Below are 54,804 nucleotides of genomic sequence, written 5' to 3'. Positions count from 1 at the left end.
ACATCGTCGTACCGGATCGCGTGCGCGCTCTCGCAGACGGCGCAACCCGCGGGCTCTCGCACGGAGTTGCGGTCCCGGGCGCTCTCCGCGGCTTCCGACTCCTCCAGGCGGCGGCGCCAGTAGGTGACGTCGCCGCCGATCTCCTCCACCAGTTGCCGGACCACGTCCCAGTCCGGTGTGCTCGTCCGTTTGCCGTTCAGGAGTTCGGAGAGGGCCGATGGGCTCAGGTGGAGGCGTCGGGCCAAGTCCCGTTGGGGGACGCCCCGTTTGTGGATCTCGGCCTTGAGTGCCCGCCAGAACGGCTCGCTGTCCGCCACCCCGACCCCCTCGTCGTACGCGCCACCTGCGGTGAGCTTAGGAGTGCGGGGGGTGGTGGCTGGTGGGTTCCGGCAGAATGGGGGCATGGCACGTCCCGGTTCCTGCCCCTGTGGGCTTCCCCAGTCGTACGACGCCTGCTGTGGGCGTTACCACGCGGGCCCCGTCGCCGCGCCCACCGCGGAGGCGTTGATGCGGTCGCGGTACAGCGCGTTCGTGAAGGGGGACTCGGGGTATCTGGTGCGGACCTGGCATCCGGGGACCCGGCCGGGGCGGCTGGAGTTGGATGCGGGGATGCGGTGGACCGGGCTGGAGATCCTCGCGACCCAGGACGGAACCGCCTTCCACAGCAAGGGGGTTGTGGAGTTCCGGGCCTCGTACCGGGGTGGGTCCCTGCATGAGGTGAGCCGGTTCGAGCGGGTCGACGGGGCCTGGGTGTACGTGGACGGGGAGTTTCCCGGGGAGTAGCGGGTCAGGGGGCCAGGATGTCGAGTTCCTGGAGGGCTCCCTCGGTGATCTCGCGGGTGAGGTGTTCGGCGCGTTCCGCGTCGCCCTCGCGGACCGCTTCGGCGACCTGGACGTGGAGGGTGACGGCGGCGGGGTCGGGGTCGGCGAACATCACGCGGTGTGCCGTACGGCCGGTGAGGACCTCGGCCACGACGTCGCCGAGGCGGGCGAACATCTCGTTGCCCGAGGCCGTGAGGATGACGCGGTGGAAGGCCACGTCGTGGATGAGGTAGCCCTCCAGTTTGTGGCCGCGGGAGTTGGCGACCATGCCGAGGACGCACTCCGTGAGCTCGGCGCACTGTTCCGGTGTCGCGTTCTTCGCCGCCATGCCCGCCGCGACGGGCTCGATCGCCGAGCGCAGGACCGTGAGTGAGCGCAGCTGGCGGGGGCGGTCGGCGCCGGCCAGGCGCCAGCGGATGACCTGCGGGTCGTAGACGTTCCACTCGGCGGTGGGGCGGACGATCACGCCCACCCGGCGGCGGGACTCGACGAGGTGCATCGACTCCAGGACGCGTACCGCCTCGCGCATGACTGAGCGGGAGACGTCGAAGCGCTGGGACAGCTCGTCGGTGCGCAGAACGCTGCCAGGGGGGAACTCGCCTGCGGTGATCGCGGGGCCGAGGGTGTCGAGTACATGGCCGTGCAGACCTCGGCCCGGAATGGTCATGCACTCAGAGTACGGCGTCCGTCACGGAGCCCAAAAGTCAGATTTATTTCGTCGAAGGACTTGAATTCGTCGTACCTAATAGGTTTCAGTGGCGTCGACATCACATGTCGGCAGTACGTCGAGGAAGACAGCGAGGTAGTGATGAGTACCCCCCAGGTCGTCGTGGTCATGGGCGTCGCGGGCACCGGCAAGACCACGATCGGTCCCCTGCTCGCGGCCCGGCTCGGTGTCCCGTACGCCGAGGGTGACGACTTCCATCCGCCGGCGAACATCGCGAAGATGTCGGCCGGCACCCCGCTGGACGACGACGACCGTCGGCCCTGGCTGGACTCGATCGGCGCGTGGGCGCACGAGCGGGCCGGTCTCGGCGGGGTCGTCAGCTGTTCGGCGCTGAAGCGGTCGTACCGGGACCGGTTGCGTGCGGCGGCCCCCGGCCTGCTCTTCGTGCACCTCAGCGGCTCGCGCGAGCTGATCGGGGAGCGCATGGGGCACCGGGAGGGCCACTTCATGCCGACGGCGCTGCTCGACTCGCAGTTCGCCGCGCTGGAGCCGCTCCAGGCGGACGAGGCGGGCGTCGTCGTCGAGGTCTCGGGGCGGCCGGAGGAGATCGCCGAGCGGGCGATCACCGCGCTCGGTACGGCCGCCGGGGCGCGGGACTGATCGCTCCGTGGAGGTACCTCTCCGGAGCTACCCCGGTGGAGCTACGTCTCCGGGGGCTGCCTCTCCGGGGGCTGCCTCCGGCGGGGTGACCCGGCAGAGCCGGTCTCTCCGGTACTAGACCTCCAGGGTTACCCCGCTGGTGCTAGACCTCCAGAGCCACCCCTCCGGTACTACCCCTCCGGTACTAGACCTCCAGAGCCACCCCATCCGTCAATCGCCCCACCCGTCGTAGCCCCCTCACCCCACCCCACTCCCCCATACCTGAGAGCTACCCCCAAGCCCCCCCACCCCTTCCCATCCCTCCCCGTATCCGTAAGGGACCCCCGTGACCAGACTCAGCGTCGAGATGCTGGCAGCGGACGCGCCAGAGCCGATCACCTCGGCCGGGCACGCCCAGCTCGGTATCGCCGTGCTGGCGGGCATCGCCGTCATCGTCCTGCTCATCACGAAGTTCAAGCTCCACGCCTTCCTGTCGCTGACCATCGGCACGCTCGCGCTGGGCGCGTTCGCCGGGGCGCCGCTGGACAAGGCGATCGCCAGTTTCAGCAGCGGCCTCGGTTCGACGGTCGCCGGTGTCGGTGTGCTGATCGCCCTCGGCGCGATCCTCGGCAAGCTGCTCGCGGACTCCGGCGGCGCCGACCAGATCGTCGACACGATCCTCGCGAAGGCGAACGGCAGGACCATGCCGTGGGCGATGGTCCTGATCGCCTCGGTGATCGGCCTGCCGCTCTTCTTCGAGGTCGGCGTCGTCCTGCTGATCCCGGTCGTACTGATGGTCGCCAAGCGCGGCAACTACTCGCTGATGCGGATCGGCATCCCGGCGCTGGCCGGCCTGTCCGTGATGCACGGCCTGGTCCCGCCGCACCCGGGCCCGCTCGCCGCGATCGACACGGTCGACGCGAACCTGGGTGTCACGCTGGCGCTCGGTGTGCTGGTCGCGATCCCGACCGTGATCATCGCCGGTCCGGTGTTCTCCCGGTACGCGGCCCGCTGGGTCGACGTCCAGGCGCCCGACAAGATGGTCCCGCAGCGGCCGTCGGAGGACCTGGAGAGGCGTCCGAGCTTCGGCGCGACCCTGTTCACGATCATGCTGCCGGTCGCCTTGATGCTCTCCAAGGCGCTGGTCGACATCGTGATCGACGACAAGGAGAACACCGTCCAGCGGGTCTTCGACGTCGTCGGATCGCCGCTGATCGCGCTGCTGTCGGCCGTCCTGGTCGGTATCTTCACGCTCGGCCGGCCCGCCGGTTTCTCCAAGCAGCGCCTCAACGAGCTGGTCGAGAAGAGCCTCGCGCCCATGGCGGGCATCCTCCTGATCGTCGGCGCGGGCGGCGGCTTCAAGCAGACGCTGATCGACTCCGGCGTCGGCCAGATGATCCTGGAGATCTCCAAGGACTGGTCGATCTCGGCGATCCTGCTGGCCTGGCTGATCGCGGTCGCGATCCGGCTCGCGACGGGTTCGGCGACCGTCGCGACCATCTCCGCGGCCGGTCTGGTGGCCCCCCTCGCCGCCGACATGTCCACGACGCACGCGGCCCTGCTGGTCCTCGCGATCGGCGCCGGCTCCCTGTTCTTCAGCCACGTCAACGACGCCGGGTTCTGGATGGTCAAGGAGTACTTCGGGCTGAGTGTCGGCCAGAACCTCAAGACCTGGTCCGTCATGGAGACGATCATCTCCGTGGTCGCGGGTGGCGTGGTCTTCCTTCTGTCTCTGGTCCTTTAGGGGTACGACGATGAGCCATCCTCTCTTCGACATCACCGGCAAGACCGCGCTCGTCACCGGGTCCAGCCGAGGTATCGGCCTGGCGCTCGCCCGGGGTCTCGCGGAAGCGGGCTGCACGGTCGTCCTCAACGGGCGGGACGAGGCACGTCTCGCCGAGGCCGCCCGCGAGCTGCCCGGCAAGGTCCACACCGCCGTCTTCGACGTCACCGACGGCCCGTCGGTCGCCGCCGGGATCAAGGACGTCGAGGAACGCGTCGGCCCGCTCGACATCCTCGTCAACAACGCGGGGATGCAACTGCGGGCCCCGCTCCTGGAGTTCACCGACTCCGACTGGCACCGCATCCTGGACACCAACCTCACCAGCGCGTTCCTGGTGGGCCGCGAGGCCGCCCGGTACATGACCGCGCGCGGACACGGGAAGATCGTCAACATCTGCTCGCTCCAGAGCGAGGTCGTCCGCCCCGGCATCGCGCCGTACGCGGCGACCAAGGGCGCGCTGAAGATGCTGACCAAGGGCATGTGCGCGGACTGGGGGCCGTCCGGCGTCCAGGTCAACGGCCTGGGCCCCGGCTACATCGAGACGGAACTCACCCAAGCCCTCGTGGACGACGAGGAGTTCAGCGCCTGGGTGCGCAGGCGGACCCCGGCCGGGCGGTGGGGCCGTACCGAGGACCTGGTCGGCGGGGTGCTGTTCCTCGCCTCGCCCGCGGCGGATTTCGTCAGCGGGCAGATCCTGTACGTCGACGGCGGCATGACGAGCGTGCTGTGAACGGGGGAACGCGAATGCTGGGCTGTGTCATCCACGCTCAAGGAGACCTGCGCGTCGAGGAGTTGGCGCCGGTCGAGCCGGGTCCCGGACAGGCGCTGGTCGCCGTGCGCTACGGCGGGGTCTGCGGTTCCGACCTGCACTACTGGCGCCACGGCGGCGTCGGCGACTTCCGCCTCAAGGAGCCGATGGTCCTGGGGCACGAGGTCGTCGGTACGGCGCTGTCGGGGCCGTTCGAGGGGCAGTCGGTCGCCGTGCACCCGGCGACTCCGTGCGGGGTGTGCCCGGAGTGCGTGGACGGGCGGCGCAACGTCTGCCGGGACACGCGGTACCTGGGCAGCGCGGCGCGGACGCCGCATGTGCAGGGCGGGTTCGCGGCGCGGATCGCCGTGCCGCAGGAGCAGTTGAGGGTGCTTCCCGAGGGGCTGGACCTGCGGCGGGCCGCTCTCGCCGAGCCGCTGTCGGTCGCGCTGCACGCCGTGCGGCGGGCCGGGGAGGTGCGCGGGCGGCATGTGCTGGTGACCGGGGCCGGGCCGATCGGGTGTCTGGTCGTCGCCGCCGCGAAGGCCGCCGGCGCGGCCCGGGTGACGGTGACCGATCTGCTGCCGGCCGCGCTGGAGTTCGGACGGATCGCGGGGGCCTCCGACGCCGTGCGCGCCGACGATCCGTCAGATCCCGGGTGGCCCACGGAGGTTGACGTCGCCATCGAGGCGTCCGGAGTCGCCGCCGGGCTCGACACCTGTCTGCGGCTGATCCGGCGCGGTGGGGTCGTCGTGCAGCTCGGGATGCTGCCGCCCGGGCAGAGCCCCTTCGCCGGGAACCTCGTCGTCAGCCGTGAGATCGAGCTGCGCGGGGCGTTCCGCTTCGACACGGAGTTCGACGAGGCGCTTCAACTCCTCGCCGTTCAGCCCGCGTTCGACGGGCTGGTGAGTGCGGTGGTGCCGGTCGAGGAGGCGGAGCCGGCGTTCGCGCTGGCCGCCGACCGGGCGCGGTCCTGCAAGGTGCTGCTGGACTTCGGGGGCTGAGGGGCGGGTCGCCGCGAGGGGAGCGGGTCGGGGTGAACTCCCCGGCCCGCTCGCCGGTTTCAGCGGGTCGGGGGTGAACTCCCCGGCCCGTTCGCCGGTTTCAGGGGGCCGTGGGTTAACTCCCCCGCTCGCTCACTGGTTTCAAGGGGTCGGGAGTGAACTCCCTTGACCGCTCACTGGTTTCAGGGATCTCTCGCGCACCCGGCGTCGCGGGTCGGGTTTCGGTGCGGGGTGGGGCGGCGCATGATGAGGGGTGACGACTGGGGGGACGTCATGGGGATTTCGCTGGGGACACGGATCTCGGCGGTGCTGCTCGCGGGGGCCGTGGCGGTGGTGGCCGTGGCACTTCAGGAGGGGGACACGCCTCGGGTGCGGGGCGGGGGTGCGGTGCCGGGGGCCAGTTCCTCGTCGGTGCGGTCGACGCCCGCGGTCACGGCGTCCCCGGCGCCCCGGACCAGCGCGCTGGAAGGGGGCACGGTCGGGCGGAGCGCGCCCGCGCCTTCGGCGGTTCCGCCGCTGCCCACGCCGAGTCCCGCTCGTACGCCGCGTGTCGTCGCCGTCGCCTGGCTACCGCCGGGGCCGGTGTCGCCGGACGCGGACCGGCTGGCGGATCCGGACAGCGCGTACGACGTGCTGCGGTCCCCGGCGCGGTGCCGGGAGGCGTTGGGGATGGTCCCCGGGGGTGAACTCGGGGAGGAGTGGCGGGTGGTGAAGGCGCTGGCGCACGCGTGTCTCGCCGCGCGGGGTGAGGGCGGGAGCTGGGCGGAGGCGTCGAAGCAGGTGCGCGGGAGCAGTTGCAAGGGGGCTGCCGCGCAACGGGTGTTGGGTGAGTTGCTGGCGTTCCGGCGGGCGGCCCGGGGTGGGGATTCGGTGCGGTTGGTGGACAACTCCCGTGCGGCTCCTGCCTGTTCGTTCGGGGTGCGGGTCGTCGGGGACGGTGAGGTGCGGGCCGGGGATGTGGTGCGGGTCCGACTGCGGGGGCTGTTCTTCGACTTCGGGGAGCTGGTGGGTGAAGGGGGCGCGGTCGTCGGGGGGTTGCGGGTGCCGTTGTTCCCGGCGGGGGACACGGTGGAGTTCGTCGTGCCGGAGTTCGCGGGACCGGAGCGGGAGAGCGTGGACGTGTGGGTGGAGTACGGCGGGGTGCGGGCGGTCGGGAAGGGGGCGCTGGTCGTCGTACGGGAGGGTGGGAGCGGGTCGCCGTCGCCGTCCGTGCAGGAGCCTTCGCCTTCTGCCGGGGAGCCGTCGGCCGAGGGGCCGGGGTCTTCTGCGGGGTGGCTTCCGTCGCCGGCCGAGGGGCTGGGGTCTCCTGCGGGGTGGCTGTCGCCGTCCGCCGAAGGGTCGCCCTCTCCTGCCGGATGGCTGTCGCCGTCCACCGAAGAGCTGAGGTCTCCTGCCGGATGACTGCCGCCGTCCACCGAAGAGCTGGGGCCTCCTGCCGGATGACCGTCACCGTCCGCCGAGGGGGCGTCGCCTCTCGCGAGTCGGCCGTTGCCTCTCGTCGGCCTCTGCCGGACCGCCCTCGCCCCCAGCCGGGAAGTCCTCTAGCCGGTTGCCCTCGGCTGCCGCGCAGTCCTCGGTGTCACTGCTTGTCCTCCGGCCGCCAGAGGGGGTGTTCGCGCCTCGCCCAGTCCCGGCTGACCGAGCCCGTGCGCATGCCGTGGCGGGCCTCGGGGTCCGCGAAGGCCATGCCGATGTGGCCCGCGAGGACTACGCCGATCGTGAGGGCCAGCCAGTCGTGGACGAAGGTCGCGCTGGTCCGCCACATGATCGGGGTGAGGTGGGTGAACCACATGAGCAGACCGGTGCCGAGCATGACCAGGGTGGCTCCGGCGATCCACGCGGCGTAGACCTTCTGGCCGGCGTTGAACTTGGCGGCCGGGCGGGCGGAGTGGCGTCGGTCGCGGCGCAGGGCGGCGCGCAGCCAGACGCGGTCGTGCGGGCCGAAGCGGTTGAGGTGGCGCAGCTCGCCGCGGAACGCGCGCGAGGCGAGGCCGGCGAGGACCGGGACGGGCAGCGCGAGGCCCGCGAACTCGTGGATGCGGACGACGAGTTCGCGGCGGCCGACGAGTTCGGCTAGCTCCGGGAGGTAGAGGCAGGCGGCGGTGACGACGCAGATGCCCATGAGGAGGGCGGTGGTGCGGTGGATCCACCGGACGGCCGGGGCGAAGCGGGGGACGTCGGTCGCCGTCGGGAGGGTGTCAGCCGGTGGGGTCATCGTCCCGTCCGTTCGACTTGCCGACCCAGGCGTCGACGTCGTAGCCGCGCTCCTCCCAGTAGCCGGGTTTCACGTCCTCGGTGACCGTAATACCTGAGAGCCACTTGGCGGACTTGTAGAAGTACATCGGGGCGACGTAGAGGCGGACCGGGCCGCCGTGGTCGTGGCCCAGGTCCTTGTCCTGCATGCGCAGGGCGACCAGGACGTCGGCGCGGCGGGCCTGGGTGAGGGTGAGGCTCTCGGTGTAGGCGCCGTCGAAGCAGGTGAAGCGGATCGCGCCGGCCTTGGCCTTCACCCCCGCCGCGTCCAGGAGGTGGGAGAGGCGTACGCCCTCGAAGGGGGTACCGGGGACGCGCCAGCCGGTGACGCACTGGACGTCCTTGACCATGCGGGTCTGGGGCATGGCTCTCAGGTCGGGGAGGGTGTACGTCGTGGGGCGGTCCACCAGGCCGTCGACGGTGAGGCGGTAGTTCGTGTCGTTCTTGCGGGGGACGGAGGAGGTCACCGAGTAGTAGCGGAAGCCGCCGCCGTTCGGGAGGAGACCGGTGAGGCCCGTGGGGTCCTTGCCGGCGATGGCGCCGAGCACGGACTCCATGCCGCGCTGGAGGACGGGCGCGGCGGCCACGCCCAGGGCGCCGAGACCGAGGGTGCCGAGGAAGACGCGGCGGCCGACGGGGGTGCCGGTGGTGGGGGTCTCCTCGGGTGGTTCGGGATTCACGTTTCCATTCGAGCACTCGGGGGTGGGTCGGGGCCAGTCCTGCGGGTCGGTCACACCTGGTTCTCAGGTATTAGCCGGGTACTACGCCGGGTGGTCCTCGCAGCAGCCTCTCCCCAGTGTTCGTTCCCTCGCCGCCGTGAACGCCTCGTACGGGTCGCGGTCGGGGTAGGACCAGGGCCGGACCGTGGCGTGGTCGGCGATGCGGTGGAAGAGGGCGGACGCCTCGGCGGGGCGGCCGGCGCAGACCGTGGCGTGGGCGAGGTAGTTGAGGTCGAGGAGGCGGCGGGGATGGCCCTCGTGCTCCCACTCCAGCCACCAGTCGTACGCGGTCTTCATCACCTCGCGGGCGCGGTCGTCGGCCCAGTGCCCGGAGGCGGCCGGGTCGGCGGAGAGGTGGCCCCGGGCGGCGAGGACGCGGTAGCGCTCGGCGTGCGCGACGACCGGGAGGATCGCGAGCGGGGAGTCCGCGGGGGCCTGTTCGGCGGCCCAGGCGGCGAAGTCGTACACCTCGTGCAGCGGGTCGGGGCCGCTGTCGGCGCGGCGCTCCGCGAGGTGGGCGACCATCAGGTGGTGGGCCTGGTGGTGGTCGGGGTGACGGGCACGGACCTCTTCGAAGAGCCGGACCGCCTCGGCATCGTCGTGCCGGGTCGCCTCGGCGTCGTCGTGCCCGGCGTGCCGGACCGCCTCCGCGTCGTCATACCCCACCCCCCGTACCGGCCCCGCGCCCTCTCCCCCGCCGCTCCGGAACAGTGCCAGGCGCAGCAGGCCCAGCCACGGAGTCGGGTCGGTGGGGGCCAGGTCGGCTGCGATGCGGCAGGCGGCTCGGGCGTCGTCGTACCCGTCGTACCCGTCGGTCCTGCCGCGTACCGTGCGGCGGACCAGGGTCAGGGCGCGGAGTGTGGCCGCGTCGGCGTTGTCCGGTTCGGCGGTCAGCCAGTGGGGCGCGGCCGTGTCCGGCTCCAGGGCCAGGACGGCGGCGCGGTGGCCCCGGCGGTCCCAGTCGTCGCCGGTGCGGGCGAGGAGCGTACGGGCGGCCTGCCAGCGGCCTTGGGCCAACGCGGCGCGGGCGACGCCAAGTTCCGCGTCGTCGAGGGTCGCGTCGAGGGTCCGGGGCGCGTCTTTGCGGCCGGGAACCTGGGAGGGCGGGGGTGGGGGCACCGCGGGTTTTCCTCGTCCTCCTGGCGCGACACTGGTTGCCGTCGGCCTGCGATCGGCCGATCACGCACAGCAAAGCCCCAGGCAGTGGTCAGCGTCAAGGGCCGGGGGAACATGACACGTATCAAGTGGCTGTCGCCACAAGGGACTTGAACAGGTGATCGGCGAGGTGGGCGCGCTGGTCGGAGGGCGTGCGCGGCGGTGGGGCGGGTGAGGCGTATGGCGTGAACGTGACGGAGGTGTGGCGTACGCCATGGCGCTGCGGGGCGACGCGGCCCACGATGTCGGTACGGCCGTACTCCCCCGCGCGCTTTGCTTCCCGTTGCTTCCGGGTGGGGTCGCGGCCGGCGTCGTACCCCGGTAGGGGGGTACCCGTAGGGGCCGTTCCCGTGCTGGCGGGGAACGGTCGTAGCTCCTGAGCGCTACGCTCGGCCCACGACGCCCGTAGTCCGACCGGATGATCATCGAGGTACGCAGCGTGTCGGTACTGGTTCTGACTCTCGCCGTGAGCGCCGCCTGCTGTCTGGGCTTCGGGTTCGTGCTCCAGCAGCAGGCCGCGCAGAAGGCGCCGCTCGGGGACTTCCTCTCGCCGCGTCTGCTGCTCGACCTCGTGCGGGTGCCGCGCTGGCTCGGCGGGCTCGCGCTGATGGTCGCCGGGATGGTGCTCGGCGCGGTCGCGCTGGGGCAGGGCGAGGTGTCCCTCGTCGAGCCGCTGCTCGCGACGAACCTGCTGTTCGCGCTCGCCCTCTCCCGCCGGTACACCCGGCAGTCCCTCGGGCGTCAGGGGTGGGCCGGGCTCGGGCTGCTCGCGGGCGGGGTGACCGCGTTCATCGTCGCCGGTGAGCCGCGCGGCGGGCACGCGGTGGCCGACCCCTTCCGGCACTGGCTGATCATCGGCGCGATGGTCGGGCTCGCGCTGCTGCTCACGACGTACGCGAAGCGGTCCCGGCTCAGTTCCGGGCCCGTGCTGCTCGCCCTCGCCGCCGGGCTGCTGTACGGCGTCCAGGACGCCCTGACCCGGGTCAGCGGGGAGCGGTTCTCGGCCGGCGGGATCGTCGAACTCCTCACCGGGTGGCAGCCGTACGCCGTCCTCGCGCTCGGAGTGACCGGGCTCGTCCTCGTCCAGAGCGCGTTCGAGACGGCACCCCTGCGGATGTCCCTGCCGGCCCTCACCGCCGCCCAGCCGATCGCCGGGATCATCTGCGGGGTCGGCTTCCTCGGGGACCGCCTGCGGACGGACACGGGGGCGCTCGCGTGGGAGGCGGCGGGGGTGGCGGGGATCGTCGCCGGGATCGTGCTGCTGGGGATGCATCCGGCCATGCCGCAGGGGGTGGCGGTGCGGGAGCGGGTTCTTCAGGCGCGGTGACCGCGGGCCGGGGAGGCACCGGGTGGCTGCTTGGATGGGGGTATGAGCGCTGCTGACGAGATCCTCGACATCGTCGACGAACAGGACCGGGTGATCGGGCAGTTGCCCCGCGGGGAGGTGTACGCGGGCGGGCTTCGGCATCGGTGTGTGTTCGTTCAGGCCCGGGATGCCGAGGGGCGGTTGTTCGTGCACCGGCGGACGCCCACCAAGCTGGTGTTCCCGTCCCTGTACGACATGTTCGTGGGCGGGGTCGTCGGGGCCGGGGAGGCGTACGACGAGGCGGCGTTGCGGGAGGCCGAGGAGGAGCTCGGGGTGAGCGGGCTGCCCCGGCCGGAGTTCGTGTTCAAGTTCCTGTACGACGACGGGGGCGGGCGCAGCTGGTGGTCCGCCGTGTACGAGGTGGTGTGCGAGCTGCCGGTGCTCCCTCAGGTCGAGGAGGTCGAGTGGTACGGGTTCCTGTCCGAGGACGAGGTCGAGGCGCGGCTCGGGCAGTGGGAGTGGGTGCCGGACGGGCTCGCGGCGTACGGGCGGCTCAAGGAGTTCCGGCGCCGCTGAGAGGCGTGGTGCCCGAGACGTCCCAGGTCCAGGGGGTGTGCCGGTCCAGGACGTGCCGGGCCAGGGCAGGGGCGCCGCGCGCGGGTACGCCGATCGTCGTCAGCGCGGTGGCCGTCCGCTCCAGCGCCTCCCGCGTGGGCGGGTCGACATCGGCGTACGCGGGCAGCAGCAGGAGCAGACGCCGGTCCGGGTCGCGTACGCCCTCGCCGGTGCCCGGCGCCGCCCCCGCCAGCGCGAGGAGGTCCGGCCAGGGGAGCGCGGGGGCCGAGAAGGCGCCCTCGGTCCCGGCGAGCGTGCGGGGCCTGCCGGGGTGTGCGGGGTCCGTGAGGACGTAGTCGACAACCGGGTCGTCGGGGAAGCCGGCGTAGACGATCCATATGGTCCTGCCGTGCGGCAGGGGGAGCCGGTACGCCGGCCACGCGTGCGGGGCCTCGTACAGCGCCTCGTACGCCGCGTCCACGTCCGCCGGGTCCGCGTCGAACTGCTCGAAGTGGTCGGGGGACACCGCGAGGTGGGCCGGCCAGAAGCCGGGCAGGGTGAGGTGGTGTTCGGCCGGGGCGATGCCGTGGCCCTGGTGCGCGTAGCCGTTCAGCGGCGGGGGAACCTCCATGCACCGACCGTAACGGCCCCCACTGACAACGCCCCCTTCCCCACCGCCCGGTAGGGTCCTGAGGGTGATCGAATTTGTTCGGAACGTCCGTCTGTGGTTCGCGCCCTCGCAGGTGCGCGAGGAGGGGACGACGCCGGACTACCGCTTCTCCCTCGCCAACGAACGGACGTTCCTGGCGTGGCTGCGGACCGCCATGGCCCTCGTCGGGGGCGGTTTCGCGGTCGACCAGTTCCTGCCGGACCTGCGGTGGGGGTGGCGGGTCGGGCTCGCGCTGGCGTTGCTCGTCGCGGGGGTGTTGTGCGCCGTGCGGGCGCTCAATCACTGGGTGCGGTGCGAGCGGGCCATGCGGCGGGGTGAGGATCTGCCGGCGTCGCGGTTCCCGGCCGTGCTGAGTCTCGTGGTCGCGCTCGTCGCCGTCGCGATGGTGGTGGTCGTCGTGCTGGGGCGGGACCAGTGAGCGGGACTCCTGACGACCCCGGGTCAGGGCTCCGGGACCAGCGGTCCGACGATCACACCGCACCCTCGGGCTCCGCGCCCGAGGGCCCTGCCACCATCGCCCCGGCCTCCGTCACCACCGGCCCCGGCAGCTCCCCCGCCGACCCCGACGCCCGCGACCCCGGCCTCCAGCCCGAACGCACGCGCCTCGCGTGGCGCCGTACGACCCTGGCCAAGGCCGTCGCCGCCGCGCTCGCGGTCAAGACCGCGCTGCACGGGGGGCCGACGGTCGCCGGCGCGTTGATCTGTGCGGCGTGCTGCGCCCTGTGGCTGACGTTCCTGGCGGTGGCACACCGCCGGATCCAGACCCTGGCATCCACCCCACACCCACCCGTCCTCACCCCACGCCTCGCCACGGCGGCGGTGCTGTGCACGGTGGCCACGGCGGTTTGCGCGGCGGCGCTGGTGGTGGTGTAGGGCGGGACGCCGATGAAGACGGCGACGGCGACCTGGACGTGGCGGGCGCGCACGCGGGACGCCGAGCTAGGACCGCCGCACAGCGCAGGAAGCCCGGCAGGAGCGTACGCACGGGACGCCGGAGCAGCACGCTGACGGTCACGCAGCTCAGGGCAGCGGCGCACGCGCGCGGGACGCCGACACAGCCGCGCCTGCCTCCCAAGCGGTGCTCCCGGAACCGTACGCACGCGCGGGACGCCCTCGACGCCCTCCAGAAGGACGCCCCGGACTTCCCGGCAACGTACGCGCGGGACGCCAACCGCAGCTCCCCCACACCGAGTCCGACGTCCCGCCCCCACCGGCACACCGCACACGCCGCCACAGGGCCACGCGCGTAAGGGGCAGCCACCTGGACGCCCGCCCCTTACACCCTCCCCTTCACCCCCCTACACGTACTTCCTCAACTCCCGCCGAGCCAACGACCGCTGATGCACCTCATCCGGCCCGTCCGCGATCATCAGCGTCCGCGCCCCCGCGTACAGCTCCGCCAGCAGGAAGTCCTGGCTCAACCCCCCGGCCCCGTGCAACTGGATCGCCCGGTCGATGATGTCGACGACCGCGCGCGGGGTGGCGATCTTGATGGACTGGATCTCCGTGTGGGCGCCCCGGTTGCCGACGGTGTCCATCATCCAGGCGGTCTTGAGGACGAGGAGCCGCAGCTGTTCGACGGTCACGCGCGCGTCGGCGATCCAGTTGTGGACGACGCCCTGCTGGGCGAGGGCCTTGCCGAACGCCTCGCGGGAGACGGCGCGGCGGCACATCAGCTCGATGGCGCGCTCGGCCATGCCGATGAGCCGCATGCAGTGGTGGATGCGGCCGGGCCCGAGCCGGGCCTGCGCGATGGCGAAGCCGCCGCCCTCCTCGCCGATGAGGTTGGTGGCCGGCACGCGCGCGTGGTCGAAGATCACCTCGGCGTGGCCGCCGTGGTAGTGGTCCTCGTACCCGAAGACCTTCATGGCCCGCTCGACGGTGACGCCGGGGGTGTCGCGCGGGACGAGGATCATCGACTGCTGGCGCCGTATGTCGGCCCCGTCGGGGTCGGTCTTGCCCATGACGATGAAGATCTTGCAGTCGGGGTTCATGGCCCCGGAGATGTACCACTTGCGGCCGGTGATGACGTACTCGTCGCCGTCGCGCTCGATGAACGTCGTGATGTTGGTGGCGTCGGAGGAGGCCACCTCGGGTTCGGTCATGGCGAACGCGGAGCGGATCTCCCCGGCGAGGAGCGGCTCCAGCCACTGCTTCTTCTGCGCGTCGTCGCCGAACTGGGCGAGGACCTCCATGTTCCCGGTGTCGGGGGCGGAGCAGTTGAGGACGGTCGGCGCGAGCTGCGGGGAACGCCCGGTGATCTCGGCGAGGGGCGCGTACTGGAGGTTCGTGAGGCCGGCGCCGTACTCGGCGTCGGGCAGGAAGAGGTTCCACAGGCCCTGTCGGCGCGCTTCGGCCTTGAGGTCGTCCACGACGGCCGGGGTGTCCCACGGGGACGGCAGAGCGGCGCGCTGCTCCTCGGCGAGGGCCTCGGCGGGGTAGACGTACTCGTCCATGAAGGCGAGCAGCCGCCCGCGCAGCTCCTCCGTGCGCGCGTCGTACGCGAAGTCCATGCCGGTCAGCCTTCCTGGAGAGTGGTCAGTCCGTGCGAGATGAAGACGGGGACGAGCTCCCCGATGCGGTCGAAGCCGCGTCCGACCGTCTGGCCGAGGGTGTAGCGGTAGTGGATGCCTTCGAGGATGACGGCGAGTTTGAACCAGGCGAACGCGGTGTACCAGGACACGTCGCCGACGTCCCGTCCGGAGCGCTGCGCGTAGCGTTCGACCAGTTCGGCGGGGGTGGGGTGGCCGGGGGCCTCGGCGGTCGTGGAGACGGGCGAGTCGGCCATCTCCAGGGGCACGCTGTACATGACGAGGAGGCCCAGGTCGGTCAGGGGGTCGCCGAGGGTGGACATCTCCCAGTCGAGGACCGCCTTGATCCGGTCGTCGGCGCCGACGAGGACGTTGTCGAGCCGGTAGTCGCCGTGCACGATCGCGGGCGCGGGCGAGCGGGGCAGGTTCCGGCCGAGCGTGGCGTGCAGTTCGTCGATGCCCGCGAGGTCGCGGCCCCGGGACGCGTCGAGCTGTTTGCCCCAGCGCCGCAGCTGCCGGTCGAGGAAGCCCTCGGGCCGTCCGAAGTCGCCGAGCCCGACCTCGGCGGGGTCCACGTCGTGCAGGTCGACGAGAGTGTCGACGAGCGAGAGCATCACCCCGCGCGTGCGCGCGGGGCCGAGCGGCGCGAGTTCCCCGGCGGTGCGGTACGGGGTCCCCTCGACGAACTCCATGACGTAGAACGGCGCCCCGAGCACCTCCTCGTCCTCGCACAGCAGCACGGGTCCCGGCACGGGGACGGCCGTCCCGTGGTGGAGCGCGTCGATCACCCGGTGCTCACGCCGCATGTCGTGCGCGGTCGCGAGCACGTGCCCGAGCGGGGGACGGCGTACGACCCACCGCTTCGCGCCGTCCGAGACGGTGTACGTCAGGTTGGAGCGCCCGCCCTCGATCAGCTGCCCGGTGAGCGGTCCCGTGACCAGGCCGGGCCGTTCGCGCTCCAGCAGACCGCGCAGCCGGTCGAGGTCGAGCCCGGGCGGATGATCGGTGCTCATACGGCGCTCCTGTTCGCGTGCGACGGTGGACGTGGATCACATGATGCCGACCGGTCGGTATGTCGTCCAGTGCGGGGTGCCGACGTGATCGGGGCCACCTTAGGACGACGGCTCCCCGCGCGGGTGCGCGGGGAGCCGTCAGGAGCGGTTTTCGGCCTTACGCGCGTACGCGCGGGCGGCGTGCCTCAGTGGCCGTCAGTGGTCGTCGTAGTGGTCGCCGTGCTCCGCGTGCCGGTGGCCGTCGTGCACGTAGTCCACGTGGTCGCCGTGCGTCACGCGCGCGTGCCCGCAGTTCTCGTCGTGCCGGTGGTCGTGCCCGGCGTGCGTGACGTGGCCGCCGGGCTCGCACTCGTCCCAGTGGCCGTCGTGCGAGCGGTGCAGATGGCCGTCGTGCGCGTAGTCGACGTGGTCGCCGTGCGGGACCTCCGTGTGACCGCAGTCCGTGCCGTGCACGTGGGGGTGGGTGGCGTGTTCCTGGTGCAGAACGCTCATGGTGCTCACCTTCGGGAGGTGTGGGGGAATTGCTCCCCTCAGAATCCCACGCAAACGGCCCATATGGCGTATATCGAGGCACCCCGCTTGCGTGGCGCGAACCGAGCCCGGAGTGTCGGAGCCATGAAGGCCATCAGCTACAGCCGGTACGGCGGACCCGAGGTGTTCACGTACGGCGAGGTCCGCGAGCCCAAGGTCGGCCCCGACTCCGTGCTGGTCAAGGTCCGGGCGGCCGCCGTCAACCCCGTCGACTGGAAGGCCCGCGAGGGGTACCTCGACGGGATCATCGACACGGTGTTCCCGGTCGTCCCGGGCTGGGACGTATCGGGCGTCGTCGTCCAGCCGGGCTTCTCCGTCACCGAGTACGCGGTCGGCGACGAGGTCATCGGCTACGTCCGCGAGGACTTCCTCTCCCGGGGGACCTTCGCGGAGTACGTCGCCGCGCCCGTGCGCACCCTCGCCCGCAAGCCCCGCAACCTGTCCTTCGAGGAGGCGGCGGGCCTCCCGCTGGCCGGCCTCACGGCGTACCAGGGCCTCATCCACGCGCTCGGCGTCCGGCGCGGCGAGACGGTCCTCGTGCACGCCGCCGCCGGGGGCGTGGGCTCCCTCGCCGTCCAGATCGCCCGCCATCTGGGCTGCCGGGTCATCGGTACGGCGAGCGAGCGCAACCACGACTTCGTCCGCGCCCTGGGCGGCGAGCCGGTCGCGTACGGCGACGGCCTGGTCGACCGGATCCGGGGGCTCGCCCCCGAGGGCGTCGACGCCGCGCTCGACACGGTCGGCGGCGACGCCCTCAAGGCGTCCGTGAACGTCCTCACCCCCGAGGGCCGCCTCGCCTCCATCGCCGACGGCGACGTCCTCGGCTACGGGGGCCGCTACTTCTGGGTCCGCCCCGACCCCGAGGACCTCGCCCGCCTCTCGGACCTCGCCGAGCAGGGCGTGGTCTCGGTCCACGTCAGCGACACGTTCCCCCTGGACCGGGCCGCCGACGCGTACCGGCTGAACCAGGAGGGCCGTACGCGCGGGAAGATCGTCGTGACGGTGGACTGGGCGGACGAGGGGGCCTGAGCGGCCCCGGCCGTCCCGTCAGGGCCTCAGGGCCCGCAGGAGCAGGTCCGCGAGGTGTTCCGCGACCTCCTGCGGGCTCAGGGGGCCGTCCTTGCGGTACCAGGTCGGCAGGTGGTGGACCGAGCCGAAGTGGTAGTCGACGACCAGGTCGGCGGGGGTGGCCTCGGAGAACACGCCGGCGCGCTGGCCCTCCTCGACCAGGGCGCGGAAGCGTTCGTGGTAGTGGCGGCGCTCCGAGCGGACCTGCTTGTACTTCTCGGGGCTCAGGTGGTGCATGGAGCGGAAGAAGATCGCGGCGTCGTCGAGGTTCTCGATGGTGGTGACGACGACGTCGGCCGCCGCCCCGCGCAGGCGCTGCTCGATCGGCTCGTCGGCGTCGGCGAACGCGTCGAGGCGCTCCTGCTGGAGGCGCAGCACGCGCGCGTAGACCTCGTGGAGGAGGTCGTCCTTGGAGCCGAAGTAGTGGTAGAGCGCTCCCTTGGTGACGCCGGCCGCCTCGACGATCTCCTGGACGGAGGTGCGGTCGTACCCCTGCTCGGCGAAGAGCCGGGTGGCGGCAGCGAGGAGCCGTTGCGGGACGGGGGTGCCGTCGTTGTCCGTCGTCCTGGGCACTGCCGCCACCTGCCTTTCTGGGGGCTAATCGTTCTCTGTGGTGCGGGAACGCAGTTCCCGACGCAGGATCTTCCCACTTGCCGTCTTGGGCAGGTCGGGCAGGATCTCCACCTGCCTCGGGTACTTGTAGGCGGCCAGTCTCTCCTTGCAGTACGCGGCGAGGTCGCCGGGGGTCGTCTCGGCGCCGGGACGCAGGCTGATGTAGGCGCGGACGGTCTCACCCCGGTACCCGTCAGGTACCCCCACGACGGCCGCCTCGCGCACCGCGGGGTGCGTGTACAGGACGTCCTCGACCTCGCGCGGCCACACCTTGAACCCGGAGGCGTTGATCATGTCCTTCTTGCGGTCGACGACGTACAGCCAGCCCTGTTCGTCCATGAACCCGATGTCCCCGGTGCGCAGTTCCCCGCCGGGGAAGGTCTCGGCGGTCGCCTCGGGCCGCCGCCAGTAACCGGGTACTACCTGAGGACCACGCACGACGATCTCCCCGTGCTCCCCGAAGGGCACCTCGGCCCCGTCGTCGCCGAGGATGCGGACGACGGTGTCGGGGCCCGGCAGCCCGACCGCGAGGGTGCCGGAGGCGGGGTCGACGGGCGCCTCGTGCTGGGGCGGTACGGAGGCGGCGGGCGCCGTGCACTCGGTGAGCCCGTAGCCGTTGCGGATGTACGGCCCGAACCCGGCCCGGAACCGCTCGACGAGCGCCGGGGGCACCGGGGCGCCGCCGGAGCTGATGTGGACGAAGGAGGAGAAGTGCTCGGGGCTCGCGCCGGGGTGCGCGGCGAGGGCCATGAATGCGGTGGAGGGGCCGACGGTGTAGTGCGGCCGGTGCTCCGTGAACGCGTCGAGGACGACACCGGGTTCGAAGCGGTACGTGAGGACCAGGGTGCCCGCGCTGTTGAGGCAGGCGCCGAGTTCGCAGACCATGCCGGTGATGTGGAACAGGGGCGCGAGGGCGTAGTACACGGGCGCGTCCGGCAGGTGCAGCCAGACGCGCTGCCGGTCGGAGTTGGCCATCAGGTTGCCGTGCGTGTTGGTGGCGCCCTTGGGGGTACCGCTCGTACCCGAGGTGTAGCTGATCAGCCCGATGTCGTCCGGGACGAGGGTCCGCCCCTCGGGGGCCTTCCCGCCGCGCCGGGCCACCTCGACGAGGTCGTCAGCGTCGGTGGGGTGCGGCTCGAAGCCCAGGACGCGTACGTCGTCCCGCGTCTGGAAGTCCAGTTCGCTCGCGGTGAGCGCGAACCGTACCGGCGAGTCGGCGGCCGTAGCTCTCAGGTACGAGTCCCAGGCGCGCTCCGTGCAGATCAGCGCGGCGACCTCGGCGTCCCGCAGGACGTGGGCGACCTCGCCGGACTTGTACATGGGGTTGACGGGTACGACGATCGCGCCCGCCTTCCAGGCGCCGAGGAGGGCGAGGACGAAGTGGGGGGAGTTCTGGAGGATGACGGCGACGCGGTCACCCCGGTCGATGCCCCGGCCGGCCAGATGTCCGGCCACGGAGTCGGTGAGGGCGTCGACCTCCGCGTAGGTGAGGCGGCCGTCGAAGTAGGTGAGGAAGGCGCGCTCGGGGACCGTCCGTACGGCGGCGCGCAGGGCGTCGACCATGGAGTCCAGCGGGGTGAGCGGGGCGCGCTGGGCGTCGTCCAGGAGGGCGGTCCAGGGCTTGTCGGCGTACGTCGTCACCGGGCGGCCTCCCACTTCTGCTGGAGTCGGTTCATGGTGGCCAGCCAGGAGTCGGGGTCGGTGGCGCGGCCCTCGTAGTACCCCGCTACCTCGGGGTGAGGCAGGATCAGGAAGCGGTCGTCGGCGATGCCCTTCATGAGGGCGTCTGCTACTTCCGAGGGGTCGATCGCGGTGGGCCTGAGGACCAGGTCGCCCGCGCTGCCGGACTCCTCCAGCATGTCGGTGCGCACGCCCTGGGGGCAGATCGCGTGGACCTTGAGGCCGCGGTGGCGGTACGTCAGGGAGAGCCACTCGGCGAAGGCGTAGGCGCCGTGCTTGGTGACGCTGTAGGGGGCGGCGCCGATCATGGTGAGGAGCCCGGCGGCCGACACCGTGGACACGAACCGGCCCTCGCCGCGCTCCAGCCACTCGGGAAGCAGCGCCTGGGCCGCGCGCACGTGCGCCATGACGTTGACGTCCCAGGCGAGCGCCCAGACGTCCTCCCCCGCCGCCTCCGAACCGCCCGAGGCGACCCCGGCGTTCGCGCAGTAGACGTCGACCCTCCCGCCGAGCGCCTCGCGGGCCTCGTCGACGACGACGGAGGCGTCCCCGGCGACCGCGACCGCGCCGATCTCGTCGGCGACGGCCTTCGCCCGGGCGCCGTCGAGGTCGTTGACGACGACCCGCGCGCCCTCGGCGGCGAACCGGCGGGCGAGCGCCGCGCCGATCCCTCCCCCGCCCCCGGTCACGACAACTCCGGCACCTCGAACGGCTTCCACCATCGGGTCTCCTTCGACACGACACGTGCGGCTCGGAACGGGTACAGACTAACCAGTCGGTATGTGAGGGGGAAGGGGTGCCGGAGACGCGGTGCGGGAGGTCGGGAAGGGGCTGGCGGGGAGCGGGGAGAGGGCTCGCGGTGGTGCGATGCGGGGCGCGGGGTGGGGGGCGTGGGCGGGTCGCCGTGCGCCGTGGCATACCGCGTGACGTATGGCCAAGTCGCGCGGTTAGCAGGACACTGCGCCCACATCGCTCCGGGGGACGGAGGCCGTGATGGCCGGACCGGCAATGACTGTCGCTCCCTACTGGCAACTCACCTTCGACGCGGACGGGGACGTGAACCCCGCCGAACGCGACCGGCTGCTCGCGGAGGCCGGCCCGCGCAAGGTCGTGGACCTGGTCGTCTTCTCGCACGGCTGGAACAACGACCGCTCCCGCGCCACCGCCCTCTACCGGGCCTTCTTCGCGCCGTTCCCGCAACTCGCGCCGAACGCGAAGCTCGGGTACGTCGGCGTGGTGTGGCCGTCGATGCGGTTCTGCGACGAACCCATCCCGGACTTCCCGCACTTGACGGTCGTTCAGGAACCCTGCCTGGACGAGGACACGCGGGACGCGCTCCTGGAGACCTTCCCCGGCAAGGCGGCGACCGTCGAGCGGATCGCCCTGCTGCTGGACCAACGCCCTCCGGGCGACGCCGGGTTGGCGGAGTTCGGGGAGCTGCTGGGGCGGCTCGTGGACGCCGTGCCCACGAGGTGCGTCGCGGACACCCCGGGAGACGGCCCGCCCGCGATGCTGGACGGGTCGGTCGCACAGTGGTGCGCGGAGTTCGCCGAGGCGCTCCAAGGCACGGACGGGGCACGGGAGTTCTCGCTGCCCAACCCCTGGGACGGCGCCAAGGAGCTGCTGCGGCAGGCGACGTACTACGCGATGAAACGCCGGGCGGGGACGGTCGGTGAGCGGGGACTCGGGCCGTTCCTCGGCAGGTTGACGGCTGCGGTGCCCGGGATCCGGGTCCATCTGGTGGGGCACAGCTTCGGCGGGCGGCTCGTGTCGTTCGCCCTCAACGGGCTTGGCCCCGGGGTGCGTTCGGTGAAGTCCGTGACGCTGCTCCAAGGGGCGTTCTCCCACTACGCGTTCGCGGCGAAACTGCCGTACGACCAGGGCGCGGCCGGGGCGCTCAAGGGGAAACAGGGGCTGATCGACGGGCCGTTGGTGTGCTGCCACTCCTCGCACGACCAGGCGCTCGGGACGATGTATCCGCTGGCCTCGCGGATGGCGGGGGACGCGCGCGGGGCGGTCGGGGAGCTGCTGGGCGCGAAGTGGGGTGCCATGGGGTTCGGCGGGGTCCAGGCGGTGCCGGGGACACGGGAGTTGAGTCTCGCGGACGCGCTGCGGGGGCCGTTCCCGGCGTCCGGCTGTGTCAACGTCGACGCGGCGGCCGTCGTCCGCAGGGGCGGGCCGCCGGCCGGGGCGCACAGTGACATCGTGCACCCCGAGCTGGCGCGGGTGGTGCTGGCGGCGGGGCGGATCCCTCAGGGGTGACCCCGTCGGCGCTCAGGGTGCCCCCGTGAACCCGGCCCGCCGCCACGGGACTTACCGGTGCGAGGTGAACTCCACCACCTGCTGGTAGGTGGGGCGGTTCTGCCAGCTGATGTTGCCGTGCTTGATGCCTCCGAGGGGGCGCTGGAAGATCGAGTCGGCGCACCACTGGTTGCCGGCCGCGCAGAGGGCGTCGCCCGGGTAGACCTGGGCGGCGGTCTTGCCCGCGGCGGTCTTCAGGGTGCTGATCAGGGTGTCGCGGCAGGCGGACAGGACGCCGCCCCCGCAGTACTGGCGGGCCAGCGGGTCCTGGACGCTCTGGCCGAGGACCGACCTGATGTCCTTGTCGACGTAGCTCCACCACCCGTACTGGAAGGAGCTGCCCGCGTGCGAGCCGGTCGGGCCGTGGGCCGCCGAAGGGGCCTCGTCCACGGGGAGGTTGGCGGTGATGGCGGTGAACAGGTCGTTGCCGAGGCCGGGTTGGAACTCGGCCTGGACGAGCAGCGGCCACCAGGCGTCCAGGATGCGGACCGCGTCGGCGTCGGCGTAGGTCTTGGATCCGGCCGAAGTCTCCGTGCGCTTACCGCCGTTGGTCACCCAGGTCTGGAGCTTGGTGACGGCGGCGGCCGCCGTGGAGTCGGTGACCGGCGAGCTGGTGACGACCTTGAGGAGGTCGGGGAGGACGTCCTCGGCGCGCAGGTCGGTGAGGGCCGCGTCCGCCATCGCCTTGGTGAGGGAGGCGCGGGTGACGCCGCCCGCCGCGACGAGCGGCTTCACCCGGTCTTCGAGGAGGTTGCCCCGGTGCACCGAGCCCTCGCCCCAGGGGGCGCTGGTGTAGTCCTTGGCCTGCTTGTTGTTCCAGGAGATGTAGTAGTCCTGGTCGACGGACTGCGGGTGCTGCGAAGGGGGCGTGTAGTCGGCGGTGTTGGTGGTGGGGTTCCAGTTCTTCCAGTCGTAGGCCGCCTGCGCCCAGACCGGGAACTCGGCGTCGACGCCGCTCGCGCGCACCGGGTTGTCGCCGGAGTTGTAGTACGCGGTGTGCTGGGAGTCGGCGTAGAACCAGTTGAAGGTGTAGTTGATGTGCTGGACCGCCTGCTCGAAGGTGTCCGGGCCCTTCACGAAGCCAGGGTCGTTGAGCATCTGGAAGCCGATGATCGAGTCGGCCTCGTGCAGGTAGGAGGAGCGCAGGGTGGTGTAGGCGACCTTCTTGCCGCCGACGGTCGCGCGGTGGGTGACGGGGCCGTACTTCGTACGCCACACGCGCATCGTGTAGGAGCCGGCGGCGGTGCCGTCGGCGGTCGTCGGCTTCCAGGCGTTCTTCTGCTCGACCTTGTCCATGGCCGTGCAGGTGCCGTGGTACAGGTAGTGGTAGTCGTCCTGGCAGAGTTCGACGGCGTACGTGTCGATGATGTCCTGGCCGGAGGTCGTGGCACTCCAGGCGTAGTCCTGGCCCCTCCCGAGTTCCACGTACATGCTGAGACCCGCGAACGACGCGCCACGGGCGCTGATCCCGGGGCCCTGGATCTCCTGGAGAAGGAGGAGCTGGGGGGCGAAGTAGCCGGTCTGCGGGCCGAAGACGGCGACGGGGTGGCCGCTGGCGGTGTGGTCGCCGCTGACGACGAGGGCGTTGGACATGCCGCGCTTCGCGGAGGTCGTGGCGGCCGCGGCGGCCGTCGCGGCGGGGCCGCCGGTGCCGGTCGCGTCGTAGATCAGGGGTTCGGCGGCGACCGTACCGGCGTCGGGGAGCGCCGTGCCCTGCGGGTTCGCGGGCTTCGTGGCGTACGGGAAGCTCTCGCCGTTGTGGACGGTGAGGACGGCCTCGGCGTCGTTGCGTTCGCGGAAGGACTCCCAGACCTTGGTGCCCTCGGTGACGCCGTACTTCTCCTGCGCGGCGAGCAGGGAGATCGCGTTGTTGACCTCGCCGCCGCCCCCGGAGCCGAAGAGGGCGCCGATGACGGACGCGAGCGCCACCATGTCCGTGATCTTGAAGTGGTCGATCGTGCCGGCGTTGGTGATCGAGTCCTTGTGGCCGGTGAGGACGTACTCGCCGGGGAAGTAGCGGCCGCTGTCGGAGGCGTCGATGTAGGAGTTGATGCCGTCGAGGTAGGCGTTCACGTCGGCGAGGGCCTGCTGGCCGCGCGCGCCGCTGGTGGCGACGGCGTTGTCGATCTGCGCCTGGAGGTCGGCCTCGGTGTAGGGGGCGTTGCGCCAGAACTGCTGCTCAAGGCCCTGGTTGGAGGGGTCGCCGCCGGCGAAGGCGGTGAGCTGGCCGCGGCCGACGTGGCGGAAGACGTCCATCAGCCACAGCCGGTCCTGGGCCGCCGCGTACCCGGCGCCGAACTCGGTGCCGTATCGAGTGGTACCGGTGATGTGCGGGACGCCGGTCTTCTTGTCGCGGACGATCGTGACGTCGGTGCGGCCCGCCGGTTTGAGCGTGGAGGCGACCTGGGCGGCCGGGACCCCGAAGGAGGCGTCGTTGAAGAAGGTGTTGATGGTGGCGTTGGTCAGCGAGGGATAGCCCTTGGCCAGGTTGTTGTACGGGCCGAGCTGGTCCTCGGCGTGCTCGGGCTGGGTGCCGAACGCCTGGTTGAGGATGATCTGCGCGAGGGTCGCGTTGCCGTTCTGGCCGGGCGGCAGGATGTCGGAACACTGTCCGCCGCAGTAGTCGTTGGGCTCGGCCGCCTCGGCGGTGGCGACCTGGGTGAGGGGGGACAACAGACCGGCGAGGAGCGCGCATACGGTCGCGCTCTTCAGGAACCCGGGGATTCCGCCGGGAGTTCTCAGTCTGTCGAGGGGAGTTCGCCGTGGCATGTGCAGCTCCTAGCGACGGGGGTGGCCGGAAGGTTACCGCCGGTATCCCCGCGATTGAAGATGAACATGCGTCAAGTTTTTCCCGGCTTCTCACGTCGGCTTCGTACACAGGCCGGGGCCGTCCCGAAAATCGGATGGAGCCGAATCGAGAGTCGATACGTCTATTCGACGACGTCGCGCGAGTCCGGCGCGGCGGCGCCGAAGTGACCGAAGTACAGGTGCAGGTGTGACGGAGGTGCAAGGCGATGGCAGGTTTCCGGAGTCTGGCGAGACAGGCGCGCGATCCGCGCAGCGATCTGGCGCTGCGGCGTTATTCGCTGCGCAAGTGCCTTGAGCGGTTCGCCCCTTACGGGCACAGGGCGACCTGGGACCACCTCTCCTCGCGGGCCGGCTTCGGCCCCGAGGACCGCTCCCCCGACCCGGTGCGGCTCGTGGCCGCACTGGAGGAGCTGGAGGAGGCGCGGACGGTGTGGCTGGCGTACGAGGCGGACTTCGCCGAACGGCGCAGGAAAGAGAAGCACGACGGACTGCGCAGGCCCGGCAGTGTCGACGACTGGCACCGGCTGACCTGGGGCGGGTTCGGCGTGGCGTGGTGCGACGACCCGCGGCTCCACCCCCGTGAGCCGCTGGCCGAGGTACTGCGCCGGCTGATCGCCGCGCTGGAGCGGGAACCGGGCGGCAGTTGCCCGGTGTGCGGCGGTGAACGGCTCCTGTGGAAGTACGACCTCGATCACGAGCCGTCGGCGGGCCCGGTCTGCACGGACTGCGGCATATTGGTCCCGCGGCCGGTGCTCACGCCGGAGGCGCTGGCGTACGCGCGGCGGGGGCGGTTGCTCGTGTCGGCGTAGTACCGCTCACGCCGGGCGTAGTACTTGCTTGCGCTCGGTGTAGTCCCTGAGAGGGAGGTGGGGGTGCGACGGGGATGCCGCACCCCCCGATTCACCGAGGCTCAGTTCACGCCGACTTCCACGCCACCGAGAACGCGCCGCTGGAGAGCGACCCCGGCAGCGCGCGGACCGTGCCGCTGCTGTTGGTCATGGTGATCTTGTCGGGCGAGGAGTTCGCCAGCGCGGAGCCGTTGGCCTTCGCGCCCGTGAAGCCGACGGTGCCGAAGTTCGCCAGCTTGGCGAGCGAGCCGTCGACCTCGGGCGCCTCGGCGATGACCTCCGCGGAGGCGTTCTGGAAGTCGGAGGAGCCCGCGTCAGTCTGGGACTTCGTCCACCCCTGGGTGGAGTCCTTGAGGGTCATGGTGAAGTCGCTGCCGTCGTAGGTCACGGTCGCGGTCAGCTTGTCGCCGCCCTCGACGGTGACGTCGTCCCACGCCGTCGAGGCGGCCGGCAGGACCTCCCACCAAGCGCCGTACACCGCTTGGCCGTTGATGCAGTCGGCCTCGGTGCCGGTCTGCTCCAGGGCGTCGTTGCCGTCGCCGTCGAGGCCGACCCAGAACGAGGAGTAGGTGGTGGCCGAGCCACAGGTGACCGTGGGCTGGGTCCAGGAGGTGGTGACGGAGGTGAAGGCGCCGGAGGAGCCGGTGGCCGCGTAGCCGGACCAGTTGGTGGAGGTCTCCGAGGCGTTGACCTTGCCGGAGTGCTTCAGCGCGCCGTGCAGGGCGTGGTTCTCGTGGCGCTCGATGGACTGCGTGAGCTGACGGGGAGCCTTGGGCGTGGCCGTCTGCGTCGCCGCGAGCGCCGGGGTGGCGAGGGCGGCGGTGAGGGTGCCCGCTGCGAGGACGGCGAGGCTCGCGGACCTGATGCTGGACATGAACTCTCCGTGTTTCCGGGGGAGGTGGGGGGACATGAGGCGGTGAGCAGCAGCTTCCGGGAGCCCTCATGGGCATGGCAAGAAGTCCGAGTGCGTTCAGTCCTGCGGGAATTGAGGGGCAATACCGCCGAAACGACCGCCAGAAGAAGGCTTTAGGTTCGGACGGTTTCGATCCGCTTCGATCGGCTTCGTTCAAAGAAGCGGAAACTTTGCTCCAACATCCGGACCGCTCCCTTCCACCCCGCGGTACGCCCGGGCGGAGACTGTGGGGATGCACGGGGAGAGACCGTTCCACGAAGAGCTGCGCGCCGCGATCGCCGCGAGCGGGCTGAGCCTGGACCGGATCCACGAACGGCTGCGGCTGCGCGGGGTCCCGGTCTCCGCGGCGACCCTCAGCTCCTGGCAGTCGGGACGCCACCAGCCCGAACGGCGGCGCTCCCTCTCGGCGTTGGCGGCCCTGGAGGACGTCCTGTCCCTGCCGCCGGCCAGCCTCAGCACCCGGCTCGCCCCGCCCCGGCCCCGGGGGCGCTGGCTGCCGCCCGGCGACACCGCCCCCTCGCTGGCCCGGGCGTGGCCGCTCGGTGGCGTCCGCGATGCCGTCGACGTCCGCTGGGACTCCTCGCTGACCCGGCTCAGCTGCCACAACCGGGCCGAGGTCGACCGGGAACGGCGGCTGCGGTCGCTGTCCAGCCGGCGGCTGCTGCGCGCGGAGGCCGACGGGGCGGACCGCTGGATCGCCCTCTACCGGCTCGACTCCCCCGGGCCGCTCCCCCGTATCCGGCTCGCCGAACCCCTGCGGCTCGGGACCGTCGTCGAACTGCCCGAAGAGGGGCTGGTCGTCGCGGAGCTGCTGTTCGAACGGCCGCTGCTGCGGGGGGAGACGGTGATCGTGGACTACACCGTCGAGCACCGGGTGCCCCGGCCGGTGTCCCAGCACGTCGAGACGGCCATCCATGTCCCCATGCGGGAGCACCTGTTGGAGGTGCGGTTCGATCCGGGGGCGCTGCCGTACGCGTGCTACTCCTACCGGACCATGGGACTTGAGGGGGACGGGAGGGGGGCGCGGTTCCGGCGGGAGCAGCGGTTGCGGGTGGACGCGGCGGGGGTGGCGCACGCGGTGGCGCTGGGGGCCGGGGAGTGCCGGTTCGGGATCCGGTGGGTGTGGGGGTGAGGTGAAGTGGGGTGCGGGCAAAGGGCGTTGAAGGTAGCAGGCGGAAAACCGGTCGCTCCACCTCATTGCCGTCGGGACAGTGGAGGGCGATGAAACCGCATCCGTAGGAGCACTCATGTCGACGCTGCGCGTCACCGCCGAAGTCCTGACCGTCCATGACCACCCGAACGCCGACGCCCTGGAGCTGGCCCAGGTGGGGCTGTACCGCGCGGTCGTCGCCAAGGGGGTGTACCGGACCGGGGACGTAGCCGTGTACATCCCCGAGCAGGCCGTCCTGCCCGCCGGGCTCATCGAGGAACTGGGGCTGACCGGGCGGCTCGCGGGCGGGAAGGCCGACCGGGTCAAGGCGGTACGGCTGCGCGGGGAGCTGTCGCAGGGGATCGTCTGCCGGCCGGCCGCGCTGGACGGGGTCGACCTGGGGCGGGCCGCCTCCGAGGGCACCGACTTCGCCGAGGCGCTGGGGATCACCAAGTGGGTGCCGCCGATCCCGCCGACGATGAGCGGGGACGTGGAGCCGGCGCCCGAGCTTGTCCCCTGGGTGGACATCGAGAACATCCAGCGCTACCCCGGCATCTTCACCCCGGGCGAGCCCGTGGTCCTCACGGAGAAGCTGCACGGCTCGGCCTGCCTGCTGACGTACGTCGCCGACGAGGAGCGCGTGTACGTCTCCTCCAAGGGCTTCGGCGCCAAGTCCCTGGCTCTCAAGGAGGATCCGCGCAACCTGTACTGGAGAGCCGTACACGGACACGGCGTCCCCGAGGCCGCCGCCCGGCTCGCGGCACGGCTGGGGGCACGGCGGGTGGGGATCTTCGGGGAGGTGTACGGGGAGGGCGTGCAGGATCTGTCGTACGGGGCGGACGGGCGGCGCGAGTCCCTGGGGTACGCGGTGTTCGACGTGGCCGCGGAGGTCGACGGGGCGGTGCGGTGGCTGGACGCGGGGGCGCTGCTGGAAGGTGAACTGCCGCTCGCGCCACGGCTGTTCGAGGGGCCCTACGACAGTGAGCGGGTGCTCGCGCTGGCGAGCGGGCGCGAGACGGTGTCGGGGCGGGGACTGCATCTGCGGGAGGGGGTGGTGATCCGGCCCGCCGTGGAGCGGTACAGCGCCGTGGTCGGGGGCCGGGCCATCGCGAAGGCGGTGAGTCCGGCGTATCTGACGCGGAAGGGCGGGACGGAGTACGAGTGATGGCGGGGCGGGGTAAGACCTCGGGGGTACGCGTCCCCCTCACTCCTCCCGGCGTTCCACCATCAGCCGGGAGCCGGTGAGGCGGGTGCCGGAGACGTCGTCCGGGTTGGACAGGACACAGGTGTCGAGGGAGAGGCAGCCGCAGCCGATGCAGTCCGTGAGGTGGTCGCGCAGCCGGTTCAACTGCTTGATGCGCTCCTCCAGTTCGGACCGCCACGTCTGCGACAGCCGCGCCCAGTCCTCCCGCGTCGGCGTCCGCTCCTCCGGTAGCTGGGCCAGCGCCTCGCGGATCGTCGCGAGCGGTATGCCGACCCGCTGGGAGGCCCGTACGAACGCCACCCGCCGCAGCGTGTCCCGGGAGTACCGGCGCTGGTTCCCCGAGGTTCGGCGGCTGGCGATCAGCCCCTTCGCCTCGTAGAAGTGGAGCGCGGACACGGCGACACCACTGCGCGCCGACAACTGGCCGACGGTCAGCTCATGGACGTTCTCGTGGATCTGGGGCACACGCCCAGCGTAGTGGGGTGGCCGGGCCTCCCCGGGTCCGTTGACAGGGCCCCCTCGACCGACCATGCTAAGCAGTTGCTTAGACTTCAGGATGTCACAGGGACGCGCAGCGAGAGGCCGGGACCATGGCAGAGCCGAGGATCTTCACGTCCGCCGACGAGCTCAAGGCGGCGGTGGGCGAGCAGTTGGGGTACAGCGACTGGGTGGAGGTCGACCAGAAGCGGATCGACCTGTTCGCGGAGGCCACCGGGGACCACCAGTGGATCCACGTCGACCCGGAGAAGGCGGCGACCGGGCCCTTCGGCACGACCATCGCGCACGGCTATCTGACGCTGTCGCTGCTGCCGCTGTTCGGACCCCAGCTGATCCAGGTCGACGGCGCGAAGATGGGCGTCAACTACGGGACGAACAAGGTCCGTTTCCCCGCGCCGGTCCCGGTCGGCTCCCGGCTGCGCGCCACCGCGCGGGTCAGCTCCGTCGAGGACGTCCAGGGCGGGGTGCAGATCACCCTCGCGTTCACGGTGGAGCGCGAGGGCGGCGACAAGCCGGTGTGCGCGGCGGAGTCGGTGTCGCGGTACTACCTCTAGAGAGCTACCTCCGGAGGGCTACTTCGCCGCCCCCACCATCCGCAGTACGAGGTCGGCGTACAGCTCGCCGACCTCCTCCGGCGTCCGCGTCCCGTTCACGTTGAACCAGCGGGCGACGTCCACGCACAGGGAGAGGATCGCGAGCGTCGTCCCGCGTACGTCGATGACGTCGAACTCCCCCGAGGCGACCCCGTCGTCGAGGATCCCGCTCACCTCCGCGTTGACCTCGCGGCGCAGGGCGACGATCTCGGCGCGGGCGTCGGGGCCGAGGGCGTCGAGTTCGTACTGCACGACGCGGGCGGTCGTACGGCGTACGGCGTGCCAGCGGACGAAGGAGCTGACCGCGTCGGCGAGGCGGGCCGCGGCGCTGCCCTCGCGGCCGGCGGCGGTGCGCAGGATGCCGAGCGCCTTGTCGTGGCCGATGCGGCTGATCCGGTGGAGCAGCTCCTCCTTGGTCTTGTAGTGGATGTAGAGCGCGGCCGGGCTCATGCCGGCGCGGCCGGCGATGTCGCGGGTGGTGGTGGCGTGGTAGCCGCGCTCGGCGAACGCCTCGACGGCGGCGACCAGCAGACGCCGGGCGGCGTCGGGCGTGACCTCTTCCCACGGCTCGGCCTCGCCGCCGATCGTGTCCTGCGCCGTACTCATCGCTCACCGACCCTTCTCACAGACAGTCGCCCTACCATACAGCCGAAGGTGAGCGGGCGCTTAGCCGGGCCGGTCAGAGCTTTTCGAACGGGTCGTGTTCGGAGAGGAGCTTCTCCAGGCGGGCCTGGTCGACGCGGCTGACGATACGGCCGGCCTCCTGGCGGTCGCGGATCACCTTGGCGAGGGTGAAGCAGGACGTCACCAGGTACAGCACGGCTATCGCGAGGAAGGCGCGGACCCAGGCGTCGGCGGTGAGCTGGTAGATGCCGACGGCGGTGGCCGCCATGGCGATGGAGAAGGAGGCCACGGCCTGGCCGTAGAAAGCGGCGGTGTTCTGCTGCTTGACGGGTGTGTCACTCATGGGGACGAGTCTCGGCGGATGTGGCCCGCGCCACATCCGCTGTCGTACTCAGGAGGTACTCAGCCTCAGGAGGTACTCAGCTCAGGGGTACCGGGGAGGTAGCTCCCCTGAGGTGGCTCAGAAGGCCGACACCCCGGTCAGCGCCCGCCCGATCACCAGCTTCTGGATCTGGCTGGTCCCCTCGTACAGGGTCATCACCCGCGCGTCCCGCAGCAGCTTCCCCACCGGGTACTCGTCGATGTACCCGTACCCCCCGAAGACCTGGAGCGCGTTGTTCGCGGCGCGTACGGCGGCCTCGGAGGCGAAGAGCTTCGCCTTGGACGCCTCGGTGGCGAAGGGCAGCCCCCGGTCGACGAGGTCGGCGACGCGCCAGGTCAGCAGGCGGGCGGCGTCGACGTCGACCGCGATGTCGGTGAGCAGTTCCTGCACGAGCTGCCGGCCCGCGATCGGCGCACCGAACTGCTCGCGCTCCCCCGCGTACCCGACGGCCGCGTCCAGCGCGGCCTGCGCGATCCCGACGCAGCCGGCCGCGACCGACATCCGCCCCTTGGCCAGCGCCGACATCGCGACGGAGAACCCCTTGCCCTCCTCGCCGAGCAGCGCGGACGCGGGGATGCGGACGTCCTCGAAGACCAGCTCGGCGGTGGCCTGCCCGCGCAGCCCGAGCTTGCCGTGGACGGTGCGGCGGGTGAGGCCGGGGGTGTCGGTGGGGACGAGAAACGCGGAGACGCCGCGATGCCCGGGGGCATCGGTGGAGCGCGCGAAGAGCAGGACGACGTCGGCCCACGTGCCGTTGGTGATGAACATCTTGGTGCCGTTGACGACGTACGTGTCACCCTCACGTACGGCCCGGGTGACGAGGTTCCCGGCGTCGGAGCCGGTGCCGGGCTCGGTCAGTCCGAAGCACCCCAGGTACGACCCGGACGTCAGACCTGGGAGCCACTGCCGCTTCTGCTCCTCGCTCCCCCGGGCAGCGATCGTCTTGGCGACGAGGCCGAGGGAGACGGAGACGATGCCGCGCACCGAGGAGTCGCCGCGCCCCAGCTCCTCGGTGACCAGGCAGTACGCGAGGTGGTCGCCGCCGCTGCCGCCGTACTCCTCGTCGACCGTGAGACCGAGGAAGCCGACCTCGCCGAGTTTCTCGACGATGCCCCGGTCGACGGCTTCGGCGCGGTCCCAGTCGCGGACGTGCGGGGTGATCTCGCGGGTGACGAAGTCCCGGGCGAGGCGCTGGACGGCGGTCTGCTCCTCGGTGAGTTCCAGGTTCACAGTGCCGCTCCCCGATCCGTCCGGCGGTTCCCGCAGCGGTAAATTACCACTGCTAGTTTTCTGGCGCAGCCCTACTATGAACGCCATGGCCCGACCGCACAAGCCCTTGCTGAGCACCGAACGGATCGTCGCCGCGGCCGGGGAGCTGATCGACGCGGAGGGGCTCGCCGCGCTCTCGACGCGCCGGCTCGCCGCCGAACTCGGCGTCAGCGGGCCCTCGTTGTACAACCACTTCCGCACCAAGGACGAGATCGTCGAGGCGGTCGCGGACGCGGTGAGCGCCCGGGTCGACCTGTCGATGTTCGAGGACGGCCGCGGCTGGCGCACCGCGCTGCACGACTGGGCGACGTCGTACCGGGCCGCTCTGCGGGACCACCCCAACATCGTCCCCGTACTCGCCCAGGGCCCTGGTCGTAGACCTGCGGGACTACGGGTCGCCGACGCGGTGTACGGCGCGATGGTCCGGGCGGGGTGGCCGGCCGCGCAGGCGACGTCCGTGGGGGCGCTGATGCGGTACTTCGTGATGGGGTCGGCGCTGGGGTCGTTCGCGGGCGGGTTCGTGAAGGACCGCGGCGCGTACGACCCCGCCGACTACCCCCACCTCGGCCAGGCGCATCTGCTGGCCGAGCAGCAGGAGAAGGTGGACGAGCGGGCCTTCGAGACCGGGCTCACGGCTCTGCTGGACGGCCTGGAGGGGCAGTTCGCCCGGCTCAGCGCGAACGGGCCCGGTCCGCAAGGACCTTGATGGAGAGCAGGGCGATCACCGAGAGTCCGATGATGTACGCCGAGACCGACATCGACGTACCCGTCGTCTCCAGGAGCAGCACCATCACGAACGGCGCGAGTCCGCCGCCCGCGACCGCCGCGATCTGGTAGCCGAGCGAGGCCCCGGTGTAGCGCATCTCCGGGGTGAACAGCTCGGCGAACAGGGCGGCCTGGGGCCCGTACATGACGCTGAGGAAACACCCGGCGACGAAGGTGGAGACGGCCAGCCACAGCAGCGAGCCGGTGTCGATGAGAAGGAACATCGGTACGGCCCACAGGGCGATGCCGGCCGCGCCGAAGGCGTAGATCCTGATCCGGCCGACCTTGTCGGAGAGGGCGGCCGAGGCGGGGATCAGGACGAGTTGGGTGAGGCTGACGCAGAGCGAGACCGTCAGCACCGAACTCCGCTTCATGTCGAGGTCGCGGGTCGTGTAGTCGAGGACGCCGGTGATCAGGATGTAGAACGTCGCGGTGTTCACGGCGAAGGAGCCGCCCGCGAGCAGGACGGTGCCGAGGTGGTGACGCAGGACGGTGCGCAGCGGGGAGCTCTGCTCCGACTTCTCCTTCTCGGCCAACTCCCGTTCCGCCGCCCGGAATTCGGGGGTCTCCTCGACATGGCGGTGGATGTACCAGGCGAGCGCGAGGACGAACAGGCCGACGACGAACGGGACTCGCCAGCCCCACGCCTCGAACGAGCTCTCGCTCGTGAAGGCGCCGGCCAGCAGGAAGACGGAGTTCGCGCTCACCACGCCGATGGGGACGCCGAGTTGGACGAAGCTGCCGTAGATGCCGCGCTTGCCCTCCGGCGCGTACTCGGTCGCCAGCAGCATCGCGCCGCCCCACTGGGCGCCGACGGCTATGCCCTGCACGACGCGCAGCAGCACCAGCAGGACCGGCGCGGCCACGCCGATCGTCTCGTACGTCGGGAGGAGCCCGATGCCGGTGGTCGCGACGCCCATCAGGGTCAGCGCGAGGACCAGCATCGGCTTGCGGCCCCGTTTGTCGCCGAGCTGGCCCGCGACGATCCCGCCGATCGGGCGGGCCAGGAAGCCGACGGCGAACGTCGCGAAGGCGGCGAGGATCCCGGCGGTCGAGCTGCCCGACGGGAAGTAGAGGTCTCCGAGCACCAGAGCGGCGGCGATCCCGAAGACGAAGTAGTCGTACCACTCCACGGCCGAGGCGAGCGCGGCGGCCGTGGCGACCCGGCGGTGGGACGCCTTGGGGGTGGGGGTGGTGCGGGGGTGAGCGGTGGGGAACGTGTCCATGCGTGCACACTCCGTGGGGTGCGGGGGACGTTCCCGGGAACATACTGACCGGACGGTATGGGGTCAACGGAGTGGACGAGAAACAGGGTGATCGACCTGTTCGAGGGCGGGGACTCACGCGGGGCTCAGAGGTGAGGGCTCAGGGGTAGGGGCTACCTGGGAGTTACTCCGCGGGGTTACTCCGCCAGGTCCGGGAGGTGGGCCGGCGCCGGGGAGACGCGTTCGCCCTGGCGGTCGAAGACGAAGAGGTGGGTGAGGTCGACGAGGAGGGGGAGCTGGGCGCCGGGGCGGAGGTCGAGGTCCGGGGTGGCGCGCACGATCAGGTCGCCTGCCACCTGAGGGGGAGGGGTAGGGGGCGGTGGCGTCGCCTGGGGTAGGGGGTGACGGCGCAGGCGGGGCAGGAGCGGCCGTGTCCCGCGGCGGTGGGGCGGGCGGGGCGGCGTGGGGCGGGGGGACTCCAGGGCGGGGACCTGGGCGGGGGTCGAGCCCGTGTCGAAGTGGGCCAGGACCTCGTGGCCCTGGAACTCGACATGCCGGACCAGGCCGGTGATCAGGGTCTCGCCCGGGCGTGCCGCGCGGCCGGGGGCGATGCGGATCGCCTCGGAGCGCAGGCCGACGATGACCTCGCGGCCCTGCTGGACGCGGAGCAACTTGTGTTCCGGGGACAGGGGTTCGGGCAGCCGCAGGGCCTGCCGGCCGAGGCCGATCGACATCGCGCCGTCGAGCGGGGCGCGGACCACCCCGCGCAGGAGGTTGATCCTGGGGGTCCCGACGAACGCGGCGACGAACACGTTGCGGGGCAGCGCGTAGACGGTGCGCGGCGTGTCCACCTGCTGCAGGACGCCGCCGCGCAGGACGGCGACCCGGTCGCCGAGCGACATCGCCTCGGCCTGGTCGTGTGTGACGTACAGGGTCGTGACGCCCAGCCCGGCGGTGAGCTGGGAGATCTCGGCCCGTAAGTGGGTGCGGAGCTTCGCGTCGAGGTTGGAGAGCGGCTCGTCCATCAGGAACGCGGAGGGGTGGCGGGCCAGCGCCCGGCCCATCGCCACGCGCTGGCGCTCACCGCCGGAGAGCTGGGAGGGGTAGCGCTCCAACAGGTCCTCGATGCCCAGCATCCGCGCGGTGGCGTCCACTTGGGGGGACGGGTCCACCGCCGGGGACTCCATCCGCAGCGGGAAGCCGATGTTGGCGCGGCCCGTCATGGTCGGGTACAGCGCGAAGTTCTGGAACACCATCGCCATGTCCCGTCCGGACGGCGGGAGTTCGTTGGCGTACGCGCCGTCGAGCAGCAACTCGCCCTCGGTGATCTCCTCCAGGCCGGCGATCATCCTCAGCACGGTCGACTTGCCGCATCCGGACGGGCCGAGCAGCACCAGGAACTCCCCCGGTTCGACGTCCAGGGTCAGCCCGTCCACCACCCGGGCGCCCTTCGCGTACACCTTGCTCACGTCGTGCAGAGAGATCGCGCGTGTCATGAGCCTCGTCCCCGGCGCCGGCCGTCCCCCACGGGTCGTACGGGACGGGTGAGCATGGGAAGCTAACGGACGGCACGCGGGTGGGGGAAGGGATCGGGCGACACGGTCCGAGGGGTGAGAAAGCGGACGTCCGGATTCAGTACGACTGTGTGTCAACCGGCGCTGCCTGAACGGCTGTTCAGCGCTTGCGCACCTCGGTGAGATGCGCGAAGACGACGGTGTTCGCCGAGTACCCCGCCTTCCGGTCGTACCGTCCCGCGCACGTGATCAGCCGTAGCTCCGCCCGCCCCCGGTCCCCGTACACCTCCCGGTCGGGGAAGCTCTTCTTGTCGTACGTCGTGACCTTGTCGACGGTGTAGACGGCGGTCCGTTCGTCCGCGCGGCGTACCTCCACGAGGTGACCCGGGGTGAGTTCCTTGAGCCCGGCGAAGACCGCCCGGGCGGTGTGGGTGTCGAGGTGCCCCACGGCGACGGCGGTACCGGGGCGGCCGGGTGCGGGGCCGCCGGTGTACCAGCCGACCAGGTTGGGGTCGTCGACGGGCGGCGCGGTGAGGTGCCGGTCCCGGCCGAGGGGCAGGGGCATGACGGGGGCGTCGACATCGAGGTAGGGGATGACGAGGCGGGTGGCTCTGGAGGGGGACGGGTAGGGGGGTACGCCCCTCGCTGCGGCGCGGGCGGCCGGAGGCGTGCTCCTCGCGGCGGGGCCGGACGCCGGGAGGACGCTCTTCGCGTCGGAGCCGGGGCTGTGCGCACCGGGCGCCGCGGTGACCGTCGGGGGCGCCGGGTCGCCGGCCCACCACACACAGCCGGTCGTCAGCGCGGCGGCCACGACGAGGGTGCGCGTGAGGCGGTAGGCGCGGGTGCGGTACCAGGGACGTACGGGGGGACGCCGCCGTACCTGTGGGCCGGGCCCGGCGCCCGGAAAGGCGCCGGGGGTCCGGGGCATGCGTACCGCTCCGGAGCTACGCGGCACCGTGCGGGCGGCGCCGGAGCCGGAACCAGGCCACCGCGCCGACCGCGGTGACGCCGACGGCCGCCGCGCCGGCCAGCGGGCTGAAGGTGTCGGTCTCGGCGAGGCCGCCGCCGCCCGCCGGGGGACCGCCGTTCGGCCCGCCGGGGCCGCCGCCGGGCCCGCCCGGACCACCGCCGGGGCCGCCCGGGCCGCCCGGCGGCGGGCTGCTCGGCGGGCTCGTGGGCAGGTCCGGGCAGTCGACCTTGAACACCTTCATCTTGCCCGCGCCGTTGCCGCCGACGATCTTCCAGGTCAGCTTGTACTGCCCGGTCGGCAGCAGCAGGTTCTCGGTGACGCCCGTGCCGTTCGCCAGGGTGAGCGAGTCGGAGAGCGTGGCCGTCGTGCCGGAGTTCCCGCCCTGCGGCTGGATCGTCCAGGTGATGCCCTGGGCGGTGTCGAAGTTGAAGGCGTCGAGGTAGAACCGGCAGACCTTCGGCTGGTTGGCCTGGGCGCCGATCGCGGTGTCCACCATGTGGATCTTGACGTCGCCGTTGTCACCGGGGGCGGCGACGGCGGCCGTGGCTCCCAGGAAGGTCATCCCGGTGGCGGCGAGCGCCGTCAGGGCGGCGGCCCCACGGGAGGGGTACGGGCGAGAGTGATACCTGCGGATCACACAGTCCTCCGAGTCAGATGATTGTCATCTTTTTCGGAAGCCTGTGCCCATGAGATACGAGGTGGGCGGCAACATCGCCGTGCGGGACGTCAGTCCTCACTCCTACGGCTCAACGAGAGGCGCCCTCGCCGCCGCGGAGAACGGTCCCTCTCAGGTACCTCCCCCTCGGGTACCCCCTCCCCCGGAGGTTTCGGTGCCCGCAGCGCCACCCCCGCCGACAGCAGCAACAGCACCCCCAGCATCAGGAACGGCGCCGCGACCCCGGCGACACCCGTCGTCAGACCCGCCCCGGCGGGCGCCGCGACCTGGGCGAGACGGTTCCCGGTGAGGCGCAGCGCGAGGGCCGTCGAGCGGGCGGAGGCGGGGGCCGCCTGGACGACCGTCGTCATCGAGAGGGGCTGGCCCACGCCCAGGCAGAAGCCGAGCGCCGCGAGGACCGTGCCAAGTACCCACACCGGTACGGGAATCGCGATCGCCGCGCAGAGCAGGGCGGCCAGCAGACAGGTCAGGGTGAGGAGCCAGGTTCGGCCGAGCAGCCGCAGCAGCGGCGTCAGGATCAGCCGGCAGGCGATGGAGGCGGCGGCGCGCAGGCTGAGGAGGAGACCGACGGCCGCCGGGGAGATGCCGCGGTGCTCGCCGACGACGGGGAGGTAGGCGGTGAGGATGTCCGTCGCGGACAGCACCGACATGCTGACGAGCATCCCGGCGGGCACGCCCCGGGTCCGCAGGATCCCCGTCACGGAGACCCGGTCACCTTGCCTCGTACGGGACTCGGGGATCGTCTCGCGGTCCTCGATCCGCCACAGCGAGCTGACCGCGACGGCCGCGCCCGCCCCCGCGACGAGCAGGGCGAGCGCGCTGGTCCCGGCGAGGTCGTCGCCGCCGATGAGGGCGCCGGCGGCGACGGGTCCGGCGAGCTGGCCGAGGGAGGCGCCGATGGTGAAGTGCCCGAAGTTGCGGTCCTGTTCGTGCGGCGCGGACTGCCGGGCCACCAGCGACTGCGCGCCGATGACGAAGCTGAGGTGCCCGAGCCCCATCACCCCGCTCCAAAGAGCCATCGCCCACAGCGAGTCGGCGGCCCCGCTCAGCGCGCAGCCGCCCGCGATCAGGACGACCCCGGCCGGCAGCAGCGGCGCGCACCGCCCGTGATCCGTACGGCGTCCCAGCGGGACCGCGACGAAGAGCGGCAGCAGCGCGTACACCCCCGCGATGACGCCGACCGCCCGCTCGTCCGCGCCCAGCGCGAGGGCCCGGTAGGAGACGGCGGGCCGGGCCATCGACACCGCCCCCTGCGCGAAGGAGAAGGCGACGACGAGCCTGAGCAGCCAGCCGCGGTTCCTGCCGGGCCTCACAAGTACCTCCAGATGTACGCCGGTCGAGCCGGATCCCCCGCTGGTACTACGGAGCTAGATGATCCCGAAGAGCATGCCCGCCGCGAGGATCACCAGGCAGGTGAGACAGGCCCACTTGACGACGAACCGGGTGTGGTCGCCGAACTCGACCTTCGCCATGCCGACGAGGACGTAGACGGCGGGGACGAGCGGGCTGGACATGTGCAGCGGCTGGCCGACGAGGGAGGCGCGGGCGATCTCCAGCGAGGAGACACCGTGGGCCTGGCCGGCCTCGGCGAGGACGGGCAGGACGCCGAAGTAGAAGCCGTCGTTGGACATGAAGTAGGTGAGCGGGAGGCTCAACAGGCCGGTGACGAAGGCCATGTGGGGACCCATGCCGTCGGGGATGTTGTCGACGAGCCAGCGGGCCATGTGGTCGACCATGCCGGTGCCCTTGAGGACGCCGGTGAAGACGGCGGCGGCGAAGACCATCCCGGAGACGTTGAGGACGTTCTCGGCGTGGGCGGCGAGGCGGGCCTTCTGGTCGGGCATGTGGGGGAAGTTGACGGTCAGGGCGAGGGCCGCGCCGAGCAGGAACAGCACCGGGATCGGCAGCCACTCCATGATCATCGCGGTGAGGAGAGCGGCCGTCAGGAGGGCGTTGAACCAGTAGAGCTTGGGGCGCAGGGTGGGGCGGTCGGGGTCGAGGACCCGGAAGCCGTCGTCGTCCTCGTCGCTGTCGTCGCCGGTCGTCGTACCCGTGGGCCCCGTAGTACCTCCGGTGGAGCCCGTGGACCCCGTAGTACCCGTAGTACCCCCGGCGCCGCCCTTGGCCTCCGTAGTACCCGTAGTACCCGTAGTACCCGCGCCGACCAGCACCGTCTCCGACTCGACGGTCTTCTCCTCGACCAGCACCTCGTCCAGCGTCAGCACCCCGAGCCGCTTGCGCTCGCGGCGGCCGAGGACGTACGAGAGGGCGATCACGAAGGCCAGGCCCACGGCCAGCGCCGGGATCATCGGGACGAAGATGTCGCTCGCGTCGAGCTTCAGCGCGGTCGCCGCACGGGCCGTCGGACCACCCCAGGGCAGCGTGTTCATCACGCCGTTGGCCATCGCGGCGACACCGGTCATCACGACCAGGCTCATCTTCAGCCGCTTGTACAGCGGGTACATCGCCGAGACGGTGATCATGAAGGTCGTGGAGCCGTCGCCGTCGAGGGAGACGATCGCCGCGAGGAGCGCCGTACCGACGACGATCCGGAGCGGGTCGGCCTTGCAGAACTTCAGGATGCCCCGGACGATCGGGTCGAAGAGGCCGACGTCGATCATCACACCGAAGTAGACGATCGCGAACATGAGCATCGCCGCGGTGGGTGCGAGGCCGGTGACGCCGTCGATGACGTAGTCGCCGAGGTGGGCGCCCTTGCCGACGAAGACGCAGAACAGCGCGGGGATCAGTACGAGCGCCGCGATCGGCGACATCTTCTTCAGCATGATCAGGACAAGGAATGTCGCGATCATGGTGAAGCCGAGGATGGTCAGCATGAGTTGGATACCTAACGTTCGCCCTTGAACATCCCACCGGGGGCTGGCGGTGCGACGACGTTAGGTGGCCCGCGAGAGTGTTAACAAGACGTTGACACGCGAGCAATAAGCGCAAAACTCCAGGTCAGGTACTAGAGCTCTAGTACCGGGGGCCGGATCGCGCCGTCAGCTCACGGGGTCCAGCTCGACGGGTACGCCGTTGAGGACCGCGTTCCCCGACAGCGGGTCCAGCAGCCGGCCGTCGAGGATCTGGTTGACGTTGACGCCGGGATCGAGCGCGGCGTGGCTCATCCGGGTGCCGGGGCGGTCGTGGCCCCACCCGTGCGGGAGGCTGACGACGCCGCGCCGCACCGAGTCGGTGACCTCGACGGGCGCGGTGACCGCTCCCCCGGCCCCCTTGACGCGGACGCGCCCGCCGTCGGTGATGCCGAGGCGTTCGGCGTCGTCGGGGTGGACGTGCAGGGTGCAGCGGTTCGAACCGCCGGTCAGGGGCGGCACGTTGTGCATCCAGCTGTTGTTGGAGCGCAGGTGGCGACGGCCCACCAGGACCAGTCCGTCGGGGAGTCGGGTCATCGCGCCGGCAAGTCGCGGCAGGTCGGCGGCGATCGGCTCGGGGAACAGCTCGACCTTGCCGCTCCTCGTCTTCAGCGGCTGCGGGAGGCGCGGGCGCAGCGGGCCGAGGTCGATGCCGTGCGGATGCGCGAGCACCTTCTCCAGGGTGACCCCGTCCGGCCGTACCCCGAAGCCGTCGCCGTACGGGCCGAGGCGGAGCATCAGGTCGAGGCGGCGCTCCACGCCGTTCTCGCCGGTGAGCCGGTCGGCGAGGTCCTTGGGGTCGCGGCCGTGGACCGGGGAGTGGGCCTCCTTGACGGCCTTGCCGAGGGTCTGGGCGATGACCAGGTCGTCGACGGCGGAGGGGTCGGCGCCGTGCATGCCGGTCGCGGCGAGGGTGAGACGCGCGAGGATCTCGCTCTCGGCCATACGGCCGGGCTCCAGCGGGATCGCGGCCCGGTTGTAGCGGACCTGGGCGCGGATGGCGAGGGTGTTGAGCGCGAAGTCGTGGTGCGGGCTCTGCGAGGGCGGCGGCGGGGGCAGGACGACGTCGGCGTGCCGGGAGGTCTCGTTGAGGTAGGGGTCGACGCTGACCATGAACTCCAGCCCGGACAGGGCCTTGTCGAGGCGGTCGCCGTCCGGCGCGGACAGCACCGGGTTCGCGGCGACGGCGATCAGCGCGCGGATCGGCTCGCCCTCCGCCGTCGCCGTGTCGATCTCCTCGGCCAGCGCGGAGAGCGGCAACTCGCCCTTGGCCTCCGGGTGTTCACTCACCCGCGACCGCCACCTGCCCAGCGCGAACCCGTGACTGGGGCCCGCCGGACGCGGCGTCCTGTCCGTCGCCGCCTGCGGGAAGAGGGCACCGCCGACGCGGTCCAGGTTGCCGGTGAGGATGTTGAGGACGTCCACGAGCCAGCTCGTGAGCGTGCCGTACGGGACCGTGCAGCTCCCGATCCGCGCGTACACGGCGGCAGTCGGGGCGGCCGCGAGGTCCCGGGCGAGCGTGCGGATCGTGCCGGCGTCGACGTCGCAGGCGGCGGCCACGACGTCGGGGGTGAACTCGCCTACGGCGTCCCGGAGTTCGGCCAGGCCCTGGAGGTGCGGGGTCAACTCCCCAGGCGCCACGAGGTCTTCCTCGAACAGGGTGTGCGCCATCGCCGCGAGCAGCAGGGCGTCCGTACCCGGGCGGATCGGGACGTGGCGGTCGGCGAGCTTCGCGGTGCGGGTGCGGCGTGGGTCGATGACGACGAGGGTGCCGCCGCGCGCCTTCAGCGCCTTGAGGCGGCCCGGGAAGTCGGGGGCCGTGCACAGACTCCCGTTGGACTCAAGGGGGTTGGCGCCGATCAGCAGGAGGTGGCCGGTGCGGTCGAGGTCGGGTACGGGGATGGCGTTCGCGTCGCCGAAGAGGAGGCCGGAGGAGACGTGCTTGGGCATCTGGTCCACCGTCGAGGCGGTGAAGTAGCTGCGCGTGCCGAGGCCGGCGAGCAGGACGGGCGGGTAGAGCGCGCCGGCGACGGTGTGCACGTTGGGGTTGCCCAGCACCACGCCGACCGAGTCGGCGCCGTACCGCTCGACGACGCCCCGCACTCCGGCGGCCACGGCGTCGAACGCCTCCGTCCAGGTCGCCTCCCGCAGCTCGCCGTCCCGGCGGACGAGCGGGGTCCGCAGGCGGTCGGGGTCACCGTCGAGGGCCCCGAAGGAGGCGCCCTTGGGGCACACGAAGCCCTTGCTGAACACGTCGTCCCGGTCTCCCCGGGCCCGGGTGACCGCGGTCCCCTCGATCGTGAGCGTCAGGCCGCAGGTGGCCTCGCACAGGGGGCAGACACGCAGGGCGGTTCGGGACACGGGTCCTCCCGGGGGGCGGCGGCTTCGGCGCGGGTACTACGACGTGGGTACTACTGCTCAGGCACTACTGCTCGGGTACTACCCCTCCGAGCGTACCGACCGGTAGGTATTACGGCGAGCCCCTTGGGGAAACCCTTGAGGAGCCTCGCCCGAGCCGACCCCCGGCCGGCCCTGAGCCGGCCCCAACCTGCCCCCTCGGCGCCTCAGTCCAGCACCCTCGCCAGATACGCCCGCAACAGCTCCCGCGTCTCCTCGATCACCCTCTCGTCCCCCTCCGGGGAGAGGCGGAAGGCCAGGTGGACCAGGGTGTCGGCGGTCTCGACGGCGATCAGGAACGTCCGGCGGAGGTCGTCGTCGGGGGCGCGGTCGAGGTAGTCCGAGAGGAGTTCCGTGAGGCGGTCGGCGACGCGCGTGTTGGGCTCGGCGTGCCGGGAGCCGACCGGGATCTGGTTGCCGAAGTCGACGAGGGAGAAGCCGGGGGCGGTACGGGTCATCTCCAGGTACTCGTCGAGCACCGCGTCCATCGCCGCCCGCCAGTCCCCGGCGCGGGCCCGCCTCAGCCGCTCGGTCACCCGTGCGGAGTACCTCTCCAGGTTGCGCTGGGCCAGCGCGTCGGCCATCTGCCGCTTGTTCCCGAAGAAGCGGTACACGGACCCGATGGGCACGCCGGCCCGCTGGGCGACGGCCCGGGTGGAGAGGTCGTCGTAGCCCACCTCGTCGAGGAGATCCGCGCACGCGTCGAGGATCCTGGTCAGCCGTTCCGCACTGCGGCGCTGGACGGGCGCGCGGCGCAGCGATGTCTCTTGGGGCACGGAGTTCATGACGCCTTTCCGCCGGGGACCGGGACACCTCGCCCCTGGGGACGGAACGGGCTGCCGGCCGCGCTCGGCTCCGCGGAGGTGCTAGAGGTTACCGCCGTAGCACCGGAGAGGGACGGGGGGCTCCCGGAGGGCGGGAGGTGGGGGGTGACCATGACGAGGGAGGCGTACGAGGCGGACAGGTGGCCGTAGGAGGCGGGCGAGGCCACCGGGAACGGCGTACCCGAGGCGGTCGCCGGGAGAACCCCGGCCCCTTGCCGCTGCCCGGCACCGACGACTCCTGCGCTCGTCCAGGCCGCCGCGACGCCCGCGCCTGCGCCGCCCACCGAGCCCAACGAGCCCAACGCAGGATTCGCCGTACCCCGCGCTCCCGAGGCACCCCCCGCAGGCGAGGGCGAGGGCGACCCCGCCCCCGTCGGCCCCGGTGACGCCTCCGGCTCCGACGCCGTGATGTCCGCCGTGCTCTGCACCGCCTTGCCGTCGACCGCCCACACCGTGCCGTCGTCCGCGTACAGCCGGGCCGTGACGTGGTGGGTGCCGTGGGGCAGGTAGCCCGCGCCGATGCGGTACTGCGGGGTGCGCAGTTCGGCGAGCGGCTTCTCGTCGACGTAGAGCCGGGCGACCCCGCGGCCCTCCACGGCGCGCGCCGCGCCGCCCTGGGGCGAGAGGCGGAAGTTGCGCAGGGTGAGCCGGACCTCCCAGGTCCCGTCGGAGTCAGGTTCGACCTGGACGCCGACCCAGGGCGCCCCCTTGCTGTTCACCTCCCGGTACCGGCGGCCCGCCTCGTCCGTGTCCTCCAGGAGTTTTCCGGCAGGCGCGGTCGACGCACCGTTCTTCCCGTCTCCCTGTTCGGAGCCGGCGCTCGACCCGCAGCCCGCGAGTCCGGCCGGCAGCAGGACACAGACCGCGAGCGCGGCGAGAAACCCACGCGTCCACGACATGCCGAGAGCCTAGAACAGCGCTCCGCCGCTCGAATCCCCCTGAAGTCTGGTTCTCGTCACCCCCTGATCGTCCTCCCAGAGGACTACCCGGGTACCTCTTGCGAGCCGGCCCCTTCATTCCTACGGTGATACAGAGGATTCGGACGCGAGGGAGCGACGATGGCCACGGACGCCCGTAAGACCGCGGAGGGACTGGGTTACCTCACCGGCTTCGGCAACGAGCACAGCTCGGAGGCGGTGCCCGGCGCCCTCCCCGAGGGCCGCAACTCCCCCCAGCGTGCCCCGCTCGGCCTCTACGCGGAGCAGCTCAGCGGTACGGCGTTCACGGAGCCGCGCGCCCACAACCGGCGTTCGTGGCTGTACCGGGTCCGGCCGAGCGCGGCGCACCCCGCGTTCGCCCGGACGGACAACGGCGCGATCCGTACGGGCCCCTTCACCGAGGCCGTCCCGGACCCCAACCGGCTGCGCTGGAACCCCCTCCCGGAGCCCGCCCCCGGCACCGACTTCCTCGCCGGTCTGTGGACGGTCGGCGGCAACGGCGACGCCACGCAGCGCGCCGGCATGGCCGTGCACCTGTACCACGCGAACGCCTCGATGGACCGCGTCTTCTCCGACGCGGACGGGGAGTTGCTGATCGTCCCCGAGCGCGGCGGGTTCCTGCTGGACACGGAGTTCGGGCAACTCCACGCGGAGCCTGGGCACATGGCGCTGATCCCGCGCGGCGTACGGTTCCGTGTCACCCTCCTCGACGCGACCGCCCGCGGGTACGTCTGCGAGAACTACGGCGCCCCCTTCCGCCTCCCCGACCTCGGCCCGATCGGCGCCAACGGCCTCGCGAACCCACGGGACTTCAAGGCGCCGGTCGCCGCGTACGAGGACGTCGAAGGCCCCGTCGAGGTGGTGAACAAGTTCTGCGGCAACCTCTGGCAAGCGACGTACGACCACTCCCCGCTCGACGTCGTCGCCTGGCACGGCAACCTCGTCCCGTACGTGTACGACCTGCGGCGCTTCAACGTGATCGGGACCATCTCGTACGACCATCCCGACCCGTCGATCTTCACGGTGCTGACGTCCCCGTCGGACACACCGGGGCTGGCCGGCGTCGACTTCGTGGTGTTCGCGCCGCGTTGGCTGGTCGGCGAGGACACGTTCCGGCCGCCGTACTTCCATCGGAACGTGATGAGCGAGTACATGGGGCTGATCGAGGGGGCGTACGACGCGAAGGCCGCCGGAGAGGGGGGCTTCGTGCCGGGCGGGGGTTCGCTGCACAACACGATGTCCGCGCACGGGCCCGACCGGGAGACGTACGAGCGGGCGAGCCGCGCCGAGCTGAAGCCCCAACGCCTCGACGACGGGCTGGCGTTCATGTTCGAGACGCGCTGGCCGATCACGCTCGCGGCACACGCCGGGGAGCACCTTCAGGAGCGGTACGACGATGTCTGGCAGGGGTTGGAGCGGCACTTCCGTCCCGGGCACCGCAGCTTCAGGCTGGAGCCGTGACCTCCTTCGCCCCCGACTCCCTCACCCTCAACGCCAAACTCCCTCTGTGGTACCAGGTTTCGCAGTCCCTGCGCGCGTCGATCCTCGGCCGCGCGCCCGACGCACCCCTGCGCCTGCCCACGGAGGAACAACTCGCGGGCCACTACGGCGTCAGCGTCCTCACCATGCGCCAGGCGCTCAAGGAACTGGAGACCGAGGGCCTCATCTCCCGCCACCGCCGCCGGGGCACCTTCATCGAACCCACCGCCCAACGCGGCACGCCGGTACGCCTGTTGGGCTCGATCGACGCGATCGTCGCCCAGCAGTCGGGCATGCGCACCGCGCTCCTGGCCCACAGCGAGGTCCCGACCCCACCCGAACTGGCGCCCCACTTCCCGGACTTGCCGAACCTCACGACGTACCACCGCCTGCGCTCCGACGAACAGACCGGCGTCCCCACCAACCACGCCCGCAACTGGATCCGCCCCGAACTCGCCGCCCGCATCACCCCCGACGACCTCACCCGCCACCCCATGACCAAGGCCCTGCGCGACATCGCCCACGCCGACATAGCCCGCATCACCGACACGGTGGAAGCCCGCCTCGCGGACCCGGAAACCTCCCGCCTCCTCCAAGTCCCGCTGCTGAGCCCGATCCTGCACTACACGGGCATCACCTACGACACATCGGGCCGGGTCCTGGACGTCGCGGTCATCCACTACCGGGGCGACCGCTTCTCGTTCACGGTGACGCTGGAGGCACCATGAGCGGGCGTCCGGCGAAAGTCACCCGGGTCGACATGAACCCCTATGTCCCCTCTACGGCCCGCCCCGACTCCGACGTACCATGCCCAGCGTGACGCACGACGACGCTCCGCCGCTCGGGGACCTCATGCCGTGGGCCGTCGCGCCGCCGAGGGTGGGGCGGGGGTGGCCGGTGGGGCCCGACGACGCCTCGCTGCGGGCGCGTTGGGATGTGCTGGTGGGGGCGGAGAGGGTGGAGCGGGCGGCGTTGTTCGAGCCGTCCCGGGCGCGGAGTCCGGAGTCGGCGGTGGCGCAGTTGCCGGGGCAGGCCACGGACACCGGCAGGCTCGCGCATGCCGAGGGGCCCTGTCCCGCGCCGGTGCGGGTGCTGTACGCGCCGTACGACGAGCAGTGGTTGATCCCCGACCACCGGCTGATCGACGTGGCGCGGCCGGAGTTGTGGCGGGTGGCCGGCGCCGGTCAGGTGTTTCTCGTGGAGACCCCGGACGCCCTGCTGGCCACCTCCCTGCTGCCGCTCCTGCGCCCGGCCCGGATCCGCCCCCTGTACCGCCGTCCGGGCGGCCGGGAACCGAACCTGGCGCCGGGGCTCCTGGAGCATCTGAGCGGCGTCCTGGGCACGCCCGTCGGTCCCGAGGACGTCCTCGCCTGGATCCTCGCGACGACTCCCCCCACAGAGCTACGGGTCCCCCTCACGGACGACCCCGAGGTCTGGGCCGAGGGCATCCGCAGGGGCCGCCGTCTCCTGTGGCTGCACCGCAGGGACGGGGACCGCCCGAGGCTCCCCGGCGGACGCCGCCCCTACGTCCGCGCACCGCTCCCGCCACGCCCCGTCACTCTCCGGTACGACCGCGAGGAGGAGTCCCTCCACCTCGACGAGGGCCGCGTCTCCCCCGTCCCGGCACAGGCGTGGGACTTCGAGGCGGGAGGCGTACGGGTACTGGAGCAGTGGTTCGCGCGCAGGACGGCCCAGGACGCGCCCCCGGGCACCCTCGCCGCCGTCGGCCCCACGGCGTGGCCGCAGGCGTGGACGTCCGAACTCCTGGAGCTGGTCACGGTGTTGACGCTGCTCGCGGAGGCGCGGGAGCCGTTCGAGGCGGAGCACCGGATCAAGGATCTCGGCGAGGCGGGCGTCGTACCCGTCCCCCGCAGGTATTACCGCCCCGCCTCGGTGCTCGACCACCGGGAGGAGGGCCCGGAGGGGCAGTTCACCCTGCTCTGAGCCCTGGGTCCAGGCACTGCATCCAGGCCCTGGGTCTAGGCCCTGGGTACGAAGCCGTCCAGTACCCGCTTGAGCGCTTCCTCGAACACCGCCTCCAGGTCGATCGGCCCGGGATCCTCCGTGAACGCGGCGGCCATGCGCGGGTACCGGCCGCTCATGACCTGCGCTCCCAGGTAGGCGATCCGGACGGCGTTCTCCTCCTCCTCGGACCAGGGCAGTGAGCGCGTGCGCTCGGTGGCGGCCAGCTCACCGGAGACGTACACGGTGACGACCCCGTTGATCATCGCGACGAGTTGCATCTTCATGCCGTACGTCATCGAGGTCAGCGGGTCCAGGCAGGTCAGGCAGTGTTCCAGGTAGCGCAGGGCGTTGGGGCTGAAGCCGTAGGACGCGGACATGAGGCGCGGCAGCCAGGGGTGGCGCAGCATCAGCCCGCGGGTCTGGTGCCCGACGCGGAGCATGTCGGCCCGCCAGTCCCCGCCCGGCTCCCACAGCTCGTGCTCACCGCTGACGGCGTCCATCATCAGCTCGTACAGGTCCTCCTTGCGGGGGACGTAGTTGTACAACGACATGGTCCCGCAGCCCAGTTCGGCGGCGACATGCCGCATGGAGACCTCGTCGAGCCCGCGCGCGTCGGCGATCTTGACGGCCGCCGCCGCGATGTCGGCGCGCGTGTACGCGGGCTTGGGCCCCCGGCCGGTCCGCTCGGGACGGGTCCAGATCACTTCGGGTACGGACGGGCGGCCCGCCATCGTTCATCACCTCGCCCCCCATCTTAGTTACGTACACCGTACGTAGTGCGCTATGGTCGCACCATGACTTCTACGTACGCTGTACTTAGTGAAGGTCTGGAGAAGCGGTTCGGCGAGGTCCACGCCGTGCGGGGACTCGATCTCGCCGTCCCCGAGGGCACGGTCTGCGGCGTCCTGGGCCGCAACGGCGCGGGCAAGACGACGGCCGTACGCCTCTTGACGACCCTGCTGCGGCCCGACGCCGGCTCCGCGCGCGTGGCGGGGTACGACCTCGTCCGCGAGGCCGCCGCCGTACGCCGCGCGATCGGCGTCACCGGGCAGAGCACCTCCGTCGACGGCGACCTCACCGGCCGGCAGAACCTGCGCCTGTTCGCCCGGCTGCACCGGGTGCCGGGGCCGGGAGAGCGCGCCGCCGAACTCCTGGAGCGGTTCGGCCTCGCCGGGGCCGCCGACCGGCCGGCGTCCACCTACTCGGGCGGGATGCTGCGCCGCCTCGACCTCGCGGCGAGCCTGGTGCGCCGGCCGGCCGTGCTCTTCCTCGACGAGCCGACCACCGGCCTCGACCCGGCCAGCAGGAACGACGTCTGGGACGCCGTACGGGAGGTGAAGCGGCGGGGTACGACGGTGCTGCTCACCACGCAGTACCTGGAGGAGGCGGACCAACTCGCCGACACCGTCGCCCTGGTGGACCGGGGTCGGGTCGCACGGACCGGAACACCCGCCGAACTCAAGGCGGTTGTCGGCACGCACGCCGAGGCCGTCGTCGCCGATCCGGACCTGCTCGCGAAGGCCGCCGCAGTGCTCGACCAACTCACCGGCGGTGAACCGGTGTTCGACCACGAGCGGGGCGCGGTCGGCGCGGTCACCCGCGACACCACGCTCACTCTCCCCCGCCTGGTGCGCGAACTCGACGCGGCGGGCGTGCCGTTGCTCGACGCGAGCCTGCGGCCACCGACCCTCGACGAGGCGTTCCTGCGCCTCACCGACAACGCTCACATCACGGACGACGCCCAGGAAGGCAGGGCGGCATGACCGCGACGACGCTCCGGTACGACGGAACGGCCATGGTCGGGCGGCAGTTGCTGCGGGTCCGCAACAACCCGGCGCTGGTGATCCTGACCCAGACGATGCCGATCACGATGCTGCTCTTCTTCGGCTACGTCTTCGGCAGCGCGCTGGCGATGCCGGGTGCGCAGTACCGTTCCGTGCTCGTGCCCGGGCTGCTGGTGGCGACCGCGGCGAACGGGATCATGACGGGGATGTTCCAGGCGGCCCAGGACGTCCACCGCGGGGTGACGGACCGACTGCGGACCCTGCCGGTGAGCCGGGCGGCGGTGCCGCTCGGGCAGACGGTGGCCGACCTGGTGGTGACGGCGGCCGGGACGGTGCCGTTCCTGCTGGTGGCGCTGGCGGTGGGCTGGCGGGTCGAGGGCTCGGCGCTCGCGGCGGCCGGGGCGCTGGCGCTGCTGCTGCTGTTCCGGTTCGCCTGCACCTGGGCCGGTGTCTTCCTCGGGCTGCTCTCCCGCAGCGAGGAGGCCGCCGGGCAGCTCGGCAGCGCGACGTTCATGCTGCCGCTGCTGTCCAACGCCTATATCCCGACCGACAACCTGCCGGGCTGGCTGCGCACGACCGCCGAGTGGAATCCGATCAGCGCGCTGACGACAGCGCTGCGCGACCTGTTCGGCAACGCGCCCGTGCCGGAGGGTGCGGCCTGGCCGGTGGCGCATCCGGTCGCCGGTTCCCTGCTGTGGTGCGCCGTACTGCTGGGCGTCTTCGGGCCGTTGGCGGTACGGCGGTACGCGGGTGTCCAGCGGTGAGGTGAACGGGGTGGTGGACCGCCGGAGTTGGGGAAGACTTCGGCGGTTCGCGGCACAACTGGACAAACCGAGCACGGGTGTTGGGGAGGCGGGAGTCGGGGACCCGCTTCCGGGTGAGACACGCCAGGCACCTCCGCGGCCGTGGGGACGACGGACCGCGGCCGGGGACGCGACGCCTGGACCGGGGAACCCGTCAGTGCCGGCGGCTCCCGAACAGGCTGCGGCGGAGCCTGCGCAGGGGCGCGAAGAGCGAGACGCGACTCACCCGTCGGCCCTGGTCACTGGGCTGGTGCCGGTTGTCGCGCGCGGTCAGCTCCCGCATGAGCGAGGTCGCCTCGGCCGCCTCCCGCTGCGGTACGGCGGGACCCGCCAGCACCGAGAGATGGCGGTCGAGCCGCGAACTGGTCGCGCTGCTACCGCACGTGATCGCAGGGACCCTGGCCCTGCTGTGCATCGTTATCTGTTCCATCGTCACTCCCCACCCGTACGAGTCCACCCGACCCCGGGCAGGTTAACCCTATCTCCCCCCGGGGTCACGCGTGTATCGCGTTCACAGGATCACCCTTCCCCGCAAGGGGGTTGACGACTCCCCCGCGATTACTCTCCGAATCCGACCGATTTCAGGGCGAGTTGGACAACTGGCTGCGAAGTGGGCTGAGGTGACCCGCCGGCGGGCTCCACCGTCACAGCGAGTGACGTCGCGTCGGAGCTGAGACCCGTCGCCACCAAGGGCGTGTCGCCGTCGAAGAGTCCGAGCGAACGCGGCTGCACATCGGGCCGCATCAGCCAGAGTTGATGCACCTGGCCGCCGCCGAGTCCGCCGTACCCGCGCAGCGTGACGATCGCGTCGCCCTCCGACGCGGAGGCGATGACGCCGATGCTGCGGCCCTGCGCGTCCCGGCCGCTCCCGGCGCGGGCGTCCGGCGCCGAGAGCACCTGCGCGATGTCCCGGGCGCGGTCCTGCGCGGCGTCCAACCGGTCCTGCGTACGGCTGGTCTGGACCGCGAAGAGGGAGGCGACGACGAGCGCGGCGGCGGCCGTGACGATGGCGAACGGCGCGAAGAGCGGACGGCGCGCACGCGGGGCGCGTGAAGCACGGGAGCGCCCGGGTGGCGGCTGCGCGCCCCATACGTGCGGCGGAAGCTGAGGCGCGCGCTCCTGAACAGCGCGCGCCCCCGTCGGCTCCTGCGGGGTGACCTGGACGGCGGCCAGCACCCGGTCGCGCAGCGCGGCCGGCGCCGGGGCCGCCGTCGACCAGGCCAACCGGACGGCGTCCTCGGCGAGTTCACGGACCTCGGCGGCGCAGGAGGTGCAGGAACGCAGGTGCTTCTCGAAGCGGCGGCGCTCGTCGCCGTCCAGTGCGTCGAGGGCGTAGGGGGCGGCCAGTGAGTGGAGGTCCCCTCTGCCCAGCAGACGGTTCAGGACGCTCATGCGGCACCTCCCAGGCAGTTGCGCAGCCGCGTGAGCCCGTCGCGCATCCTCGTCTTCACCGTGCCCAGCGGCAGGGAGAGCCGCTCGGCCACTTCACGGTACGTGTAGCCGTCGTAGTACGCGAGAGTGACGGACTGACGCTGGAGCGTCGTCAGCCGGCCGAGACAGCGGCGTACCCATTCGCGTTCCATGCCCGCCTCGACCTCTTCGGAGACCTGGTCGAAGGCCGGGTGGTGGGTGCGCAGGGCCTCGCGCTGCTCGCGTTCGCCGGCCGCGCGCACGCTGCGCACCCGGTCGACGGCGCGGCGGTGAGCCAGGGTGAGGATCCACGACAGGGCGCTGCCGCGCGCGGGGTCGAAGCCGGCGGCCGAGCGCCAGCACTCCAACAGCACTTCCTGAGTCACCTCCTCCGACTGCGACGGATCGCGCAGGACGCGCCGTACGAGACCGAACACCGGACCGGACACCAGACCGTACAACTGCTCGAAGGCCCGCTGGTCGCCTCGCGCCACGAGCACCAGCAGCTCGTCCGCCTCCATGCGGTTCCCCTCTCCGCGGCCGCAGCCGGGCCGTCCCCTCACACCAGGCACTCGCACGCGCACACACCTCCGGTGGAAGTACGGATGAGGCGACCTGAAACGCGGGTCGGGAGCAAAAATAAAAAAACTTCAGATCGACCAATCCGAACAGCCCTTCCGCTCCGTATACCCGTCCGTCAAGCAAGTTGGGACCTCAGGACGGACGGCATGACGACACCTAACTTCCGCAGCGCCGCAGGGCGCAGGAGCATCGCGACCCTGGTCTGTGGCGCGCTGGCCGCGGGCGGACTCACCGCCGCTTCGGTGGCCCTGCTGGAACCGGGGGTCGCCGCCGCTTCCAGCCACCGCGAAGCCCCGCTGATCTCCGGCACCCCGCAGTACGACAACACCGACGTGTACGCGTTCGTGAGCCCGGACCACCCGGACACCACGACGCTGATCGCGAACTGGATCCCCTTCGAGGAGCCGGCCGGCGGCCCGAACTTCTTCCCGTTCGCCGAGGACGCCCAGTACGACCTGAACATCGACAACGACGGTGACGCGAAGCAGGATCTGACGTTCCGTTACACGTTCAAGACGCACGTCAAGAACAAGAAGACGTTCCTCTACAACACGGGTGCGGTCGAGAGCCTCGACGACAAGGACCTGAACGTCACGCAGACCTACGACCTGGAGCTGATCAAGCTCAAGAAGGGCAAGGTCCAGCAGACGACGAAGATCGCCAACGACGCGCCGGTCGCCCCGTCGAACGTCGGCAAGGCGTCCATGCCGAACTACGCCAAGCTGCGTGACCAGGCGATCTACAAGCTCTCCAACGGCGCGAAGACCTTCGCCGGCCAGGCCGACGACCCGTTCTTCCTCGACCTGCGCGTCTTCGACCTGCTCTACGGCGGGAACCTCTCCGAGGTCGGCAACGACACCCTCAAGGGCTACAACGTCAACACCATCGCCCTCCAGGTGCCCAACGACATGATCCGCGAGGCCGCGCACCAGCCGATCGTCGGCATCTGGTCGACGACCCAGCGCGAGAACGCCCGCGGCAAGTACGAGCAGGTCTCCCGGCTCGGCAACCCGCTGGTCAACGAGGTCGTCAACCCCATCAAGGACAAGGACAAGTTCAACGCGTCCGTCCCCAAGGACGACGGGCAGTTCCTCAAGAACGTCACCAACCCCGAACTGCCCAAGCTCATCGAGGCGATCTACAAGATCAAGGCCCCGGCCGAGCCGCGCAACGACCTCGTCGACGTGTTCCTCAAGGGCGTCAAGGGCCTCAACCAGCCGCCGTACGTGACGCCTTCGGAGCAGCTGCGGCTCAACACGTCCATCAAGCCCACCGCCAGCCCCAAGCGGCTCGGTGTGCTCGACGGCGACAACGCGGGCTTCCCGAACGGCCGTCGCCTCACCGACGACGTCATCGACGCCGCCCTCCAGGTCGTCGAGGGTGAACTCGTCGGCGCCAAGAACGACTTGGGCGACGCGGTCGACAAGAACGACAAGAACTTCGAGAAGTACTTCCCGTACGTCGCCCTGCCGACCGAGGGGTCGCGCGGTCCCGTCGCCAAGGGCGTCGACAGCGGCAACGACGTCCGCAGCCAGCTCGGCAACGCCCTTCAGCCCGGCGGGACTTCGGGCACCGACAACAACACCCTGATCGCCGCGTCCGCCGGGGCCGGCGCGGCCGGGGTGCTCCTCATCGGCGGTGGCCTCATGTGGTTCCGGCGCCGGGGGCGGGCGTACTGACGCCCACGCAGTGACCGGGCCGGGGAGACCCCTGCAACTCCCCGGCCCCACAGACCGGCGCGGCCCGGACTGACAACCGTCCCCCACGGGCCGGGCCGCGCCGACCGCAGGAAGACCGAGAGCGACCGAGGAGAGGGCATGGCCCCGCGCACCGACAGCGGCGAACCGGACCGGACGGACTCCGCACACACCCCGGACCCCACCGGCCGGCCGAAGGGGCAGCGGCCCGAGGGAAGTTCACCGCAGGCCGAAGCGGCACCGACACCCACGGCCCCCCTGCCGGAGGCCAACTCCTCGGCGCCCGCCGCTTCTTCGGGGGAGGGGGAGGAGAAGGGGACTATGGAGAACGAGGGTAAGCAGGGCAACGGCGTTTCACGGGAGGCCGGTTCGGCGGAGAAGGCCGGGCCGGTGGATGAGGGCAACTTCGTGGAGAAGGCCGGGCCGGCGGACGAAGCCGACTCCGTGGAGAAGGCCGGCTCGGCGCGGGGCGCTGAGAGCGCGGCAGAAGACGCGGCTTCGGCTTCGGCTTCGGCTTCGGCTTCGGCTTCGGCTTCGGCTTCGGCTTCGGCTTCGGCTTCGGCTTCGGCTTCGGCT

54 protein-coding genes and 1 pseudogene (1 of these 55 only partly in view) are annotated in these 54,804 nt (G+C 71.7%); 24 read left to right on the top strand and 31 right to left on the bottom strand.

The window, feature by feature from the left end; all coding sequences use genetic code 11:
• On the bottom strand, positions 1-317 hold the start of the coding sequence (locus ACLZOT_RS13635) for a hypothetical protein (protein ID WP_416969127.1). The gene continues 3,100 nt to the left of window position 1, outside the view; only the first 317 of its 3,417 coding nucleotides appear in the window; it begins with the start codon at positions 315-317; its stop codon lies off the left edge, out of view.
• A gap of 85 nt (positions 318-402) precedes the next feature.
• Here ACLZOT_RS13635 and ACLZOT_RS13630 point away from each other — a divergent pair, with 85 nt between their 5' ends.
• Entirely contained in the window at positions 403-783 is a 381-nt protein-coding gene (locus ACLZOT_RS13630) for a YchJ family protein (protein ID WP_416969126.1), read from the top strand.
• A 4-nt stretch (positions 784-787) separates the two neighbouring features.
• Here ACLZOT_RS13630 and ACLZOT_RS13625 read toward each other — a convergent pair whose 3' ends face one another.
• The gene (locus tag ACLZOT_RS13625; protein ID WP_416969125.1) at positions 788-1,489 is read right to left on the bottom strand and encodes a FadR/GntR family transcriptional regulator; all 702 of its coding nucleotides are present in this window, start codon (positions 1,487-1,489) and stop codon (positions 788-790) included.
• A 141-nt stretch (positions 1,490-1,630) separates the two neighbouring features.
• On the opposite strand from ACLZOT_RS13625, the gene ACLZOT_RS13620 reads away from it, so the two are divergent.
• The 5 genes from ACLZOT_RS13620 to ACLZOT_RS13600 all read left to right on the top strand — a co-directional run bounded on the left by ACLZOT_RS13620 (position 1,631) and on the right by ACLZOT_RS13600 (position 7,064).
• Positions 1,631-2,149: a gluconokinase gene (locus tag ACLZOT_RS13620; protein WP_416969124.1), complete on the top strand. Its 519-nt coding sequence runs from the start codon at positions 1,631-1,633 to the stop codon at positions 2,147-2,149.
• 325 nt (positions 2,150-2,474) lie between these two features.
• Positions 2,475-3,872 carry a gluconate:H+ symporter gene (locus ACLZOT_RS13615; RefSeq protein WP_416969123.1) on the top strand — a complete coding sequence of 466 codons (1,398 nt, stop codon included), beginning with the start codon at positions 2,475-2,477 and terminating at the stop codon, positions 3,870-3,872.
• 10 nt (positions 3,873-3,882) lie between these two features.
• Positions 3,883-4,641, top strand: coding sequence for a glucose 1-dehydrogenase (locus ACLZOT_RS13610; protein ID WP_416969122.1), 759 nt, complete (start codon positions 3,883-3,885; stop codon positions 4,639-4,641).
• Between the two features lie 14 nt (positions 4,642-4,655).
• Positions 4,656-5,663, top strand: a complete 1,008-nt coding sequence (locus tag ACLZOT_RS13605) for an L-idonate 5-dehydrogenase (RefSeq protein ID WP_416969121.1) — start codon at positions 4,656-4,658, stop codon at positions 5,661-5,663.
• Positions 5,664-5,936: 273 nt separating this feature from the next.
• The gene (locus ACLZOT_RS13600) at positions 5,937-7,064 is read left to right on the top strand and encodes a hypothetical protein (RefSeq protein ID WP_416969120.1); all 1,128 of its coding nucleotides are present in this window, start codon (positions 5,937-5,939) and stop codon (positions 7,062-7,064) included.
• 178 nt (positions 7,065-7,242) lie between these two features.
• Here ACLZOT_RS13600 and ACLZOT_RS13595 read toward each other — a convergent pair whose 3' ends face one another.
• The 3 genes from ACLZOT_RS13595 to ACLZOT_RS13585 form a co-directional block, all read right to left on the bottom strand.
• A complete protein-coding gene (locus ACLZOT_RS13595) occupies positions 7,243-7,878 on the bottom strand; it encodes a cytochrome b/b6 domain-containing protein (protein ID WP_416969119.1) in 636 nt (211 codons plus the stop codon).
• Positions 7,862-8,596, bottom strand: coding sequence for a molybdopterin-dependent oxidoreductase (locus ACLZOT_RS13590; RefSeq protein WP_416969118.1), 735 nt, complete (start codon positions 8,594-8,596; stop codon positions 7,862-7,864). The genes ACLZOT_RS13595 and ACLZOT_RS13590 overlap by 17 nt, the downstream gene beginning before the upstream one ends.
• An 81-nt stretch (positions 8,597-8,677) precedes the next feature.
• Positions 8,678-9,754, bottom strand: a complete 1,077-nt coding sequence (locus ACLZOT_RS13585; protein WP_416969117.1) for a hypothetical protein — start codon at positions 9,752-9,754, stop codon at positions 8,678-8,680.
• A gap of 475 nt (positions 9,755-10,229) precedes the next feature.
• Between ACLZOT_RS13585 and ACLZOT_RS13580 the strand changes: the two genes are divergently transcribed.
• Both ACLZOT_RS13580 and ACLZOT_RS13575 read left to right on the top strand, forming a co-directional pair.
• A complete protein-coding gene (locus tag ACLZOT_RS13580; protein ID WP_416969116.1) occupies positions 10,230-11,117 on the top strand; it encodes a DMT family transporter in 888 nt (295 codons plus the stop codon).
• Between the two features lie 42 nt (positions 11,118-11,159).
• On the top strand, positions 11,160-11,672 hold the full coding sequence (locus ACLZOT_RS13575) for an NUDIX domain-containing protein (protein ID WP_416969115.1): 513 nt from the start codon (positions 11,160-11,162) through the stop codon (positions 11,670-11,672).
• Here the strand turns inward: ACLZOT_RS13575 and ACLZOT_RS13570 are convergent.
• Entirely contained in the window at positions 11,650-12,282 is a 633-nt protein-coding gene (locus ACLZOT_RS13570) for a hypothetical protein (protein WP_416969114.1), read from the bottom strand. The two genes, ACLZOT_RS13575 and ACLZOT_RS13570, sit on opposite strands and share 23 nt — an antisense overlap.
• Positions 12,283-12,346: 64 nt before the next feature.
• Here ACLZOT_RS13570 and ACLZOT_RS13565 point away from each other — a divergent pair, with 64 nt between their 5' ends.
• Positions 12,347-12,739 (top strand): YidH family protein, encoded by a 393-nt coding sequence (locus ACLZOT_RS13565; RefSeq protein WP_416969113.1) that lies wholly within the window; start codon positions 12,347-12,349, stop codon positions 12,737-12,739.
• Between the two features lie 95 nt (positions 12,740-12,834).
• Positions 12,835-13,194: a DUF202 domain-containing protein gene (locus ACLZOT_RS13560; RefSeq protein WP_416969423.1), complete on the top strand. Its 360-nt coding sequence runs from the start codon at positions 12,835-12,837 to the stop codon at positions 13,192-13,194.
• A gap of 425 nt (positions 13,195-13,619) precedes the next feature.
• On the opposite strand, the gene ACLZOT_RS13555 is transcribed toward ACLZOT_RS13560, so the two are convergent.
• From ACLZOT_RS13555 to ACLZOT_RS13545, 3 genes are all read right to left on the bottom strand, one after another.
• A complete protein-coding gene (locus tag ACLZOT_RS13555) occupies positions 13,620-14,834 on the bottom strand; it encodes an acyl-CoA dehydrogenase family protein (RefSeq protein ID WP_416969112.1) in 1,215 nt (404 codons plus the stop codon).
• Positions 14,835-14,839: 5 nt separating this feature from the next.
• A complete protein-coding gene (locus tag ACLZOT_RS13550; protein ID WP_416969111.1) occupies positions 14,840-15,865 on the bottom strand; it encodes a phosphotransferase family protein in 1,026 nt (341 codons plus the stop codon).
• Positions 15,866-16,060: 195 nt separating this feature from the next.
• Positions 16,061-16,357, bottom strand: coding sequence for a hypothetical protein (locus ACLZOT_RS13545; protein ID WP_416969110.1), 297 nt, complete (start codon positions 16,355-16,357; stop codon positions 16,061-16,063).
• Between the two features lie 123 nt (positions 16,358-16,480).
• On the opposite strand from ACLZOT_RS13545, the gene ACLZOT_RS13540 reads away from it, so the two are divergent.
• Positions 16,481-17,425 carry an NADP-dependent oxidoreductase gene (locus tag ACLZOT_RS13540; RefSeq protein WP_416969109.1) on the top strand — a complete coding sequence of 315 codons (945 nt, stop codon included), beginning with the start codon at positions 16,481-16,483 and terminating at the stop codon, positions 17,423-17,425.
• 18 nt (positions 17,426-17,443) lie between these two features.
• Here the strand turns inward: ACLZOT_RS13540 and ACLZOT_RS13535 are convergent, their stop codons facing one another.
• From ACLZOT_RS13535 to ACLZOT_RS13525, 3 genes are read right to left on the bottom strand one after another with little or no spacing between them, the layout of a single operon-like run.
• On the bottom strand, positions 17,444-18,037 hold the full coding sequence (locus tag ACLZOT_RS13535; protein ID WP_416969108.1) for a TetR/AcrR family transcriptional regulator: 594 nt from the start codon (positions 18,035-18,037) through the stop codon (positions 17,444-17,446).
• 24 nt (positions 18,038-18,061) lie between these two features.
• The gene (locus tag ACLZOT_RS13530) at positions 18,062-19,717 is read right to left on the bottom strand and encodes a class I adenylate-forming enzyme family protein (RefSeq protein WP_416969107.1); all 1,656 of its coding nucleotides are present in this window, start codon (positions 19,715-19,717) and stop codon (positions 18,062-18,064) included.
• Positions 19,714-20,478 (bottom strand): SDR family oxidoreductase, encoded by a 765-nt coding sequence (locus tag ACLZOT_RS13525; protein ID WP_416969106.1) that lies wholly within the window; start codon positions 20,476-20,478, stop codon positions 19,714-19,716. The genes ACLZOT_RS13530 and ACLZOT_RS13525 overlap by 4 nt, the downstream gene beginning before the upstream one ends.
• Before the next feature lie 271 nt (positions 20,479-20,749).
• Between ACLZOT_RS13525 and ACLZOT_RS13520 the strand changes: the two genes are divergently transcribed.
• Complete coding sequence (locus ACLZOT_RS13520) at positions 20,750-22,018, top strand: serine-threonine protein kinase (protein ID WP_416969105.1); 1,269 nt, start codon at positions 20,750-20,752, stop codon at positions 22,016-22,018.
• Between the two features lie 51 nt (positions 22,019-22,069).
• Here the strand turns inward: ACLZOT_RS13520 and ACLZOT_RS13515 are convergent, their stop codons facing one another.
• Complete coding sequence (locus ACLZOT_RS13515) at positions 22,070-24,826, bottom strand: penicillin acylase family protein (RefSeq protein ID WP_416969104.1); 2,757 nt, start codon at positions 24,824-24,826, stop codon at positions 22,070-22,072.
• Positions 24,827-25,071: 245 nt separating this feature from the next.
• On the opposite strand from ACLZOT_RS13515, the gene ACLZOT_RS13510 reads away from it, so the two are divergent.
• Positions 25,072-25,674, top strand: a complete 603-nt coding sequence (locus ACLZOT_RS13510; protein ID WP_416969103.1) for a hypothetical protein — start codon at positions 25,072-25,074, stop codon at positions 25,672-25,674.
• Between the two features lie 106 nt (positions 25,675-25,780).
• Here the strand turns inward: ACLZOT_RS13510 and ACLZOT_RS13505 are convergent, their stop codons facing one another.
• On the bottom strand, positions 25,781-26,587 hold the full coding sequence (locus ACLZOT_RS13505; RefSeq protein ID WP_416969102.1) for a G1 family glutamic endopeptidase: 807 nt from the start codon (positions 26,585-26,587) through the stop codon (positions 25,781-25,783).
• Between the two features lie 271 nt (positions 26,588-26,858).
• Between ACLZOT_RS13505 and ACLZOT_RS13500 the strand changes: the two genes are divergently transcribed.
• Both ACLZOT_RS13500 and ACLZOT_RS13495 read left to right on the top strand, forming a co-directional pair.
• Positions 26,859-27,758 (top strand): hypothetical protein, encoded by a 900-nt coding sequence (locus tag ACLZOT_RS13500; RefSeq protein WP_416969101.1) that lies wholly within the window; start codon positions 26,859-26,861, stop codon positions 27,756-27,758.
• 115 nt (positions 27,759-27,873) lie between these two features.
• A complete protein-coding gene (locus ACLZOT_RS13495; protein ID WP_416969100.1) occupies positions 27,874-28,941 on the top strand; it encodes an RNA ligase (ATP) in 1,068 nt (355 codons plus the stop codon).
• Between the two features lie 39 nt (positions 28,942-28,980).
• Here the strand turns inward: ACLZOT_RS13495 and soxR are convergent, their stop codons facing one another.
• Positions 28,981-29,445, bottom strand: a complete 465-nt coding sequence (gene soxR / locus ACLZOT_RS13490; protein WP_416969099.1) for a redox-sensitive transcriptional activator SoxR — start codon at positions 29,443-29,445, stop codon at positions 28,981-28,983.
• 125 nt (positions 29,446-29,570) lie between these two features.
• On the opposite strand from soxR, the gene ACLZOT_RS13485 reads away from it, so the two are divergent.
• Positions 29,571-30,032, top strand: coding sequence for a MaoC family dehydratase (locus tag ACLZOT_RS13485; RefSeq protein WP_416969098.1), 462 nt, complete (start codon positions 29,571-29,573; stop codon positions 30,030-30,032).
• Positions 30,033-30,050: 18 nt separating this feature from the next.
• Here the strand turns inward: ACLZOT_RS13485 and ACLZOT_RS13480 are convergent, their stop codons facing one another.
• The 3 genes from ACLZOT_RS13480 to ACLZOT_RS13470 all read right to left on the bottom strand — a co-directional run bounded on the left by ACLZOT_RS13480 (position 30,051) and on the right by ACLZOT_RS13470 (position 32,307).
• Positions 30,051-30,677 (bottom strand): TetR/AcrR family transcriptional regulator, encoded by a 627-nt coding sequence (locus tag ACLZOT_RS13480; protein ID WP_416969097.1) that lies wholly within the window; start codon positions 30,675-30,677, stop codon positions 30,051-30,053.
• 73 nt (positions 30,678-30,750) lie between these two features.
• Complete coding sequence (locus ACLZOT_RS13475; RefSeq protein WP_416969096.1) at positions 30,751-31,038, bottom strand: YiaA/YiaB family inner membrane protein; 288 nt, start codon at positions 31,036-31,038, stop codon at positions 30,751-30,753.
• 117 nt (positions 31,039-31,155) lie between these two features.
• Positions 31,156-32,307 carry an acyl-CoA dehydrogenase family protein gene (locus ACLZOT_RS13470; protein WP_416969422.1) on the bottom strand — a complete coding sequence of 384 codons (1,152 nt, stop codon included), beginning with the start codon at positions 32,305-32,307 and terminating at the stop codon, positions 31,156-31,158.
• 85 nt (positions 32,308-32,392) lie between these two features.
• On the opposite strand from ACLZOT_RS13470, the gene ACLZOT_RS13465 reads away from it, so the two are divergent.
• Positions 32,393-33,052, top strand: coding sequence for a TetR/AcrR family transcriptional regulator (locus ACLZOT_RS13465; protein ID WP_416969095.1), 660 nt, complete (start codon positions 32,393-32,395; stop codon positions 33,050-33,052).
• Here the strand turns inward: ACLZOT_RS13465 and ACLZOT_RS13460 are convergent.
• From ACLZOT_RS13460 to ACLZOT_RS13420, 9 genes are all read right to left on the bottom strand, one after another.
• Positions 33,018-34,337 carry an MFS transporter gene (locus ACLZOT_RS13460; protein ID WP_416969094.1) on the bottom strand — a complete coding sequence of 440 codons (1,320 nt, stop codon included), beginning with the start codon at positions 34,335-34,337 and terminating at the stop codon, positions 33,018-33,020. The genes ACLZOT_RS13465 and ACLZOT_RS13460 overlap by 35 nt on opposite strands.
• 176 nt (positions 34,338-34,513) lie before the next feature.
• On the bottom strand, positions 34,514-35,812 hold the full coding sequence (locus tag ACLZOT_RS13455) for an ABC transporter ATP-binding protein (protein WP_416969093.1): 1,299 nt from the start codon (positions 35,810-35,812) through the stop codon (positions 34,514-34,516).
• Between the two features lie 178 nt (positions 35,813-35,990).
• Positions 35,991-36,758, bottom strand: coding sequence for a class F sortase (locus ACLZOT_RS13450; protein ID WP_416969092.1), 768 nt, complete (start codon positions 36,756-36,758; stop codon positions 35,991-35,993).
• Between the two features lie 16 nt (positions 36,759-36,774).
• Positions 36,775-37,362 carry a hypothetical protein gene (locus ACLZOT_RS13445; protein WP_416969421.1) on the bottom strand — a complete coding sequence of 196 codons (588 nt, stop codon included), beginning with the start codon at positions 37,360-37,362 and terminating at the stop codon, positions 36,775-36,777.
• Positions 37,363-37,526: 164 nt separating this feature from the next.
• On the bottom strand, positions 37,527-38,789 hold the full coding sequence (locus ACLZOT_RS13440) for an MFS transporter (protein WP_416969091.1): 1,263 nt from the start codon (positions 38,787-38,789) through the stop codon (positions 37,527-37,529).
• 54 nt (positions 38,790-38,843) lie between these two features.
• Complete coding sequence (locus tag ACLZOT_RS13435; protein ID WP_416969090.1) at positions 38,844-40,313, bottom strand: CitMHS family transporter; 1,470 nt, start codon at positions 40,311-40,313, stop codon at positions 38,844-38,846.
• 165 nt (positions 40,314-40,478) lie between these two features.
• Entirely contained in the window at positions 40,479-42,710 is a 2,232-nt protein-coding gene (locus ACLZOT_RS13430; protein ID WP_416969089.1) for a molybdopterin oxidoreductase family protein, read from the bottom strand.
• A gap of 203 nt (positions 42,711-42,913) precedes the next feature.
• Entirely contained in the window at positions 42,914-43,531 is a 618-nt protein-coding gene (locus ACLZOT_RS13425; RefSeq protein ID WP_416969088.1) for a TetR family transcriptional regulator, read from the bottom strand.
• The gene (locus ACLZOT_RS13420; protein WP_416969087.1) at positions 43,528-44,469 is read right to left on the bottom strand and encodes a nuclear transport factor 2 family protein; all 942 of its coding nucleotides are present in this window, start codon (positions 44,467-44,469) and stop codon (positions 43,528-43,530) included. The genes ACLZOT_RS13425 and ACLZOT_RS13420 overlap by 4 nt, the downstream gene beginning before the upstream one ends.
• Positions 44,470-44,628: 159 nt before the next feature.
• Between ACLZOT_RS13420 and hmgA the strand changes: the two genes are divergently transcribed.
• The 3 genes from hmgA (at position 44,629) to ACLZOT_RS13405 (ending at position 47,931) form a co-directional block, all read left to right on the top strand.
• The gene (gene hmgA / locus ACLZOT_RS13415) at positions 44,629-45,969 is read left to right on the top strand and encodes a homogentisate 1,2-dioxygenase (RefSeq protein WP_416969086.1); all 1,341 of its coding nucleotides are present in this window, start codon (positions 44,629-44,631) and stop codon (positions 45,967-45,969) included.
• Entirely contained in the window at positions 45,966-46,715 is a 750-nt protein-coding gene (locus tag ACLZOT_RS13410) for a GntR family transcriptional regulator (protein ID WP_416969085.1), read from the top strand. The genes hmgA and ACLZOT_RS13410 overlap by 4 nt, the downstream gene beginning before the upstream one ends.
• 79 nt (positions 46,716-46,794) lie before the next feature.
• Entirely contained in the window at positions 46,795-47,931 is a 1,137-nt protein-coding gene (locus ACLZOT_RS13405) for a type ISP restriction/modification enzyme (RefSeq protein ID WP_416969084.1), read from the top strand.
• Positions 47,932-47,966: 35 nt separating this feature from the next.
• Here the strand turns inward: ACLZOT_RS13405 and ACLZOT_RS13400 are convergent, their stop codons facing one another.
• Positions 47,967-48,683 (bottom strand): TetR/AcrR family transcriptional regulator C-terminal domain-containing protein, encoded by a 717-nt coding sequence (locus tag ACLZOT_RS13400; protein ID WP_416969083.1) that lies wholly within the window; start codon positions 48,681-48,683, stop codon positions 47,967-47,969.
• A 63-nt stretch (positions 48,684-48,746) separates the two neighbouring features.
• On the opposite strand from ACLZOT_RS13400, the gene ACLZOT_RS13395 reads away from it, so the two are divergent.
• Both ACLZOT_RS13395 and ACLZOT_RS13390 read left to right on the top strand, forming a co-directional pair.
• Entirely contained in the window at positions 48,747-49,715 is a 969-nt protein-coding gene (locus ACLZOT_RS13395; protein WP_416969082.1) for an ATP-binding cassette domain-containing protein, read from the top strand.
• A complete protein-coding gene (locus ACLZOT_RS13390; protein ID WP_416969081.1) occupies positions 49,712-50,500 on the top strand; it encodes an ABC transporter permease in 789 nt (262 codons plus the stop codon). The genes ACLZOT_RS13395 and ACLZOT_RS13390 overlap by 4 nt, the downstream gene beginning before the upstream one ends.
• Before the next feature lie 193 nt (positions 50,501-50,693).
• Here ACLZOT_RS13390 and ACLZOT_RS13385 read toward each other — a convergent pair whose 3' ends face one another.
• From ACLZOT_RS13385 to ACLZOT_RS13375, 3 genes are all read right to left on the bottom strand, one after another.
• Entirely contained in the window at positions 50,694-50,969 is a 276-nt protein-coding gene (locus ACLZOT_RS13385) for a hypothetical protein (RefSeq protein WP_416969080.1), read from the bottom strand.
• A gap of 128 nt (positions 50,970-51,097) precedes the next feature.
• Positions 51,098-51,931: an anti-sigma factor domain-containing protein gene (locus ACLZOT_RS13380; RefSeq protein ID WP_416969079.1), complete on the bottom strand. Its 834-nt coding sequence runs from the start codon at positions 51,929-51,931 to the stop codon at positions 51,098-51,100.
• A complete protein-coding gene (locus ACLZOT_RS13375) occupies positions 51,928-52,470 on the bottom strand; it encodes a sigma-70 family RNA polymerase sigma factor (RefSeq protein ID WP_416969078.1) in 543 nt (180 codons plus the stop codon). Before ACLZOT_RS13375 ends, ACLZOT_RS13380 begins: the two co-directional genes overlap by 4 nt.
• Positions 52,471-52,677: 207 nt before the next feature.
• On the opposite strand from ACLZOT_RS13375, the gene ACLZOT_RS13370 reads away from it, so the two are divergent.
• Together ACLZOT_RS13370 and ACLZOT_RS13365 are read left to right on the top strand one after the other, a co-directional pair.
• Positions 52,678-54,210: a DUF4331 domain-containing protein gene (locus ACLZOT_RS13370; protein WP_416969077.1), complete on the top strand. Its 1,533-nt coding sequence runs from the start codon at positions 52,678-52,680 to the stop codon at positions 54,208-54,210.
• 138 nt (positions 54,211-54,348) lie between these two features.
• A pseudogene (locus ACLZOT_RS13365) lies at positions 54,349-54,804 on the top strand (hypothetical protein); the annotation flags it as partial.

Source organism: Streptomyces sp. 4F14 (assembly GCF_048159485.1).
GTDB lineage: Bacteria > Actinomycetota > Actinomycetes > Streptomycetales > Streptomycetaceae > Streptomyces.
Note: the sequence above shows the minus strand (reverse complement) of the source record. Positions and strands in the feature narration are given on the sequence as shown.

What these genes read in the sequence shown, in the direction of transcription:
- ACLZOT_RS13630 (WP_416969126.1), top strand. Translation starts at nt 403, where the DNA reads ATGGCACGTCCCGGTTCCTGCCCCTGTGGGCTTCCCCAGTCGTACGAC.
- ACLZOT_RS13625 (WP_416969125.1), bottom strand. Translation starts at nt 1,489, where the DNA reads ATGACCATTCCGGGCCGAGGTCTGCACGGCCATGTACTCGACACCCTC.
- ACLZOT_RS13620 (WP_416969124.1), top strand. Translation starts at nt 1,631, where the DNA reads ATGAGTACCCCCCAGGTCGTCGTGGTCATGGGCGTCGCGGGCACCGGC.
- ACLZOT_RS13610 (WP_416969122.1), top strand. Translation starts at nt 3,883, where the DNA reads ATGAGCCATCCTCTCTTCGACATCACCGGCAAGACCGCGCTCGTCACC.
- ACLZOT_RS13605 (WP_416969121.1), top strand. Translation starts at nt 4,656, where the DNA reads ATGCTGGGCTGTGTCATCCACGCTCAAGGAGACCTGCGCGTCGAGGAG.
- ACLZOT_RS13600 (WP_416969120.1), top strand. Translation starts at nt 5,937, where the DNA reads ATGGGGATTTCGCTGGGGACACGGATCTCGGCGGTGCTGCTCGCGGGG.
- ACLZOT_RS13595 (WP_416969119.1), bottom strand. Translation starts at nt 7,878, where the DNA reads ATGACCCCACCGGCTGACACCCTCCCGACGGCGACCGACGTCCCCCGC.
- ACLZOT_RS13575 (WP_416969115.1), top strand. Translation starts at nt 11,160, where the DNA reads ATGAGCGCTGCTGACGAGATCCTCGACATCGTCGACGAACAGGACCGG.
- ACLZOT_RS13570 (WP_416969114.1), bottom strand. Translation starts at nt 12,282, where the DNA reads ATGGAGGTTCCCCCGCCGCTGAACGGCTACGCGCACCAGGGCCACGGC.
- ACLZOT_RS13555 (WP_416969112.1), bottom strand. Translation starts at nt 14,834, where the DNA reads ATGGACTTCGCGTACGACGCGCGCACGGAGGAGCTGCGCGGGCGGCTG.
- ACLZOT_RS13550 (WP_416969111.1), bottom strand. Translation starts at nt 15,865, where the DNA reads ATGAGCACCGATCATCCGCCCGGGCTCGACCTCGACCGGCTGCGCGGT.
- ACLZOT_RS13545 (WP_416969110.1), bottom strand. Translation starts at nt 16,357, where the DNA reads ATGAGCGTTCTGCACCAGGAACACGCCACCCACCCCCACGTGCACGGC.
- ACLZOT_RS13540 (WP_416969109.1), top strand. Translation starts at nt 16,481, where the DNA reads ATGAAGGCCATCAGCTACAGCCGGTACGGCGGACCCGAGGTGTTCACG.
- ACLZOT_RS13525 (WP_416969106.1), bottom strand. Translation starts at nt 20,478, where the DNA reads ATGGTGGAAGCCGTTCGAGGTGCCGGAGTTGTCGTGACCGGGGGCGGG.
- ACLZOT_RS13520 (WP_416969105.1), top strand. Translation starts at nt 20,750, where the DNA reads ATGGCCGGACCGGCAATGACTGTCGCTCCCTACTGGCAACTCACCTTC.
- ACLZOT_RS13515 (WP_416969104.1), bottom strand. Translation starts at nt 24,826, where the DNA reads ATGCCACGGCGAACTCCCCTCGACAGACTGAGAACTCCCGGCGGAATC.
- ACLZOT_RS13510 (WP_416969103.1), top strand. Translation starts at nt 25,072, where the DNA reads ATGGCAGGTTTCCGGAGTCTGGCGAGACAGGCGCGCGATCCGCGCAGC.
- ACLZOT_RS13505 (WP_416969102.1), bottom strand. Translation starts at nt 26,587, where the DNA reads ATGTCCAGCATCAGGTCCGCGAGCCTCGCCGTCCTCGCAGCGGGCACC.
- ACLZOT_RS13500 (WP_416969101.1), top strand. Translation starts at nt 26,859, where the DNA reads ATGCACGGGGAGAGACCGTTCCACGAAGAGCTGCGCGCCGCGATCGCC.
- ACLZOT_RS13495 (WP_416969100.1), top strand. Translation starts at nt 27,874, where the DNA reads ATGTCGACGCTGCGCGTCACCGCCGAAGTCCTGACCGTCCATGACCAC.
- ACLZOT_RS13485 (WP_416969098.1), top strand. Translation starts at nt 29,571, where the DNA reads ATGGCAGAGCCGAGGATCTTCACGTCCGCCGACGAGCTCAAGGCGGCG.
- ACLZOT_RS13480 (WP_416969097.1), bottom strand. Translation starts at nt 30,677, where the DNA reads ATGAGTACGGCGCAGGACACGATCGGCGGCGAGGCCGAGCCGTGGGAA.
- ACLZOT_RS13475 (WP_416969096.1), bottom strand. Translation starts at nt 31,038, where the DNA reads ATGAGTGACACACCCGTCAAGCAGCAGAACACCGCCGCTTTCTACGGC.
- ACLZOT_RS13465 (WP_416969095.1), top strand. Translation starts at nt 32,393, where the DNA reads ATGGCCCGACCGCACAAGCCCTTGCTGAGCACCGAACGGATCGTCGCC.
- ACLZOT_RS13460 (WP_416969094.1), bottom strand. Translation starts at nt 34,337, where the DNA reads ATGGACACGTTCCCCACCGCTCACCCCCGCACCACCCCCACCCCCAAG.
- ACLZOT_RS13455 (WP_416969093.1), bottom strand. Translation starts at nt 35,812, where the DNA reads ATGACACGCGCGATCTCTCTGCACGACGTGAGCAAGGTGTACGCGAAG.
- ACLZOT_RS13450 (WP_416969092.1), bottom strand. Translation starts at nt 36,758, where the DNA reads ATGCCCCGGACCCCCGGCGCCTTTCCGGGCGCCGGGCCCGGCCCACAG.
- ACLZOT_RS13445 (WP_416969421.1), bottom strand. Translation starts at nt 37,362, where the DNA reads ATGACCTTCCTGGGAGCCACGGCCGCCGTCGCCGCCCCCGGTGACAAC.
- ACLZOT_RS13435 (WP_416969090.1), bottom strand. Translation starts at nt 40,313, where the DNA reads ATGCTGACCATCCTCGGCTTCACCATGATCGCGACATTCCTTGTCCTG.
- ACLZOT_RS13425 (WP_416969088.1), bottom strand. Translation starts at nt 43,531, where the DNA reads ATGAACTCCGTGCCCCAAGAGACATCGCTGCGCCGCGCGCCCGTCCAG.
- ACLZOT_RS13420 (WP_416969087.1), bottom strand. Translation starts at nt 44,469, where the DNA reads ATGTCGTGGACGCGTGGGTTTCTCGCCGCGCTCGCGGTCTGTGTCCTG.
- hmgA (WP_416969086.1), top strand. Translation starts at nt 44,629, where the DNA reads ATGGCCACGGACGCCCGTAAGACCGCGGAGGGACTGGGTTACCTCACC.
- ACLZOT_RS13405 (WP_416969084.1), top strand. Translation starts at nt 46,795, where the DNA reads ATGCCCAGCGTGACGCACGACGACGCTCCGCCGCTCGGGGACCTCATG.
- ACLZOT_RS13400 (WP_416969083.1), bottom strand. Translation starts at nt 48,683, where the DNA reads ATGGCGGGCCGCCCGTCCGTACCCGAAGTGATCTGGACCCGTCCCGAG.
- ACLZOT_RS13395 (WP_416969082.1), top strand. Translation starts at nt 48,747, where the DNA reads ATGACTTCTACGTACGCTGTACTTAGTGAAGGTCTGGAGAAGCGGTTC.
- ACLZOT_RS13390 (WP_416969081.1), top strand. Translation starts at nt 49,712, where the DNA reads ATGACCGCGACGACGCTCCGGTACGACGGAACGGCCATGGTCGGGCGG.
- ACLZOT_RS13385 (WP_416969080.1), bottom strand. Translation starts at nt 50,969, where the DNA reads ATGGAACAGATAACGATGCACAGCAGGGCCAGGGTCCCTGCGATCACG.
- ACLZOT_RS13380 (WP_416969079.1), bottom strand. Translation starts at nt 51,931, where the DNA reads ATGAGCGTCCTGAACCGTCTGCTGGGCAGAGGGGACCTCCACTCACTG.
- ACLZOT_RS13375 (WP_416969078.1), bottom strand. Translation starts at nt 52,470, where the DNA reads ATGGAGGCGGACGAGCTGCTGGTGCTCGTGGCGCGAGGCGACCAGCGG.
- ACLZOT_RS13370 (WP_416969077.1), top strand. Translation starts at nt 52,678, where the DNA reads ATGACGACACCTAACTTCCGCAGCGCCGCAGGGCGCAGGAGCATCGCG.